Below are 57,671 nucleotides of genomic sequence, written 5' to 3'. Positions count from 1 at the left end.
TTGACAGGTAAATAGTTCAAAAAGTATATGGTGAATTTGAAATGCTTTCGTATGTTTACATAAAGAACTTAGGCTATGCATGCAATTTACTTTATTGTTAAAAACAGTCAAAAACAAGGACCATATACCAAAGAGGAATTAGTCGAAATTGGGATTAATGCTCAAACGTTAATCTGGTATGAAGGATTAGAAAATTGGACAGAAGCAAGGTATATTGAAGATTTACAAGATATCTTCCAATATAACCCCCTACATGTAACAGGAGAAGTGTACAATCAAACCTATGAAGAGCGCATTGGAAATGTTGTCTATCACGCAGATAAAAATCGCGTTACTTTATTTACGCCGCAAGGAGAAGTGTATTTTGAGTATGCTGGTTTTGGTGAACGACTCGTCAGCTTGCTATTGGACCGTTTGATTTGTTTGTTTGCTAGTATTATACCAGTTGTTGGACCTTGGCTGTATTATGCTCTTTTGCATTCTAGTGAGGCACAAGCAACTTTAGGACAGCGGACTATGAATATCCGGTGTTTGAGCGTAGAAGGAAATGCAATTGATTTCGGACAGGCAACCGGTCGATTTTTTATGTCGATTATTTCGAGCTTCTTGTTTTGTTTCGGTTATTTCTTTTATTTCGGGAACAATAAAAAACAAACGTTACACGATAGTGTGGCAAAAACCATTGTTGTAAAGGAAGTGGGAAGAAAAAGATACAATTTCTAGAAAATAATTAAAAAGAGCTGGCAAACTTCGCTGGCTTTTTTTAGTCTTTGTGTACCCAGCTAAATAGAGTCAAGATACAGTAGTACATTTGTACGATTCAAGGTATAATTATTCCTGTTGGGTCATTAATCTTAACGATTCAGTGAATAGTTACTTACTTTTGACAAGAAATATGGAGCGAAGTATAGAAAAAGATAAGGTAGAGCACTCAATGTTTACCAAACATTATCGGCTAGTGGTAATTCCAGCCGTTTTTGTTCTATATCTATTTTCTCATTTCTTATTAAATCCTTATGATCCAGAGTGGTATACCACCACAGATATGGATAGCCTATGGCAATCGGGAATTCTGATTTTAGTTTATTGTACGCTGATTAGTGAAATTAGTTTGCGATTAAGCCATGCCTTGAATAAAGTATTGCCTTGGACTAATTATGCCACGTGGCGAGTAATTGTACAGCTGTTGTTGTTGATTCTCTTTATCTTTTTGGTGTACTGTATTCTCCATATCGCTTATTTGGTTTGGATTCCTTTTGAACCTGGAGAAATCTTGGATTTAGAGGCTAAAATAGATATCTGGCAGTCCTTGTTGATTAGTATTAATACTGGAATTTTTATTAGCGTAATCCACACTGGGTATTTTTTAATAAAGAACTGGAAAAATTCAATGATGGATGCGGCAGAATTAAAACTAAAAGCGGAACAATTAGAACGCATTGCCAGTCAGGCAGAATTAGAAACATTGAAGATGCAGTTGGATCCGCATTTTCTGTTTAATAATTTTAGTACGCTATCGGAGTTGGTGCTAGAAAATCAGCAAGTAGCGGTTAAGTTTATTGATCATTTGGCCTTAGTTTATCGCTATATGTTGTCAAATGTGCGAAAAAATACCATTAGCCTGAAAGAGGAAATCAGCTTTGTAGAATCGTATTTTTACTTGATTAGAGAGCGAATGGGACGCAAGGTAGAATTAATTATTGCCATCCCTGAACAGGTTCAACGTACACAGGCTGTGGCGCCAATTGCCTTACAACTTTTGGTAGAGAACGCTGTAAAACACAATACGGCCTCTAAAGAACATCCTTTGATTATTCAAATTGAAGTAATCAATCAATATGTAGTCGTACGCAATAATTTACAGAAATTGGTTGTTGAATTGCCCTCGTCTAAAGTCGGATTAGCTAATATTATTGACCGGTATCGTTTGTTGAGCCAGTTGGATGTAGAAATTAACAATACGGCAGATGAGTTCTTGGTCAAATTACCCTTGTTAACCAACAGGGATAGAAATTATACGAATTAAAATTTGGGATATGAAGGTACTAATAGTGGAAGATGAAGAAAGAAATGCAAATAAACTCATGCGTCTCTTACATCAAATTGACCCCACCTTAGAGGTGTTAGCTGTCGTAGAAGGGGTACAGTCTGCTGTCCGTTGGTTGCAATCGCAAGTCAATCCAGATCTTATTTTTATGGATATTCGATTAGAAGATGGACTCTGTTTTGAGATTTTTGAACAAATCCAAATCACTATTCCCGTTATTTTTACAACTTCTTATGATGAATATGCCTTAAAAGCTTTTAAGGTGAATAGTATTGATTACTTAATGAAACCTGTACAAGAAGAAGACTTAAGTCAAGCTTTAGCAAAATATAAAAATTTAAACCCCGCAGGACTGAATGACTCCATTCAACATATTTTAGGAAGTTTAAATAAAAAGGAAAAAGTGTATCGGTCTCGGTTTTTAATTCCTTACAAAGACGGATTTAAAACAGTTAAAGTAGAAGAGATTAGCTATTTTTATTCTGAATTGAAAATCACCCATTTAGTCTTGAAAGACAGGAGTGAAATTATCATTGGTCAAACTATGGAAGAGGTAGAGGAGGAGTTAGATCCGCTTGTTTTCTTTCGAGCGAATCGACAACATATTTTGCATATTGATAGTATTCACAATATTCAAAATTACTACAATGGCAAGCTAAAAGTTACCTTGATTCACGATCCTCAACGTGAAATCGTAATCAGCAGAGAAAAGGCTCCCTTATTAAAAAACTGGTTAAACTCATAAAGCTACTTTGGTAGCTTTTTTTGTTTTATCTCACAGATTAGGGGGATTTTTTTACGCTTCAGCCCGTATTTTTTACGCTTCAAAATGAAAAAAAAGTGTTGAATTTTTATTTTTTTCATTTTTGTTGTGTAATATGAAATTTTATGAATAGAATGTTTAGAAACCTAAGCGTTGTGGCTTATGTAGGATTAACGACCTTGCTGTTACTTACCGCAATGGGGTGTAAGCAAACTTCTGGTGAAGCGACAACAGAAGCTAGTGGAATAGAGGTTAAAACAGAAATTGTAGAACGCGGAGATGCGGAAGTAGTACATCAGTATACGGCTTCATTACAAGGAAAGGTCAATGTTGAAGTACGTGCTCAAGCGTCTGGATATATCGATAAAATACTAGTGAAAGAAGGGAGCTATGTCAAAAAAGGACAAGCGTTGTTTTTGATTGACGCCCAACCGTATCAAATTAAATTGCAAAATGCTGAAGCTACATTAAAAGCAGCTACTGCAGCGTTAGTCAATGCCCAGTTGGAGCAAGAAAAAGTGAAAGCCTTAGTAGAAGATAAGTTTGTTTCTCCCATTCAATTGCAAACGGCAAATGCAGCTTTAGATAGTGCAAAAGCAATTGTAGCCCAAGCGAAATCAGCTGTAGCAGAGGCTAAATTAAATTTGAGCTACTGTACGGTTGTTGCGCCAGTGGATGGGTTTTTAGGAAGAATTCCAAAATTAGTTGGAAACTTAGTTACTGCTGGAGAAGCAGAACCCTTGACAACGATGTCCGACATTTCTCAGATTTATGCTTATTTCTCCGTAACGGAATCAGATTACTTTGATTTAATAAAAGAAAGTCAAGGAAATACGGCTGTATTACCCATGGATATTGAGTTGGAATTAAGTAATGGCGATACCTATCCTCTTAAGGGAAAGGTAGATATGATGAACGGTGAATTTGATAAGGCAACTAATGCTTTAAGCATCCGTGCTGTATTTGATAACCCAGAACAACTGTTGCGAAATGGAGGAACGGGAATTGTGCATCTTGCGAGTAAGAAAAGTGACGTTTTACAAATTCCAATCGAGGCGACGATGGATTTACAAAATAAGGTATTTGCTTACGTAGTTGGAAAAGACAATCAGGTAGAACAAAGACAGCTGAATATTGTAGGGAAAAATCTCCACACTTATTTTGTTCAAGGAGGAGTGGAAAGTGGCGAGGTAATCGTGACCACAGGATTGGATAAAATTGCTGATGGTGATATTGTGAAACCGTTTACTGCTGCAGTAAATGAGCAAATTAGTGCAGTGAAAAACGAGGAACAAAAAACTCGAGATGCTTCAGTTTTATAAGAAGCACCACACATCAAAAAACAAACAAACAACAATATTCAATTTAACAATGTAATTTCATGCTAAAAAAAATAATTCACAGGCCTGTATTGGCTACCGTGATATCTGTTATATTGGTCATTTTAGGTCTAGTCGGATTAAAGGAGTTACCCGTACAGCAGTTCCCAGATATAGCACCGCCAAGTGTAGCTGTGCATGCTTCCTATCCAGGAGGAAATGCTGAAACAGTACTAAAATCTGTGGTTACCCCACTAGAGGAAGTAATCAACGGAGTAGAACGCATGACTCATATCGAATCTACTGCGAGTAATGATGGTACGGCCACTATTACCATCTTTTTTGAATTGGGAACAGATCCCGATCAGGCAGCAGTAAACGTACAAAATAGAGTGGCCCAAGTACAGGGAATCTTACCCGAAGAGGTGATTCGTGCGGGAATTACCACTCAAAAAGAACAACGGGGAATGATTATGGTTATTGATTTAATCAGTGATGATGCGCAACTTTATGATGAAACCTTTGTTCAAAATTATGCGAGAATTAATGTCGTACGTGCATTAAAGCGAATTAAAGGGGTTGGAAACGTACAGCTCTTTGGAGAGAAAGACTATGCGATGCGCGTATGGTTGGATCCGCATAAATTAGCAAATCGCGGGTTAACCCCTTCGGATGTAGAACGCGTCATTCAAAGTCAAAGTTTGGAGGTCGCTGCAGGTAACTTAGGGCAAAATGCGGGAGGAGCGGTGCAATATACCTTAACCTATCCTGGAAAATACAATACCCCTGAACAGTTTGAACAAATTGTCGTTCAGGCAGATAATAACGGAAATGTACTCTATTTAAAAGATATTGCTCGCATTGAGTTTGGCGCAGTCGCTTACGATGAGGAGAACAAAGTAAACGGTAAAGAAGCGGTGTCTATGGCAGTTTTCCAAACCAATGGATCCAATGCCAATGAAATACAAACGCAAATTTATGGTGTATTGGAGGAATTGAAGCCGCAATTGCCAAAAGGGTTGAACTACAACGTAACTTTTGCGAGTAAAACCCAACTAGATGAATCGATTAATCAGGTAAAAACCACTTTAATTGAAGCTTTTTTATTGGTGTTTTTAATTGTGTATCTATTCTTACAAGATTTTAGATCAACCTTGATTCCAGCTATTGCAGTACCTGTTTCCTTAATTGGAACCTTCTTCTTCCTCAATATGTTGGGATTCTCGATTAATATGTTGACGCTCTTTGCCTTGGTGCTTGCCATTGGAATTGTGGTGGATGATGCTATTGTCGTCGTAGAGGCCGTTCATGCCACCATGATGATTGATGGATTAAATGCCAAAGAAGCGACCTCAAAAGCAATGAGTGAAATTACAGGAGCTATTATCTCTATTACGCTAGTGATGTCTGCGGTATTCTTACCTGTTGGTTTCATGACAGGACCCGTCGGCGTATTCTATCAACAGTTTGCCTTTACGCTCGCTATTGCCATTCTTATCTCGGCGGTAAATGCCTTGACCTTGAGTCCTGCTTTATGTGCTTTACTCTTGAAAAATCACTATACCGATGATCAAGGGGAAACCAGTAAAAAAGGATTTTTGGCTCGCTTCTTCTCGGGCTTTAATAGTGGGTTTACGGCGTTGACCAATCGCTATGTTGGGGGAATTCGCTTCTTGTTGAAACGCAAAGTTTTAGGGGCTTCTTTGATTTTAGGCTCCATTGTGGGGATGGTGTTGTTGATGAATGCAACGCCGAAGGGATTTATTCCGAATGAAGATCAAGGGTTCGCCATGTTTGCCTTGTCTTTACCTCCTGGTTCTTCGATTGATCGTACCACTAAAGTACTCAAAGAAGGAGATGAGATTATGCGCAAGCATCCAGCAATTAAATCCGCAACGACAATTTCTGGATTTAATATCTTGGGAAATGCGGCTAGTCCGGCATACGGAATGGGATTCATCGCCTTTAAAGATAGAGATGAACGCGGGGAAGTAACGGATATCAATGCTATTTTAGCCGATATCAACGGACAATTATCGACAATAAAAGAAGGGGATTTCTTCGTATTTGCCAATCCAACTGTACCCGGTTTTGGGGATTTTGATGGATTGGAACTAGTTGTGCAAGACCGAAAAGGAGGAACCATTAACGAATTTGCAGATGTGGTCAATCAATTCAATGCGGATTTAAGTGCTTCAGCGGAGGTGGTACAAGCCTTTACGATGTTTAAAGCAGATTTCCCGATGTATAAAATTGTGGTGGATCCTGTAAAAGCTAAAATGCATGGGGTTGAGGTAAGCGACATGATGGCTGCTGTACAATTGTTCTACGGAAGTGCACAAGTCAATGATTTCAACCGCTTTGGAAAACAATTTAAGGTTTTTGTGCAAGGTGATGCACCCTTTAGAGCGAATGAAGAGTCATTTAAAACGCTGTATGTACATACGCAAAATGGAGAGATGATTCCGATTAGTTCCTTAGCGAAATTGGAAAAAGTATATGGTCCACAGGCGATTAGCCGCCATAATCTGTTCAATGCTATTACCGTAAATGGAATTATTAGCCCAGGGGTTAGTACGGGAGATGCTATGGCAAGAGTGGAACAACTTGCAGCTGAAAAATTACCTACAGGGTATGGCATTGAGTGGTTGGGATTGAGTAAAGAAGAAAAACAGTCGGGAAATCAAATGATTTTCATCTTTGGTTTATCCATTTTGTTTGTTTATTTCATCTTAGCGGCTCAATACGAGTGTTATATTTTGCCTTTGGTGGTCTTGTTTTCGTTGCCTGTTGGAGTTATTGGTGTATTTGTCGCCATTGGAGCAGTGGGAATTGCCAACAATATTTACGTCCAAGTGGGACTCATTATGCTCGTCGGTCTGTTAGCAAAGAATGCTATTTTAATTGTCGAATTTGCTGTACAACGAAGAAATGCAGGCTTGTCCATCGTAGAAGCGGCACTAGAAGCTTCGCGTTTGCGTTTGCGCCCAATCTTGATGACTTCTTTTGCTTTCGTAGCGGGATTAATACCCTTGATGTTCGTTCAAGGATCTTCGGCTCAAGGTAACCATTCGATAAGTATTGGTACGGCAGGGGGAATGTTCTTTGGTGTCGTTTTAGGTGTCTTTGTGATTCCCATTTTGTACGTATTCTTTCAATATCTGCAAGAGAAAATCTCGGGTGCACCTGCAACAATGGAACAACCAACAGACGTTTAAAAAGAAAATTAAAATGAAGAAATTATATATTATACCAATTGCTTTAGCTTTTACGGCTTGTAAAGTAGGAAAAGATTACGAGCGTCCTACGTTGGACAATCCCAGCCAGTTTTATGTCAATGCACAGGTGGATAGTACAGCTAATACATTGGCTGAATTATCGTGGCAAGAATTTTTCGGACAGGAAGAGTTGGCGCATTATGTACAATTGGCATTGGATCAAAATACCGATTTGCAATTGGCAATTAAGAATATGGACCAAGTTAATTTGTTGTATAAACAGTCTAAAATGGCGTTGTTGCCTAGTCTGGTATTGAAAGCGACTGGTTCACATAGTGAATTGTCAAAAAATAGTGAGGTTGTTCTTAGTGGTGCGTCTCGTACCACTAAAGAGTATACCGCTAGTTTAGATTTGTCGTGGGAGTTAGATGTTTGGGGAAAAATTAGACGTGAGAAAGAAGCAACTTTAGCTTCCTATTTGCAAACACAGGAGGTGAAAAGAGCCGTACAAAATAGATTGGTGGCGGAAGTAGCCACAGCCTATATCAATTTGTTGATGTTAGATGAACAGTTGCGTATCGCAGCGGAAGGGTTGGTGCTGCGCGAACGTACGTATGCGCTGACGCAAAAGATGTATGACATCGGAAATGAAACAAGCATTGCAGTGCAACAAGCAGAAGCGCAATGGTTAGAAGCGCAAGAGTTAGTACCGCAAATTGAACAAGAAATCGCCCTGCAAGAAAGTGCATTAGGAGTTTTACTCAACCACTTCCCACAGCGAATTGAACGTACTCTTTCAATTCATGCACTTCAATTTATAACTGACTTAAATACAGGGGTACCAGCTACATTTTTAAGCCAACGCCCAGATATTCAAATGGCAGAATTGGAATTGAAAAAAGCAAATGCCAAGGCAGGAGCAGCTCAAGGAGAGCTGTATCCTAGTCTAACCATCTCCGCTCAGGGTGGATTAAATGCTATTGAAACTTCTCAGTGGTTTAATACACCTGCGTCTTTGTTTGGGACTGTTGTGGGAGGATTGGTGCAGCCTATCTTTCAACAGAAAAAATTGAGAACAGCTTATGAAATAGCAGTCATTGAACGGGAAAAAGCGGCTATTAGCTTTAAGAATGCTGTTGTGGTAGGCTATGCAGATGTACACGATGCTTTGGTGAAAATTAGCAAAATAAGTGAACGGGAGAAAGTGGTACAACAACGGATGCAAATCCTCAATACATCTTTGGACCAAATTCAAGTGATGTTTGGTTTGGATAAGGCCTCTTATTTGGAGGTAGTGAATGCTCAAGCTTTGGCCTTACAGAGTAATCTAAATTACGCTGAGCTAAAACGCGATTATTTAGCTTCTAAAATTGATTTATACCGCGCTTTAGGCGGACATTAATCCCTTGTGTTGTAATAGGGAATAGCACTGGCTTCTTCTTTATTGAGGAAGCCAGTTTTTGTTTGTAGGTTCTTTTTATATCCTAGGGAATAAAAAGAAAAACCAAAGAGAAAAACCAAAGAGAAAGCACTGAAAGTCGGTGTATTGTTCGTTATATTTGTATTTCTTATAGAAGTACGTTATGAAGAATACTAAAGTTAGAGTGCAGCAAGTGATGATGACGGTTGGTTGTCTTATCTTTTTGGTTTGGGTAGGTATTCGCGGGATGAAGGAACGCGTAGACGAGACAAAAGATACCCCAGTAGAAGAAAAAACACAGTTGGCTGTTATTTCAAAGAATGTACACGTACAATCTGTTACAGACGAAGTTATTGTGGTTAATCAAAGTTATGCCACACAAATAGTCGCAGCACCTGCTATTGTTATCCGTGCGGATAAAGCAGGTGAGTTGGTGCAAGTAAAAGTAGATGTTCATAGCAGAATTGAGGTGGGACAGGAAATTGCCGTGTTGCATGTAGCGCAAAAAGATACGGTTGGGTTGGGTCAAGCAATGCGCAAAGCAAAAGAAGCCAAGCAACAGGTGAAAGAACAACTTGATCAATTGTTAGCTATTGATCGAGGGGAGGATGCCACAGAAGCAAAAGAAAAATACGAAAAACAGTATGCGGCTTATACTGCGGCTAAAAAAGAAGCAGCAATGTATGAAGAACAGGTAAATAACTTTACTTCGTCCACACAAGTAGCTTATCAAGAAAAAGCAATTAAAGCCAATACTGCAGGAGTTGTTACTCAGGTTTTAGTAGGAGCTGGTCGAACAATTGAAGTCAATCAAGCCTTGCTTACGCTGCAACAAGAGCAAGGAAAGTCGGTTCAAATTGCTGTGACGAGTGAAAATTATTTGCTGGTACGCAATCATTTACAACAAATTAGAGCTAAGGTTGTTTTTCAAGATCAATCTTCCTTGCAGCTACCTGCCTCTGTTGTAGCATCGTTAACTCAACAATCAATTAACGAAGAAGGAAAAATTGTGATGAGCTTGAATGTAGCTTCTATTCCCAATATTCAAGATATACAAAAACTGGACTTGAGTATTTTTAATATTCCCACGAAGGTAGTGGACGAAAAATCACTATTTACTAGAGAAGATACGTCGTATATCTGGGCTGTGAATGCAGAAAATAAAGCCGTAGCGACTCCCGTAGTTGTCGTGAAGAAAGAAGCTGGAAAAGTTTATGTACAAAAGGGTAATACAGATTGGAATCGCGTATTGGTAGGAGATTTAAAAGAGGTAAAAGAAGGAGATACTTTTGATAAGTAGCATAAATACCTCTTAGTTTATAAGCGAAATTATACAATATATTTCAAAAATTATATAAGACTCTTTGAGGGAGGAGTTATTATCTTCGCCCTATATATGAAGAGACTAGTTGTTATACTATTGGGTATTATGTACTTCTTCTTAGCCTCTGGCTTTAGTACATATCAGCACATCTGTAAAGGATTGGTGCAGCAAACTAGTATGACATGGGTTCAAAACGCAGAAGAAAGCTGTGCGTTCTGTAGTAAAGAAGGAAAAACGGTCAAAGAACCCCAGAAGAATTGTTGTAAAGATAAAGTTGAAGTTGTAAAAGTAAAGGCTGAAGTACAGCATTCCTCTTTTAAAGTTCTAAAAGTCTCGTTTTTTGTCGATGCTATTTTACATCGTTATTTTGGTGCAGTTTATGAATTTATCACGGCACCAAAAGAAGTAATCACTTCTTATTTATATTACCTATATAAAACAAAGGAAATCCCTTTGTATATCAAGCATTGCGTTTATCGAATTTGATTGTTACAAAACCCGTTGATGGTATTTTCCGATAGGAGCGATACCACGGAGTTATTGTATAATTAAATGTGCGATTGGATATGAAATTCAATACAATAGTGTGTCTTGTTTTATGGAGTGCAGCCAATGCTGTATCGGCCCAAACCTTGACTTTGGAGCAGACTTTAAACCAAGTCGCCCAACGCTATCCTCTAATAAAGAGTAAAGAAGCAAAACTACAAGCTTCGGTTTACTACACTCAAAATCAAAAGGGAAATTACTTTCCTGATTTAACGTTCGGTGCTCAGCAGAGCTATGGAACAATTAATGCACAAAACGGACCTCTATACGCCTATGGCGGGTTGGGCTCTGCAGCTACTTCTATGCCATTAGCGGAGCAAAATTGGAATGCCGCTTTTGGTTCCTTGTATTTTGCCAATGTCAATTGGAATTTGTTTTCCTTTGGCAAGACGCGTCAAGGGGTGGCAATGGCCAAAGCACAACAAGCTGTGGCTCAACAAGATCTTGCTCAAGAAATTTTTAAGCAACAAATTAAGACCAGTGCAACTTACTTGAATTTAGTAGCGGCTCAACGTATTGTTGAGGTGCAAAAACAAAATGTAGAACGAGTAAAGGTTTTTCATACCGTTACACAAGCAAAAGTAAAGAGCGGATTAATCGCACAAGTTGATGAGCGCTTAGCACAAGCAGAAGTGGCTTTTGCAGAAACCACCTATAGTAAAGCTTACGATAAAGAACTCGAATGGGAGAATCAATTGTCTGATTTACTCAATATAGAGCACCAATCGTATGTCTTGGATTCGCTATTTTATACCCAAAGACCAGTGGTGTTAGAAGAAGCTTATACGATGGAAGACCATCCTGTTTTACAATGGCACGAACAGCGTATTAGAGAAAGCCAAGCCAAGGAAAAACTCGTGCATCGCAGTGGTTTACCTCAATTGAATGTCTTTGCTATTTTGCAAGGACGCGGTTCTGGGTTCGAGTGGAACTACGTACAAGATAATACCGCTTTTACCAGAAACTACAGCCAAGGCGTAGGTATTAATCGCAGCAATTATTTAGTTGGCTTACAATTGACGTGGAATATCTCTCATTTTTTTCGCACAACTACTCATGTAAAACAACAAGAAAAAATGTCTCAAAGTTTGCAAGAGGACCATGCAAAAATGGATCGAGAGTTGCGTAACCACATGTTGTTAGCGAAAAAGCAGTACCAAAATGCCGTTGCTATTTTGAACCATAGTACGATAGAGGTAGAAGCCGCTGTGCTTGCTTTTAATCAGCAGCAAGCCCTCTATGAAAATGGGCTGAGTGATTTAGTAGCTTTTACGCAAGCGTTGTATACGTTACAGCGCGCTGAAATCAGCTTTGAAGTTGCTCAAAATAATATTTGGCAGGCGCTTTTACTACAGGCTTCTGCTCAAGGTGATATTCAACTTTTAGTTAACGCTATTCCAAAAAAATAATAGAATATGAATTTAATTCGATTTGCCTTGCGCAAACCGATATCTATTATGGTATTGGTTATAGGCTTGTTGTTCTTTGGATTCAAATCATCCAAGGAGATTCAGGTGGATATTTTACCTGAAATGAATTTACCTGTGGTGTATATTGCCCATTCATTTAATGGGTATACTCCTCAACAAATGGAAGGATATTTTACCAAGATGTATGTGAACATGATGCTTTTTTCCAATGGGATAAAAAGTATTGACACCAAAAATACCCAGGGGTTAACCCTAATGAAAATAGAGTTTTATGAAGGGACGGATATGGGAGAAGCGATTGCTTCCATTTCAGCCTTGTCGAATCGTTCGGTTATTTTCTTGCCTCCTGGAGCACCGCCTCCGTTTATTATTCGTTTTGATGCTTCTTCTCAACCTGTGGGACAGTTGGTATTTCGATCAGAGACCAAAACGAATAACGAGTTGCAAGATATTGCCAACTTCGTCGCTCGTCCTTTCCTAATTAAAATTCCAGGGATGACAACGGCTCCTCCTTTTGGTGGTTCTCCGCGTACGATTGAGATTAACATTGATCCCAATAAGCTGCGTACCCATCACATGAGTCCAGAGCAAATTGTAGAGGCAATTAGTAGACAAAACGTAACCATGCCTTCAGGTAACGTATACGTAGGAGATAAAAACTATTTGACACCAACGAATAACACCCTGAAGACAGTAGAAGAGTTTGGCGATATTCCGTTATTTAAAGGACAGGTGGACAACGTCTATCTACGCGATGTCGCTACAGTAAAAGATGGAGCGGATATTACCACGGGGTACGCTTTAGTTGATGGAAAACGGTCAGTGTATATCAATATTGCCAAATCAGGAAAAGCATCGACCTATGATGTGGTGCAACAATTGAAAAAATCCATTCCTCATATTCAAAACAATTTGCCAGAAGATGTGAAAATCTCCTATGAATTTGATCAATCCGTCCATGTGATTAATGCTGTAAAAAGTTTACTTGTTGAAGGTGTTTTAGGAGCTTTATTAACGGGATTGATGGTGTTGCTCTTCCTTCGTGATCCCAGAGGGGCTTTGATTGTTATCCTGACTATTCCGATTGCCATTATTTCCTCGGTTTTATTTTTGAAATTGTTTGGACAGACCATTAATATCATGACTTTGTCTGGATTGGCGTTGGCCATTGGTATTTTGGTGGATGAGAGTACGGTGACCATTGAAAATATTCACCAACATTTTGCCCTCGGGAAAGGCAAGGTGCAAGCCATTTGGGATGCGTGTAAAGAGATTGCTTTTCCGAAACTTCTCATTCTATTCAGCATCTTGGCGGTATTTGCACCGGCCTTTATGATGACGGGAATTCCAGGAGCGCTCTTTATGCCTTTAGCAATGGCTATTGGATTTGCTATGACGGTGTCCTTCTTGCTCTCTCAAACGTTTGTGCCGATTATGGCGAATTGGATTATGAAGTACAATCCAGAGAAACACGTGCTACCTGAGGAAGCAAAAGGTTTTGATACGTTTAAGAATCGCGTGGTAGCGTGGATGGAGAAAATCATGCCCTTGAAAAAGCTTATCGCGACTGGATCGATTGTTTTTGCCTTATTAGCGGTGGCTTTCATGTATCAAAATATCGGAAAAGACGTATTGCCAACGGTGAATTCGAGTCAGGTACAAATGCGTATTACGGCACCAGAAGGCACGCGTATTGAACATACAGAGATGAAAGTGAAGAAACTATTGGCCGAGTTGGAGGATTTATTTGGTCAAGACAAGATTGCAATATCTTCCGCTTTTGTAGGGCAGCACCCTTCTTCCTTTGCGGTGAGCCCCATCTACTTGTACAATGCAGGTCCTCATGAAGCTTCTATGCAAATTGCCTTTGCTGATTTTAGTGGCAATACAGACGAGCTTAAAGATCAAATCCGCCAACGCATAAAGGAAAAGTTACCAGAGTTAACTTTGACGTTTGAACCGATTGATTTAACGGAAAAAATCTTAAGTCAAGGAACCAATACGCCGATTGAAATTCGAATTTCAGGGATGATGCGTAAGATGAATAGGATGACAGCGAATAAATTGCTAGCGAAGTTGAAGGAAATCGACTATATGCGCGATCAAAAGATGCCGATTTCCATGAATTATCCGGCCTATGAAATCAATATTGATCGGGTGCGTGCGGCTCAATTGGGATTAGATGCGATGGATATAGCAAAATCTTTAGTGGCTACAACGGCTTCTTCTCGCTATACCAACCGCAACATGTGGGTAGGCGGTATGATGGGAATCGCTTATGATGTTCAGGTTCAAATGCCCCAAAATCAGTTGACGAGTAAAGAAGAATTGGAAAATATTCCGTTGGGTAAAAACGCCAATCGTCCGGTATTGAGTGATGTAGCTACTATCACAGAATCCAAAGCTTTAGCGGAGAGTTACAATGAAGGAACGATGGGGTATGTCACGGTAGTAGCGAATGTACATCAAACCGATTTGAATCGCGCCAAGGAAGACGTAGAGCGAGCAATTGCGGAATTGAGTGAATTGCCGAAGGGAGTCAATGTAGAATTGATGGGTATGGCGCCTGTATTAGACGATACGATGCAGAGTTTAGCCGGAGGTTTACTTGTGGCAATTGTGGTGATTTTCTTAATGCTAACGGCTAATTTCCAATCGTTTAAAATCTCGTTTGTGATTTTAACAACGGTGCCTTTTGTCATGTTAGGATCCTTGCTCTTGTTAAAAGCAACAGGATCGACGGTGAATTTGCAATCCTATATGGGAATCATCATGTCCGTTGGGGTATCGATTGCCAATGCTGTACTCTTGATTAACAATGCCGAAACCTTACGCAAAGCAGGATGGACGGCAACGGCTGCGGCTATTGAAGCAACGAAGTTGCGTATTCGTCCAATTGCTATGACAACTTTAGCAATGATTGCGGGTATGTTACCTATGGCGATTGGACATGGAGAAGGAAGTGAGCAAGTAGCTCCTTTAGGAAGAGCAGTAATTGGTGGGTTGTTAGCCTCAACGGTTTCTGTACTGGTGATTTTACCGATGGTATTTGCTTGGGTGATGAATAAAGTCAACAGACAATCTCCCTCTTTAGATCCAGAAGATACCGAAAGCATACACTATATACCGACTGAAAATAAATAAGAATCATGAAAAGACTATATATAATCCTATTGAGTGTAGGAATAGTAACGGCTTGTACGGATAAAAAAGCGCCAGAAATGCCAGAGAAAAAAGGAGAATCAGGGATGATAATGCCTGGAATGAACAACAGTGAAACGGTGGTTATGGAGAAGAGTAATCCCGTTGTTTCCTTGCAACTACCCGGTGAATTAAGAGCGAATCAACGCACCGAATTAGTCGCTAAAGTGAACAGTTATGTTACTGATTTACGCGTGGATATCGGAGACCTAGTTAAAAAGGGACAAGTGTTGATGGTATTAGAAGCGCCTGAAATACAAGCACAAGTAGCCCATGCGCAAGCGAAGTGGAAAGCCCAAGAAGCTTTGTATATTTCGACGAAATCAACTTATGATCGCACGCTAAAGGCCAACGAAACAGTAGGGGCTATTGCGCCTGACTATTTAGAGCAGGTTACAGCCAAAATGTTGGTCGATAAGGCTCAACTAGCCGCCACGCGATCAGCTTATGAAGAGATGCAAAATATCGATGAATACTTGGTGATTCGAGCGCCCTTTGATGGCGTTATTACAGATAGACAGGTAGATAAAGGAGCTTACGTAGGACCGATGACGAAACTGCCGTTGCTGATTGTGGAAGATGTACATAGGTTGCGTTTAAATCTGTCTATTGCAGAGGCGAATACACCCTATATTAAAGAAGGAGATACCGTAAAATTCAAAGTGAGAACCCTTCCACAAAAAGAATTTACAGGAGTAATTACGCGTAAAGCGGGAAGTTTAGACTTGAAATTACGCGCTGAGCAGATTCAAGCTGATATCAACAACAACGAACAGCTGTTAAAATCCAATATGATTGCGGATGTTACTCTGCAATTGAAGCGAGATGAACCTAGTTTCTTTGTGCCAAAATCTGCCGTAGTGGACAGTAATTTAGGGATTTATGTAATCGAAGTTAGAGCAGGAGTTGCCTATCATATCAAAGTAGTCAAAGGCAGAGTAATGCCAATGATGGTAGAGGTTTTTGGCGATTTAACCCCAGGGATGCACCTCTTGAAAAGGGGAACAGAAGAAATTATGCATGAACAAAAAATGAAATAAGAAAATGAAAGTAAACAGAACAAAAGTGAGTAGAATGAAACAAGTAGGCCTATTGGCTGTAAGTCTATTCGCAATCGCTTGCGGAGAAAAGAAAAACGACAACAATCAACAAGCAGAGGTTGCTTTAGAACAGGTGAAAGAAGAAATGAATCACCAGATGGGAGCTGCTGTTGCAACATTAGAAAAGTACAAAAAAGGCGATGTCGTTCCCAAAGAATTGGTGTGTATGGTTAATGATGCTTATATGGGAAAAGAACAGTTAAAGGTAGAGTATGAGGGCAAAGTGTATTACGGTTGTTGCGCGATGTGTCAATCTCGAATTCCAGAAGATGAAACGGTACGTCAAGCCAAAGACCCTTTTACCTTAGAAATAGTAGATAAAGCAGATGCTTACCTTGTCTTGATAGGAGACAATGGGGAAGTTGCTTATTTTAAAAACGAAGCAAATTACCAACAATTTGTAGCAGAGGCACAGGTTAATTAATTGGTTCATTAGGGGAGTAGTTCCTGCTTCCCTATATTTTTATAGGATGGATACGGATTTGATTATATATGTAAAAAATATGGTGTGTCCCAGGTGTATTGCTTTGGTACAACATGAATTGTTGAAAGTAGAGGCAGTTGTAAAGAACGTGCGTTTGGGTGAAATTGAATTGGTTCTTCCCTTAGCATCGATACACAAAGAACAGGTCAAAGAGCGGCTGTTTCACGCGGGATTTGAGGTGTTGGATGACCCCAAACAAATTGTTGTGGAACAAGTGAAAACCAAAATCATTGACTATGTACAAAATAGACAAGTCTCTCGTTATAATTTGTCTGATTATTTGGCTTCTTCTTTTTCGTTCAGTTATGCGCGAATTGCGCGATTGTTTGTTGCGCATACCGCCTTGACGATTGAAAAATTTTATATTCTACAGCGTATTGAAAAGGTAAAAGAACTCCTATCCTATGGTGAATTATCCTTGGAAGAAATCGCTATGCAATTGCAATACAAAGACGTAAGTCACTTAAGCAAGCAATTTAAAAAAACAGTAGGAATCACTCCTTCTTATTACCGAAAGCATCAGCGGTTTGACCGTAAGTTCTTAGATCATATTAGCACTTAATTACGGAAGGTTATGCAAATACGTTGTATAGTTAATTTACTAGTTTGTTGACGAAAAGAGGATCTTGGACCGTCCTCTTTTTTTATGCTAGCTGTTGTCTTGTTTTTGACGATTAAGGGTATGAGGTTGAAAGGTATAGCGCAAGTTAAAAGTATTCTTTTTTTTGCGTTAAGTATGGATACTAAGCAGTGGATTTCTATAGGTTTTATTATCTTTTAATTTAAATCAATATAAAATTTGGTTAATATATTCTTAATAGTATTTTTGCATCAAATTTTAACACCCATGAAAAACACATTTTATATTGTATTGTTTGTTGTTCTAGGAACAGCCCAATCATTTGCGCAAACTATTAAGGATTTTAAGCTCTTAAAAGGGGAAAAAGAAGTAGAGGTTGTTTTTACGTATGACAATCTTCGTATCCAAAAAGATAACTTTACAGAAGAAGAGTATAAAAGTAAGCATAAGGCGAACTTAAATAAAAAGACAGAAGGATCGGGAGAAATTTGGGTTAAAAGTTGGGAACGTGCGAAAGAAGATATTTGGAATCCTAAATTTATAGTACTAACAAACAAATATATAGGGAATAAAGTTAAGTTTAAGCAAGAAGCACCAGCTTCTAAATATATTTTAATTGTTGATGTTACTTGGATTTATCCAGGATGGGATGCAGGTATTATGAAACAATCTGCAAAAGTGACGTCTACTGTGAAATTAGTAAGCAGAGAAAATCCAACGGTTGTTTTAGCGCAATATTTATTTAATGAAATGCCAGGGGATCAGTTTGGCTCTAACTTCACGAACGAAACTAGAATTGGAGAAGGATTTGCGAAAACAGGAAAAGTATTTGCAAAAAAAATAGGAAAGAGTTTGTAAAAATAAAAAAAGCGGGGGAATCACGATTGCATGATTCCCCCGTTTTTTTACGGTTAACGGTTTACGGTTGACCTTTACGGTTTAACGGTTAACAGTTTACCTTTACGGTTTAACGGTTAACAGTTTACCTTTCGATCACTTTATTATTTGCCATAAACCCTCACCAAACCCTCACCAACCCTCACCAACCCTCACCAAATCTCCCCAACCCTCCCCAAACCCTCACCAAATCTCCCCAACCCTCCCCAATTCTCATCAAACCTCACCAACCCTCATCAAACCCTCCCCCACTTCAAACTCTTTTAATTCTTCAATTTTTTGAATTCCTTTTTTAGTACAGGTTATGCGAAAGCGTTTGTAATCGGATTCGTCATGGTACTTAATTTGCATGATAAAATTGAGGTAATATACTTTTGTGGTAAAGATTTGAGCTGTCAGTTGTTCGTTATCCTCTGTGTTAACTAGGGTATATAAGGGTGTTTTAGGATTGACCATGCGTTGAATAAAACGAGTAAAGTTGAGCTGTATAATGTCGTTAATCCCTTTAAAATTATAAGCTGTATTGGCATCCAATTGATTTCGGTTGATGGTGACGCGTTTGCGATACAGAAGAATTTTTTCATCGTGTATTCTATTTTCAAGTTCAACCAAGGAGGTTCGATTTCGGATTCTCATAATAGCCTGAGGGACTTTTTGTTCTGTTATAAAATCCATACTCTCTTTGATGTTTCCTATTTTTTCCTCTTTGAGGCTAATTTGCGTATTGTGATCAAAGTGTTTATTGCCCAATTTTCCAGCAAAGTAAAAGCGCATCAGTTCTTTGATTCGGTCTTTCAGCATATAACTAATGACCAAGGCAACAAAGAGTGGCATGGTAAAATTGCCATATTTTTGTTGAAAAGAAAAGGCAATTCCCGTAGCGAATATCATCGAAACTCCAGCCGCAATGCTGTAATAAATCTGCTCCGTCCAAACTCCATCTTTTTTGGTGTTGGCATTAATTGATAATACATTTTCCACGTATTTATCCAAGATACTTTGCTTAAACGCATAGCGTTGGTTATTGGTTTGATCTGATTTTGATACAATTAAATATCCTTTCTGTTCTTTGTGTTTCCATTCCTTTTTGATGAGTTTTATATTAGCTGCCAGTAGAGCCTCTCTTTTTTTACTCTTGATTTGTTCCAAAAAGTTGTTGAGGATAAAGGTGTTTTGGATGATACAATTGCTGAGAAATTCATCTGCAAAAAGATAAAGTTGAAAGGCCTGGGCGTCAATAACTGGTGCATTAATTAGCTGTTGTAATAATCGAAATCGGTTGCGAATAACCCGAATATTCTGCAGGTAACTTTGGCATAAAAACTCTGTGTCTTCCTCCATGGTGTTAGCTGTCAGGTGAGCAATAGTATCTCGAGTAGCACTCTTAAAGATGGCGAGAAACATTTGCAATTCATATTCGTAATTTTTAAACGACGTACGCGTTGGATTCTCGAGCATCGCTTCGATACTTGCTGCAAGGTTATTTAAAGGAGATTGCTGCTCTCCAGCAATATCCTGAAGGAGATAAATAGGTGTAATTAATCGTATAGTGGATTGCATATCACTATAGAATTGATCTTTGGAATAAGTATTCCTATTGATATCAATGCTGTTGGGAATAAAAATCCAGGTATTGACTTCAAAGTCATTTTGCTTTATTTTTTTTCGTGTTAAGAATTGAATCTTAAACTCAACAGCATTGCGATCGTATAGGTTTGAGATAACTTGAATCATAGTATGTTAAAAAAACAACCCTTCGGTATAACCGAGCCATTTTAGTACGGTTTCTCCCCAAATAATAATCATGAACCACGAAATACACATCATGGTAAATCCAAATTTAAAGGTATCACTCCAGCTGTATTGATTGGTGGTATAAAGTAAGGCTGCGGGTTTACTGTTAAAGGGTAAAACGTATACATGTTCAATGAGTAAAGCGACAGGAAAGGATAAACTGAGTACAGAATAACCAAATTTCTGTGCTACCCCAATGGCGATTGGAATAAAAATTAGCGCACGCATAGTTTTGGATTGGAAGAGAATTGCACTAAACAACATTAAGGCCGTGAGGATAAAGTAAAGCACCCAGAACGGGGTCTCTTGATCGATGGCCATAGCGTCAAAAACCACTTCAACAAGGGTATTAGGCAATCCTGTAGCGTCTAATCCTGCACCTAAGGTATAAGCACCAGCAGAGAATAACATCAAATGCCACGGTATATCTACGTCATTCCATTTTACCACACCAATTCCAGGAAATAGCGCGATGACAGCCCCCATAAAGGCAACTGCAGTTTGGTTGATTCCGTGCTGTTTATCTGTGGCCCAAAGTAGTAAAACCCCAACAAAAATAGCAATAGCCTTGTATTCTGCTAGTGTCATTTTTCCCATAGCATCATATTCTACTTTCAACTTTGCAATTCCTCCTTCAATTTGTGGTTTATCTTCACCTTTTTGTAAGGGGAAAATGATTTTAGATCCCACAAACCAAGCTAATAAAATAAGGATAATTGCCAAGGGAAAAGCGGCGATAAACCAATCTTGGTAGCTAAATAGATCCCATCCCATGGCACCTGCAATTAAAGAAGCCGCTAATAGGTTCGCTCCTGACCCAGTTAGGAATCCCGAGGCTCCAATATTGATTTGAAATAAATTCTGTAAGACTAAGTTTCGCCCAAAATTGTTGCGATTATCTCCTCCAGTAGCTCCATAAATGGCGGCAATAACCATAAAAATAGGCAGTAAAATAGTTGCTTTAGCTGTTGTTGCAGAGATAAAAGCGGAAAGCACGACGTTGATGATGATAAAACTCAAAATTACCCAGAAGGCATTTTTTCCAAATCGGATGACGAACCAGAGGGCGAATCGCTTAGCTGCTCTTGTTTTTACAAGCATACTGGCCAGAACAAACGATAGGATATTCAACCACATCACGGGGTGCCCCAATTGTGCATAGGCAACCTTATCTGTAGTCACCTGGGTGAGTACTATTCCAAGAATTAAGAGGAGGGAGGTGAGGTAGTTGGGAATAGCCTCCGTAATCCAAAGGATAATGGCCGCAATAAAAATAGCCAACATGGCATAGTTAATACGGATAAATTGCTCCGGTCCAATTACGTTGAATCGCTTTAAAGCTCCGTCTGCTAGGGTAGAGGGATCCAAGGTATCCAAAAAGGAAATGTTAGCGAAACAGTAGATGAATACAAAGGCTAATAAGGCCAATGGAATTCCAATTTTAGCCATTAATTTCTCCACTTTACTCTTCTCCATTTTTGGCAATTTCTCAATGGAGTAGTTGTTCATGTCTAAGAGATCTTTTGTATGGGGCTCTGTCATGTCAATCTTGTTTTTTCAGTTTTACTTGATGTAGGAGGCCCGTATAATCACAGCCAATCCACATCACTTTATTTTTTCGATCTACTACTAATGCTTCTGCTTTTTGCACAAAAGGAATAGACTGTTGATAGAGGAGTGTACCATGAAGGTCATATTGGTAAATTACCTTTCCTTTGGAATTGGCAATCCACAACGTTTGATCCGTATCATCATAAAATAAATCCGATAAATATCCTCCGTATTCTAAATCGAAATAAGTAAGCGTTTGCGTTTTTAAGGCATATTTAAAAAGTCGTTTGGGCGTAAATTGATTGCCGATATACAGCGTATCTCGTCCATATGCTATTGCTTCTAACCCTTTATTTCGCTTGAGGTTGGGGATCTTTATTTTTAGTACAGATTCCAACTTTTTTTCCGCTCTATTGAGTCGGAGAACCCTCATTTTTTTTTCGTCTACAACATAGAGTGTCGAAGATTGTGGATCAAGGGTAATACCTTCTAAATCTCCCCCTTTTTTATACAGGTTTTCAATTGTTTTACCTTGAAAATCAATTCGGACTATTCGTCCATAATCACTTACTGCATAAAATCCTTCACCTGTTTCATCGAATATTAATCCACTAAACCCATTAATTTTGGTTTGATAGCGATTAATTTCATCTTGAGTAGAGACAAAAGAATCTTCAAGAGCCACTTGGGCTCTTGAAGATTGAAAGAATAAAAGAAGCAATACAAGATAAAAAGGATTGCTCATTCGTTTTGTTACCAATTTTTAAATGGATTTTTCATTAACATGGAGTTGTAATATTTCGCTTGACCCGTTACCTCTTCTCCTAACCAATCGGGTTTTGAAAAAGTAGTGTTCACTTCTTCTACTTCCAATTCAGCAACCGTTAATCCTTCATTATCCCCGTGAAATTCATCAACCTCATAGATAAAACCATCAATATTTGCCAAGTGACGCACTTTGTCAATCACTCCTGGTTCACAGATTTTCAACAGGGCTTTAGCTTCCTCTAAAGGAATTTCCTTTTCCCATTCATAACGACTCAAACCATTGTCAGTACCTAGTCCCTTAATGGTAATAAACCCTTGGGTATCTTTGATGCGAATGCGTACAGTTCGTTCTGGAACGGAGCTTAAATATCCTTGTATAATGTGTGTACTTTTGAAAATATCTTTTTTAAAATCTCCCTTTACCAGGAATTTGTGTTCAATTTCTTGTGCCATAACTAATTTGCTAAAGGTTTATGTATCATACCGATTACGCGTTTAATCGCTTGAAGGTAGTTGATATTTTCAACTCCCGTTAACCCGGTGTCTTCTAATGTTTTTTTAATATCGTCTATTTCAGTAGATTCGCTGTTGATAGTCACGACTTTAGCCCCGTTAATTAAAACATTGGCTACTTCACATAGGGTGTCATTCACCATATAACCAAAGCGTTGTTTGTGTACGCGTACCGCTGCTAAATCGGGATGTTTTTCAATCAAGCTCATGAATTCTTCATACGTATAAGTGTCTTTCGTCAAAGGAGGGAAATCCACCATAAATGCAGGGATAACCTCTTGTTCTAAAACAGTTTTACTGATGGGAAATTCGCCCTTCATGAGCGGATTCCATTGTTCTAATCCATCTACGGTTTGAACGAACGTTTTGATATCCATTTTACCATCTCTAATTTTGGTATTATTGATGTCGTTTTTACGGGATAAAATGTAGATTTCATCACTGTGACGTTCCCAAACTTTTTCAGGAACTGGTACTGAAAATCGAGCCATTCGAGCATGAGCCTGTTCAAAGTTTTGCCCAAAGGATCTAAATTCAAATCGAGGTTTTGAAATTGCACCAATTTCAATTTGTTCTTTCTTTTCCATCTTATTTATTTGTTTGGTATTTCTTCTCCCGTTGTTGCATTTGCTTGACCAATGGTTGGTGGAGCGAGTTTCCATTTACCTGTGGCATTGGGAATGATTTGGTACGAATTTGGAGCCGTATCACTGATTGATTTCCCTAGTTCGTCTTCAGAACCTCGTAAGAAAAGACCAATAGATTTACCTGAAGGAGCGAATAGCTCAAATTTTAATGCCTGTTTAGCCGAAATACCACTACTTCCTGAAAGTTCTGGATTGTCTGGGTTTTTCTGTATAATCACTACGTATTCTCCAGGAGCAATAGTTCCACTTGCAGCCGAACCTACCCACCAGTCGCCGTCATTATTTTTGACTAGTTTAAAACCTTCTAATGAAAAAGGTTCAGTCCCCGCATTAAACAGCTCGATTGATTTAGAATTGGCATCAATTTCGTTCAGTCTAATGATGCTGTAATCAACGATGACATCACTAACTTTATACGATTGCTTTTTAGCGGTCGTTGTTAGGTTAAATTGATTGATTGCAGTTACGCTCAATTCTACCTTTGTTTTATTTGGCTGAGCGGGAATTATACCTGTAAATGTATTGTTTTCTCCAGCTTTCATGGCAACCTCAACGTTTTTGTTTTCGATGCTATACGTTAATGTTGCTGATTGAATTCCCTTGAGATCTACAATCTTAGCCGTTACAGTTACCTCATCTGTCGAGGTAACTTCTTGTGGGGCGTACGTCACCGATTCAATAACAGCAGGACCTTCAAATACTTCGTCTTTAACACAAGAAGTGATACCTAGAAGAACGAAGAATAAAATATATAATTTTTTCATGTGATTTTTAAATATTAGAATACAATTTCAACTCTAAAGGCTAGCATACTATAGTCAACGCCTCCTTTTCTTTTGGATTCGGTTACTTTTGTTGGATCTTTTGTTGGCTCACCATGAACATCATGTCCAACAAAAAGTTTTCCTTTTCCGTTGGCATAGCGGTCGTTGTTGTTGTATTGGTAGTCCAAAACTAGTTTTACATTGTTGTTCACATAGTAGTTTACTCCCACGGTATAAGCTTCTGAAGCACCCCCATAAATATCTTTACTGTTGAGATTAAGGTGATCATAACGCAAAGCTAGTTCCACATCTCCCCATGCTTTTCCACGTTGCACCTGAGAGAATTTACCTCCCCAATAGTCATAGTGTTGCGTACCACCAAAGAGCAAGTAACTGGCTTGTACATAATGCCCTTTAAAGCTTTTAGTTCTTTTGTCAATGGTTTCTGGAGCAGTAGATTTAATATGGGTGTCATTTTGAATAAAAGCTGTTTCAAAACGCAAACCTTTGTAGGCTCCTGCAAGCTCAAATGTATAGATTAAATCATAATCAACTTCTGGAATCACCCCCGTATCCAAGTATTTTTTTCGGTTGATGGAAGTACTATTACGCGTACTGAATCGAGATCCCCCGAATTTTGCTGGATCCACATCTGTTTTAGGTGTGCGGTATGAAATACCCGTACCAATATGGAGCGCCATATCTTTATAGTTGTACAAGGGTTGAAAGATAAGTTTTCCAGTATAGGACATCCCTTGGTTTCGACCATAGTCTTTGTTGTTGTCATCCACGTAGTCTGCCGTTTCCCCTTCATCTACTTGTTGGAAGAAGATTCCTCCCGAAGCATACAACCAATTTTTTTGATATTTGGCATTAATCCCCAGAGATCTCGAGGGGGCCAAGGCCTGTGCAGCCATGGGTCTTTCCATAAACTGTTGGTAACGCGAAGAAGTATTACGCGCTAAAGAGAAGTTCTCTTTGAAGTTACCCACCTGAAGTTCCGTATTGGTAAATCCTTCATAGCGAATGATGGCGTCTTTTAACTCTACCTTCCCATCCGCAAAGTTTAAATCAAGTTCCCCATACCAATCTTTGGTTACATAGGTTTTGATTGCTGCTCGCCCACGTCGAATGCGTGCGCCGTTTCCAATGGGATCATAATCGCGATGTTCACCCCAAAAAGCTGCCCCATCCACATTGACACGGAAATCTAACCATAGTTTGTAATCCTCATTTACCGATTCAAAAACTAAAATTCCGTTTCTTGCTTCGGCTTGTAAAGGAATTCGTTCAACCTCGATACCGTACTGGTTGTAACGGATGGAGTCATTGTCTACTTGTGCATATCCACTCATACTTAAAGATACGAGCGATAGCGAAATTATGAACCTATTCATAGCATAAAAATGTTAATACTTTCTTCAATTGCATTAATCGCACAACGTTTACTAGGTTGGCGTTAATTAACATAAAGTTAGTGCTATATATTGAATAGTTTTTTTTAGTTTTAATAGATAGTAAGTATTTTATTTTTGTGTATAATTTACTTAATTAACTATAATTGGTGTTAGAATGTTTTTAATATATAAAGTTAATTAATTTTTATTATTTAATTTATGTAAATTGTGATTTGGATATTTTTTGCGTATTTCTCATTTTTAGAAGTTTTTTTTTCTGCCTGATTGATAGGGAGTTAAGCCCCTTTTTTTTCGTTAGAATTAAAGTTTTGTCTCTTTTTGATTTGTTTTTTGCGCTATAGCAGGAAAAAAATCGCGAGGTGAGGGTGATTTAAGGTGGTTCGTTTATTGTATTTGAAAATAATAATATAAAATATAGAAGAAGGGAAATTTTGTCATTTTGTATAAAAGAGAAAACAATACAAAGGAGAAAACTAAACAAGAAGGAGGAGGTACTTATCCCTCTCGTTTAGCGTATGGTTAAACTAGACCGTAATCAGCCCAGGTATCTGTTAATAATTAATAGCATAATAACCCATAAAATCGGGAATAACCCCTCGTTCTAAGGCTTGATTATAAACCGCTGGCTTGGCAAAAACAAGAGATGAACATTGATCAGCAGGAGGCAGTTCATAAAAGAAATAGGCTGATTTTTCTTGTTCTAATAGTGGATTGATTGCTAGTTCAAAAAAGTTAGTAGGACTTTCGCCAAGTTCAAATGACGCGATATCCAGAGGAATAGAATAGGTGGTGTCACTGAATGAAACTAAAATTTTATCCGTTTGTATTTCAAATTGAAAGGTTGGAATCACCTGTTGAATATAGTTCAAGACATCTTCTAAGAGATCTAATCCATCGTATTCTGAATCAAAGGCATATTGCGCTAAATAAGTACCGTAATAAGGAGGAAATGTACAATTTTCAATTGTTGTTAGGAGTTCTTCTTTATTTACATACGGGCTAGAAAACCAATTAATTTCTTCTAACAATTGAATGTAGTGCTGGGGACCTTTTTCAAAATTTTCTTTGTATTTGTCCATGATAGGTTTGTATAGGTTAATAAGTTTAGTTTGACATCCTGTAGGGAAGGAGGTTTTCGTCCTTCTTTCATGGGATTTGTGCTTCATCTGCAATAAAATAAAGATATAAAAAATTGAACAGTAAATTGGTTATTTTAGTAATTTAGACTCCATTATTAGAGCCAAAGTAGAGATGAAAAAGTACATTATAGGGTTGATTGTAGTGCTGAGCAACGCAGGCTATGCACAAAAGGGCTATACGCAGTTGTACTACAATAAAAAAGTAGGATATGATACTGCCTTTATGTTGCGCAATTTTGAACAAAGTCACGATCGAAACGGAGTGTGGATCAATACTATTGAACTAGAAGTGACACAATAAGAGTTATAGTGAATCAACGAAAAGAAAGGGAAAGGCTTGGTGTTTATTAGCTAAACACCAAGCCTTTTTTGTTTTATTCTATCGCGATGGGCTATAAGGGAACATTGTTTACCCAAACACTCCATTGATGTAGTTCTTTGTCATTTCATGTTTTGGATTTTCGAAAATATCCTGTGTTAATCCACTTTCTTTCACCTCGCCCAAATACATAAAGTAAGTATGGTCCGCTATACGTTGCGCTTGTTGCATGTTGTGGGTCACAATGGCTATGGTGTATTTTTCTTTTAAGTGAAGAATGAGCTCTTCAATTTTGATGGTACTCACAGGGTCTAAGGCTGAACAAGGTTCATCCATTAAGATTACTTCTGGACGTAAAGCTACTGCTCTGGCAATACAAAGGCGTTGTTGTTGTCCTCCCGACAAGCGATGTGCAGGCATTTTTAAATCATCTTTGACTTCATCCCACAAAAAAGCTTCGGTGAGTGCTTTTTCAATGACACTTTTGTCGTGTGGTAAGTTGTTTATTTTTAAACCATAAGCGATGTTGTCATAAATGCTTTTTGGAAAAGGGTTTGCTTTTTGAAACACCATGCCAATGCGTTTACGAATTTCGGTTACCGGTATATTTTTAGCATAGATGTCTTGCTCTTCAAGGGTAATAGAACCTTGAATCTTAGCATAAGGTACTAAGTCGTGCATGCGGTTAAAGCTTCTTAATAGGGTACTTTTTCCACAACCTGACGGTCCAATTAAAGCCGTAATCTTATTTTCTTCAAATTCGACACTTACATTTTTTAACACGTGTTTGCTTCCAAAACTTATGTTTAAGTGATTCGCTGCTAATTTAGTTTTCATTTTTTCTGAATTTATAACGGATATAAAAGGCGCTTAAGTTTAATAAAAACACCACGATAATCAAGACTAAGGCAGTCCCATAAGCAATAGGTCGTACTTCGTCTATGGATTGGTGTTGGGTAGATAACATATAGAGGTGATAGGGCAAGGCCATAAACTCTTGGTTGAGGTATCCATTGGTGTCACTGATGTAAAAGGCTGCTCCAGTAAATAAGATGGGAGCCGTTTCTCCAGCCGCTCTGGACAAGGTTAAGACAACCCCTGTTAAAATTCCAGGTACCGCTGAAGGAATAACCACATCTTTGATGGTTTCAAATTTAGTTGCTCCAACGGCTAAAGCGGCCTCTCGTGTGCTATTGGGAATTTGCATCAAGGCTTCTTCCGTTGTTGTAATGATATAAGGCAAAGAAAGTAAGCCTAAGGTTAACCCTGCTGCTAATAAAGAAGTTCCCAATTGTAAGGTTTGAACAAATAAAGCCAAGCCAAATAGTCCATAGATAATAGAGGGAACCCCTGATAAATTTCGTATGGCTGCACGAATAATACGAGTCAACCCATTGTTTTCTGCGTATTCGTTTAAATAGATAGCACAACATACACCAAAAGGAATACTAAAAAGAGCGGTAATCAACGTAATCAGGACGGTTCCAATAATAGGAGTAAGAATTCCCCCTTTGGTCATACCTTCTTTAGGAACGCTTGAAATGAACTCCCAAGAGAGACTTCCCACGCCTTTGGTAACAATTTCTAAAATGATGACAACCAAAAAGAAGCAAACAATAAGCGTTGTTCCTACTAAAGTTCCCCATTCTAGGATAGAAGATAGTTTAAATTTATTAAGCTGCATGGTATTTTCTTAAACGGTTGATAAAATATTCACCTACGAGATTGGCAATTAAAGTCATAAAGAATAAGACAGTGGCTAGTGCATATAATCCGTAGTAATGCGTAGTCTGGTAGGGAACTTCTCCCATTTCAATGGCAATGGTAGCCGTCATGGTTTTGACGGAATCGAAGAATCCTTTGGGAATCAAGGCTGCATTACCTGTAGCCATGAGTACCGTCATGGTTTCTCCAATGGCACGTCCAACGCCCAACATAATGGCAGAGATAATTCCAGGAGCTGCAGCGGGGATAATTACTTTGCGCAAGGTTTGCCATTTGGTTGCACCAACTCCATAACTAGCTTCTTTATAGGTCTTTGGTACTGCATGAATGGCGTCTTCTGCAATGGTTATAATCGTGGGTAAGGCCATTACGGCTAATAGAATAGCCCCATTTAAGGCATTCAATCCATTAGGTAGCCCTGCCATATCTGCTAAACCAGGACTCACCACAACAATACCTAAAAATCCAATGACAACTGAAGGAACAGCGGCAAGCATTTCAATAGCAGGCTTGAGTATGTTCTTTAGTCGGGATCCCGCATATTCCGAAATGAAGGCAGCTGTGCCTATCCCTAAAGGAATGGCAATTATCATAGCTCCAAATGTAACTAAGGTTGTACTCAAAATTAGAGGCAGCATCCCATATACGGGGTTCTTAGCTGTTGGATTCCATTCCATACCCGTGATGAAATCAAGGGGTTTGACATCCATAAAAAAGGAAATCGAATTGTAAATCAAGAGAGCCAAAATTCCACCTAGTAAACATAGGACTAATAGGCCAGTTGCTTTGAAGATATACTTAAAAGCAATATCTAAACTTATTCTAACTTTATATTTCATTTTCTGATCGTTCTATGATGTAGTACCCGTGTTCTTTAATCAGTTGTTTTCCTTTCTCGCTGCGTTCAAAATCGATAAAGGGTTGTACCTTTTCCCAAGAATCTTCTAAGATGAACTGATAGAGTGGCCGCTGGAAAAAGTATAAGCTGTTGTTGATGGCATGGGCATCAACGGGCGAATAAGCAGGTGAAGTAGCGTTTTCCTGAATGTTGAGAACTTTAACTGTTGGACTGGTTGCGGATTCATGAGAAATATACCCTGCACCAACGTAGCCAATGCCCGATTTGTCCGTTTTTATCCCCTCCAAGATCTGAGCATTACCCGTCATCTCTTTCGCTGTATTAGAAAACTCTATTTTGAGCTTCTTTTTAATGAAGGAATGCGTTCCTGAGCTACTCTGACGTCCGTAAATATTGATTGGTAAATCGACTGTAGTAATTTGCTTCCAATTGGTTATTTCTCCTTTCATGATTTTGGCGAGCGTTTCTAGGTCAATGGATTCAATCGGTAAATCTTTATGAACCACAAAAGCAGTCGCATCTTCTGCAAAAATAACCGTGCGAACTTTGATGTTTTTAGTTTCAAATTGTTCGATTTCTTTGTCCGATAAAGGACGAGAGGAATTGGCAATATCAGCCTGACCATTTAATAAGGAGGTGATGCCTATTCCAGAGCCACCACCCGATATCGCAATGCTGAAGTTCGCATCCGCTGTGGTGTACTGCTCTGCTAAATTTACGGCAAGGTTTACTTCCGTATCCGATCCTTTCATCTTAATGGAATGGTTCTGATCTCCACAAGAAAAAAAGAATACAGTGGAGAGAATCAGCAGGCTTTGTTGAGTAAGAATGTATAGCTTTTTCATTACCACAAATGACATTGTTTCTTTTAATGTAAAGGTTACTTCAATATTATCAATATGTTAAGTATAGAGGAAAAGAGAATGGATTTAATACCGTGGTTGCTTAGTGGTTAAATAGGTAGGTTTTGTGTGATCATAGCAGACCGAAAATGAACATGAACGTGAAGATTGTAGCTCAACTTGGAATGTGAGTCGCTTCCATGAAATGCTAGGTTGTGGAAAAACGAATGGGAATTGCTTTTTTGTTCTACTAAAACCATTTAGCTTTACCAGAAGTAACGTTTTCCTTTTACTTATCCATGTTAACAATGAAAGACCTAACACTTAAAATACGCTTAGTTTTCCTTCCTTTACTGGGAATAACCTTGGGATTTCTGTTTTTGTATTCGCTTGTGCATAGTATGTTTTTCCTTTCGTTAAAGTTTAGAGAAGATGTGCTGGGATGTTATGTTCCTTTCTTACTCGCTATTGTATTGGTTTTTTTCCTACTAAGACCTACTGTAAAACGGTTGTATGGTAAGCAGAAGAAATGGAGAGAAGCTTATTATGTTGTTTTTACCTTGACTATTGCTATTCCTACTATAATTGCACAGAGTTATTTGAGCAAGGCTACAGGGCAATTGACTGCGTTAGAGGATATTAATCAACTTACCCAGCAAAAAGAATCCAAGTACTACACATTAAATCGCTATCATATTGATACTACACAGTTAGCCAGGTATGAAGAGCAACAGGTCTATGGAAAAACGAGTAATGAATTATCTCTGAAAGTATATATTTTGTTTCCCATTACAAAGCGCTATGGCGACGCAGGAACCATAGATCACCTATATTGGATGGGTAGGGTGTATAAAAAAAGCTATAATGGTCCCACAAACGCCAAGGAGCGGCATTTTTTCTTTAATCAAATGCGAAAAGAAATCCAAGCAGAAGTGAATTGGACTGATTTTCGACAATTCACTTTTTTAGAACGCATGGACACCTCAAAAGATAGAGAAGGATTCGCCCAAGCACTACGTAGTATAGGACAAGATGATTCCTTGCAAACAGTAGTTTTTAAGGCGCATACTGAACCATTCAACAGGCGAATGGGAAGTGAGTTTCTTTGGGTTTTCGGCTCTATGGGAATTGGTTTAGCTGTTAGTTTTGTGCTGATGTCGTATCCTAAAATAGAACCTTAGTTTTTTATTCCTACCAAGTTACTGTGCATGAGCAACCAAAATCACAGGTTGATGTAGCACGGGAAAATTGACAGAATTGGCAATGAAACAGTACGCCTGGGCTTTTTGGTGTAAGACTAAGGCTGTAGCAACCATTTCTTGGCATTGAACCGGAACAATAGGGTGGAGGGTAACTTCTGTGAAATAACCTTTGCCGTCCTTTTCTTCCACCATAACTCCCGTTGCAGTATCGACATAGGTTTCTACGATGATGTTATTTACTGCACAAAAATGCAAATACCAAAGCATATGACAAGAAGCAAGCGAAGATACGAATAAATCCTCCGGGTTGTGCTTGGTAGCATCTCCTCGAAATGCAGAATCAGCAGAGCCTTCAATCAATGCCTTAGCCTCAATTTGGATGTGATGACTGCGTTCATATTGGGTGTAGTGATTGGTTCCAGCACCGGTATTTCCTGTCCATTCTACAGTGGCTTGGTAGTGGTGTTCTTTCATGGGATAGTCGAGTTAAGTGAAAAGTAAATTACTAAATCTATTCTTTTTTAGCGTCAACTTGCTGTTTGATTTCTTTTAAAAGGGCCTTGCGTTTGGCTACTGCCGCTTGCTCTTTTTGCTTCTTTTTTGCTAGTTTATCTTTGACGACTTTGCGATTTGCTGGGGTATTTCTACTCATAAATGAATCCTGTATTGAAGGGATAAAAGTAGGAATAAATGGGTATTCCCTCCTAGTCCAGTATGAAAAAATAGAGGGACCATGAAGTACACAATACATGAAAAGTATATCAATATACAACGTTTGATCCACAATGGACTATATATTGAGATAAATGGTTATTCCTCCATGGAAATAGACAAGCTAAGGAGAATTTTAATTTTGAATTAGAAGCTTACCATTCAACGAGGAATAACCAAAAACAATACTTTTATACGCTTTAGGGAGCGATTGTTGATAAAATTAGCGCATCACTTCCACCCATCCACTGTGATGTTCTTTTAGTGGAGTGATAAATTGGTAAAAATAAGTGCCAGAAGGTAAGGGAGTCCCATTGTTCGATTGTCCTTCCCATTGATTCGTATAGTTCGTTTGCTCATATACTTTCATTCCATAACGATTGAAAATTTGTAGGGATACACCCCCAAAAGTGTGTAGATCAAAAAAATCATTTTTGCCATCTCCATTGGGAGAGATTCCCTTAGGAATAAAACAATACTGTCGAATATCATCTAGTGCAAGACTAACTAGGGAAGTACAACCATTTTCATTGACAAGGGTAGCTTTGACAGTTGTTGTTCCTGTAGGTAAAATAGCAGTATAGTCAGCGAGTTTTATTACCGTTGAGGTATCTTCGATAAGATGGTCGTTAATATGCCACGACAGAATCGTGCTTTTGTCTTCGAGAGGGAGTATGGCTTGGATTAGTAACTCTTCGTCTTTACAATAGTATTCCAAGGAGGAATTTGGTAAGGGAAGAATTTTTATTTTTACAGTAAAAGGTCGGTAACAGGGATTTTCTTCTGTAGGATAAAACGTATAAGTTGTTGTCTTTTGTGTAGTAATAGCAGGAGTCCAAGTACCCTTAATTCCTTCTTTAGAAATAAGAGGTAAAGAAAATTCCGTTCCTTTACAAAACGTAGTTTCAAGGTCAAAGTGGAGATCTTCAGTAGGAGGAATAATTTCAACTGTTAGTGTCGTTTGCGTTGACTTTGGGTGATCCGGTATAAAGGTGTATGTGGTCGTTTCTTGATTGTTTATTTGCGGAGTCCAAGTGCCCGTATATCCTTCTTTGGACGTTACGGGTAGTGTAAAAACGGTATTGCTACAATAGGGCCCTATTGGATCAAAAGAGGGAGCGTAACTGATAACAGCAACATCGTCGATGACGTAGTAAGCCGAAGTATCCCGAGAATAAACATCGCGATGTTGAATAGTGTTTTCATGCGCATTAAAAAAGTTACCAATGATAAAATATTGTAGGCCAGACGTCGGAGCTGTATACTCAAATTCAATAAGCGTCCATTTCTCATTGAGATCGATGACAGCTGGATAATTGAAATCTGGAGTTAGTTGGATAGTACTTTGATTATTTTGAAAATAAGGTTCTTCCAAAAACTTAAACCCGATGTTGTTTATTGAATATACACTTCTTTTTCCCATCATAGTATAAAACTGAACCAAGTAAGTTACCCCTTCAATTAAAGGTTCTCTTAGTTGACCTTGTACATATTCTTTATATTCGAGGGGTTCTATCGTATCTGGCAATTCTTCCGTATATAGAACCAGTCCCACCATGGCATCTCCAGTTCTTGGTTGAACAGCGGCTGGATTGAGAACGTCAAAAGGATACATGGTACAGATATCGTCTAAACTCATATGATAAAGGTCTGTGGTTGCTGTTGTTGGATTGGTCCAATGTGCTATAGCTGAATTAAAACGAGTATTTGATTGATAATAAGTGCAGGATAAGCTATCGAGATGTACCCCTTCAAAACTAGGGTTGAGTACTAAGTTTTCTTGGCCATAGCTAAGCGGACTGTAAACGAAAAAAGAAAGAAATCCCCATAAGAGGATGGCGGTTAATTGAATATTGTTTTTCATGTGAATGTATTTTTAAATTTAGATTGGGAGACTAAAAAAAAAGATACAATGCACCAATACTTTATCTTACTAGCCATTACAAAGTCCCACTGGTACCAGTAGGGAATCAGAAATAGAAAGCGATAAAGGTGCAGGGGTATTTCTTACACTAATTCTAGTAGGAGAAGATTCCATTACAACGGCTTCTAAAGCCAATGGAGTTCGTTTCTCTTGAGTAGAAAAGTGCGAAAGGGAGACGGTCATAATCGCGTATTGGGAGTTGTTTTAGCGTCAATAGCGTTGGTTTTGTGTTTTGTATCTAAACAAAAACACAACGTTTGTTGCTGAAATATAGGATTATGTAATGAAAATCGGTAATAAGGTATGATTTCCTTATTACTGATTAGTCAAATATAAATAAAAAGGAATAAAATAGAGTATTTATTCTTGAAATATAAAAAATAATTCTGTTTTTCTGACTGATGTCCACGTTGCTAGTGGATTATTTAGGACTCTAGCTCAAGTAGGATAAAAAACGAATGGGGGTAAAAAACGAACCCCCAATATCGGGCAGTTACGCTCACAAACTGTGACCGAAACTACGCCTGCTTTTGAGGTGAAATCCCCCATTGATTCATATTGGCGTGATTAAAATCTTGTTTGTATCTGTCGGGAATTTTCCCTAAAAGTAAAGCCCCCACTTCTACAGAAGGAAAAATTTCTTCATAGGTCAACATATCGTTTAAGGCAACTCGTCTATAAATATGGCTGCGGGTAATGTTTTTCATATCATCTAGCCCGGAAGCACCTAATAATTCTACAAAACTCTCAATCGTTCCTTTGTGATAGTTAGCCATTCGTACTTTTTTGTCTGCCACATCCAAGCCTATAGTCAGCTTAGGATCTTGCGTAGCAATTCCAGTAGGGCATCGGTTGGTATTACACAAGAGAGCTTGAATACAGCCGACTGCAATCATCATTGCGCGAGCTGCATTACAGGTATCTGCACCTAAAGCCATGGCTCGGGCGATATGAAACGAAGAGGTTACTTTTCCAGAAGCGATGATCTTAATGTGTTGGCGGATTCCCATGCCTGTTAAAATATTGTGTACAAACGCCAATCCGTCTAGCATCGGGGCACCCATATAGTTAGAGAACTCTTGAGGAGCCGCTCCTGTTCCGCCCTCTCCACCATCTACCGTAATAAAATCAGGATACGTATCTAAATGAACCATTGCCTTACAAATCGATATAAACTCTGCCTTATGGCCAATACACAGTTTAAAACCAATAGGCTTACCTTCCGATAAATCCCTTAATTTTTTGATAAATTCAACTAATTCCAAGGGCGAATTAAACGCAGAGTGATAAGGAGGAGAAGCGACAATCGTATGCGGTTTCACGTGTCTAATTTGCGCAATTTCGACCGTGTTTTTTGAGGCAGGAAGTATTCCACCATGCCCTGGTTTAGCCCCTTGCGAAATTTTCAACTCGATCATTTTAATGTTAGGTAATTTCGCTTTTTCAGCAAATAATTGAGCGTCAAAGGCGCCATGTTCGTCTCTACATCCAAAGTATCCCGTACCAATTTGCCAAATTAAGTCGCCTCCGCATTTCAAATGATATGGGCTGATTCCTCCTTCTCCTGTATTATGGGCAAAATTACCTAACTTTGCACCACCATTCATGGCTTCCACAGCCTGAGCACTTAAAGAACCAAAGCTCATGGCTGAAATATTGAGGATACTAGCAGAATACGGTTGCTTACAATCTTTGTTGCCAAACAGTACGCGAGGATTGTGATTTAAGGTATCAAATGCTTTTGGAGCAATAGAATGACACATCCATTCGTACCCTTCCGCATATACGTCTAATTGGGTTCCAAAAGGAATCGTTTCCAATTCTTTTTTAGCTCGTTGATAAATCGTTGCGCGGTCAATACGACTGATTGGCTTACCATCCGTATCCGATTCAATAAAATACTGATACATTTTCGGACGAAGTTCTTCCATCACATAGCGAAGTCGACCAAAAATAGGGTAAATCCGTCTCAGTGTATGCTTCTTCTGATACATGTCTTGATACCCCATAAGGACAAAGAATAATGTAATGGCGAAAAAAATACTCCAGTTTTTATTTAAAAATACAGAGAGTAGAAGCAGTACAATCAAAAGTAAAGTTGAGAAAATAACGAATTGTTTACGCATAGTTTACCTGGTTTTAAGGATCATTTCGACTATAAAAATAGAAGATATGGATTCGTATTGAAACGAATTCAAACTAATATAAGAAGCAATGATTTAACCCTAAATTTACAGATTAAAAATTAATAATAAAATATTATTTATTTTTTGTAGGGGGGGGAGGAAGGGTAATGTAGGGCTTATCTTCGGATCATACCCAGCAGAAAAAGGGATTTTGTATTTTAAATAGGGGAGATAGGGATAAAAAAACCGATAACGAGTGTTATCGGTTTTAAGGGGAAAGATATGTTCTTTTGTGTTTTTCGACTTGTGCGAATTGCAAATATGCAAGATTTTTAGTATTGATTTTCAGTTTGTTTATATTTTTTCTTATAATAACTCAATTCCTTATAAATTCCCTCATCTAAAATTCGCCAATATTTCCATCCATTTATACTGGTTTTCGTTATTGCTCTTCCAGCTCCACTAGGAAAAGCAAAAGTTTTCATTTCGTTATTGAGATTGAGTGTTATCGCTCCTTCTTTATCTATAGTCCCAATTATTTCATTATTCGGCGATGAATACACCTTAGTTCCGATTTTAATAATTCCAGCGTTAATAATCATTTTTAATGTTATGTCTGGTTTTTCGTCGTATGTCATATTCTAATCTTTTACTGCAAAACGAATTCGATACAATTGCTTTAAAGAAGTTTTAATAGGTTCATAATATTCTAAAATACCATATATTTCCATTAAAGCGTGTTCAAAGGTAATTCTGTCTGCTGATTCTAATTCCTGTTCTAGTGGTAATCTATTTCGTCGCATAATTGGACTAAACAATTCGATAATCTGTATTTTTTGGTCATTTGTCAAGATGTTAGGATTCAAAATCTTAAAGTCTTTTTCAAATTTAGTTGCTCTTAAATCTAATGCTCCTAAACCACGACCAAAACCAAAACTCTCAATCAAAAATAGACTTGCAGTACTATTAAGAAGTGCTAAGTATAATGTCTTGTTTTCTTGTTGAAATTTATCTCGTAATGAAAAGCCTATCATTCTTTGGTCTATAAATGAACTATTCTCAAATTTTGCAATAAATAGACTTTTATCATAATTTACATTAGCCACAAAGTCAGCCATATTTTCAGTTGACATTTCATACCAATGCATATTAGGTTTTGCTAAAACTTCAGGTAAAGGTCTATTAGTTCCATTTCTTTGGTTTTCAAATGATCTAATCCACGCCAAAGCCCCATTATGACCTAAATTTTCTAGTTCTTCGATACTTTTAGAACAGCAAAATGCTTCTGCATTAGAAACACATTCTAAATTTGTCGTATTTCTCAAGTGTTTAAGAACAGGTTCGAGATATTCTTGTTCAATATTATGTCCTTGCGCAGGATAAAACATAGGATTCCAACCTCGTCTTTCTCCTCTAGTAAAATGGAAAATATCACTTGTGTTAATAAACTTATCTTTAATATTATTTACCCAATTTAGATTGGAAAAATAACCAGACCAAGGAATCCCAAATTCTTTAAATGTGTTTATTTGTGCTAGAGAATATTTATTTATCATTAAGTCTTCTGATTCCACACCAACAATTATATTATCACTCAAAATTTTTATATTATCAATTAACTCCAATTCTTTTGTTAAGGTGCAAAATGAGATTTGATAATTATTTTGTGAAGGTGTTTTAGGATCTTTTTTAGATGCTACCAACATCGTTGTTACGACTTTGGCATTATCAAACCATTTTCCTTTTCCAGAAATTACTACGAATTCTATTTTGAAAAATTTCAGGAAAAATTTCAGAAATTTTTCACCATAATCAGTACCTAACCAAGCATTTGAAAGTATGAGTCCGATTTTTCCATTCTCGGATAAAAATTGATGAAGATAAAAAGGAATGTATGCAAAAATATCACTTTTGCCACTTAGTGTTTCTGTTGTACCTGTTTTTTCTTGAATCCAATCGTTAATGTCTACTATATGTGAATTCAAAACTTTCATTTCTTTGCTCTCAATGAATGGTAAATTAGAAACAACATAATCGACTGTTGGGAATTCCTTTTCAACTATTTCTCCATTATTTGGATCTTGAAATTTTATTACTTCTCCTATTTTTAATTCGATTACATCAGAACTAAAAACGTTTATTATTTTACCTATATTTGAAGGCTTAGCCAACGACAATGTGGAAAGTTGAATTGGAAACGAATGTTTGTCGGATGCCCATATGCTATTAAGAATGTCTTCTGGTCCTATTTCATATTCTTCTTTTAATTCATAGGCTTGTTTTATAATTGTACCTGTTCCACAACAAGGGTCAATTACTATTTTAGTTTTGTCGTCAATGGTTAAGCGGGTTAACAAATCTGCCAATTTTTTGGGTGTAGAAAATTGACCTGCAACTTTTCGTTTAGCTGTAGTGATTGTGCTTTGAAGTAATTGATGAAGAATTTCAATTTCAACAGCTTCGATATTTATCGTACAAAGAAACTGATTTAATTCCGTTAATTCACTCCAAGCTGTTTCTGAAATAAATGGCTGACCAAGATTGGGACTGAAAATATTCCAGAAATCACATTTTTGAGAAATAGATTTTAGAATTTCTATAGCATCAACTATAGAAGTTGACCTTTCAATATTCTCGATTTCTTTTGCTTCGTTAAAATGCTTTTTTAAGATATGAGCAAAAACTATTTTAAAAATCCAATCCGTTAAAATTACCATTGACAAAGTAGGTAGTTTGTGTTCAATTTTATTTGAAGCAAAACCATATTCATTTGAAGATGAATTCCACCAAAGATTGATTTCAGCATCTAATCGACGATTAGATCTCGCTCTAATTCTTAATGTCTCAGCTGTATTATGAGTGTTTTCTAAAACAACATCAATTACTTCATCAATTGATAAAATTTCTTTTGAAGTTACTTCGTCAATTGCTCCTGATTCAAAAAAATTGTTTAAATCAGTAAGAATTTCAAATAATAATTTTTTCCAAACTTGTTCGTTAGGTTTTACTTCAATGCGTGAATTAATATTGATATCACTCCAACTTTTTAGAATTTTAAATGTATTCCCATTTCTGGTATACAAAACAGCACTTTTAACGTTCCATAACAGGAAGCTATCTCTTTTTAAAATAAGTGCCTTTTTTATTGCATTGCTTATAAATTCCGCATCATTTATTTGTGTGTCAGGCATTTTTAATTCCCAACCTTGTACGATTATATTTTTAGTGAGGTCTTTAAAGAGCAAAACATCAGGAAAAAGACTTTTATTATTAGTGCTTATAGTATTTTCTCCACCAGCTCCCTTAAAATGCCAACTTTTATTTGCTAAAAAAACTTCGATTGCACTAATGACATCAATTGCCCAGCTTCTCTCGTTATACGTAACTTTTGCCATGGAGCACTTAGATTTTATAGTTTAACGTATGGTATTTTGCTATAGGTTCATTAAATAGACGCAAAGTAGATTTCTCTACTTCCTTGCTCTTTAATATTTCTTGTATTCTATCGGTGCAAATTTTAATATAGTCCACCTCTTTAACTTTATGTAAATGTACATCTTCATTTTTTTCAATTCCAATGAAGTTTCTGTTTTCAAGAATTGCTGAAAGTAAGAAACTGCCGCTACCACAAGCATTATCAAGTACTACATCTCCCGGTTTCGTAAAAGTTTTAATTAAGTACCTACCTAGTTCGATTGGCTTTTGTGTTGGATGATATACGGTGCCTTCAGATTCTGCTGTTTTTATATAGACAAAGTCTTCAATAAACTGTTCCTCATAAGCAATAACATCTGTTGGATATCTATTCCCATTACTTTTGACGTGATTTGATTTAAAGTCCCCGTAACTTCCCGTGAGTTGGTCTTTTCTGAATCCCTTGTCATAAGCTTCCCCTTTCGTCATTTGAGGATTATAGACTGGTTGTTTTTTATAAAAAACGCAAATATCCTCGTGCTTTCTCAACGGCTGTTTTTTGGCATTAAGGAAATTTGTTGCTTTTGATTTTATCCAAACGATTTTATACTTAAAATGTTTCTCATTACTCAATATTAGTTTTGCAGTAAAAACTCCCTGAGAGGTAAGTACAATAGCTCCATTATCTTTGATTATCCTGTAATATTCAGTCCAAAGTTTATCTAGGTCGATGACAGAATCCCACTTGTTTTGGGTCGTTCCGTAAGGTAAATCACATAAAATCATATCTATGCTTTTACTAGGAATTCCCTTCATTTCTTCAAGACAATCGCCTTGAATTACTTTATTTAGATATTTATTTAAATTATTTGACATATTTTAGAGCTTGATACTTTCTTGTTTAGCATTAATCTGATGTAAGTATTTAACCTTTTTCCCCGCAATAATAAGTGCGTTTGTTGAGCAACTACTGTTGTAAAGCTTTTGTGCAGATAAACCATTGAAAAACTCTGTTTTTTAGTTCTTCTACATCTATGTCGAACATATCTGCTAGTTTATTTAAACGATTTTCGTCAAAATCCCGTTTTTCATTTTCGATTTTACTCAGATTAACAGAGTCCAAATTTAATTTAGCACCGCGATGAGTTAATAAAGCTATGTTTTGTTCGTAATTGTCTGATATATTCTCCGAAAGATTGTTTCATTTGACTTGTTTTTTAGACTTGTCAATCTACGACAAAAATAGTAAACATTTCGTGATTCCCAATTCTAGCGGTGGAAGAAGTAAAGTCCTTTTTATTTTGTGAGGGATGAGTAAAATGAGTTTGGTTGCCTATTCGCAAGTTTTTTCACGCTAACGTAAAACGCTAGCCTTCTAAATAGTGTCGTTATTTCTTGTATTAATAATCAAGCTAAGTATTTAACTAGAAATTATCGGGATTTAATAACTTCAATACTGTAATGAATACTATAGAAAATATCTGTATACCTCGATGGCGCGGATTTGCAATCCGTGCCTTTATTTATACACACAGGCTACAAGTCCACACAATCAGGTTTAACTTCGTTCAATTTAGCTAAAGCTATGAGTGCAATCCGTATCTATATCTATCCTTTAAATACAGTCTCAAGATTATTATTTAAATCTGAATAATTACATACCAAACTGAAATAGTAATTAGGTATTTACAACAACCTTTTCTTTTACAATTTAGCGCACGGATTACAAATCCGCGCGATGGGGCAAGCCGATGTTAACTGCTGTTGTTATTTTTATCTTCCTATTATATTTAATAAATCGTAAGAAAACTCATTGTCATTTTCTAAGAGTAGTTTTTTAGCATGATCTATTTCGTTATTTGCAATATAAAATAATGCTAACTGATAATTAGCTTGTTCAACTTCGTAATCTGAATAACTTTTCTTGTTATTCGTAACATTTAAAAATAGCTCTTTAGCTTTTGACTTATTGACCAATGTCCCGATACCATACAAATAATGAAAAGCAAGTTCAATAGGATATACGTTATCTATTTCAAAGACTTTGTAAAGTAATTTATAAGTTTCATCGTAATTACCTAAATCACGATAAACTGTTGACAAATTAAAAGCTGCTATACTCATGTTTTTAGAGATTAATTCGGTATAAAGTTCTATTGATTTTTGTATATTTTTTTCACAACCTAATCCTTCTGATAATAAATCTGCAACTCTAATTTTGCAATAATTATTCTCTGAACCTTTTAAATACCATTCAAAAGCTTTTTCTAAGTTTGTTTTAATCTCAAAGTTATTCTTACAAATTATCCCATATTCATATGCTTGACCTATTTGTAAAAAATCATCTTCAGATTTATCAGCTTTATTTAATAAATTATTCCAATCTTCAATGCTTTTAATTTGTTTCATTTATGATGGGTTTGGTTTTACAATTGCAGTTAACATTGTTTTTTTATGAAATACAATAGAGCATAGTTTCGTAAAACCACATCTATATCCGTATTTCGGATAACACGCTGTTAATATATCTAGTTTTGCTGTAAGTTAAATACTTAACAAGCTGAATTATTATGTTTAGCGAAACTATCCAAATAAAAATATCTTTTTAAAATAGGGATAGCGAGAGAGTTAATATCAAGTCAAACATATTAAAACTTTCTCTAATATTATTACGGAAATCCGTAAACCACTCAATATTTTTAGTCTATCTACTATTTCTACAAAAAACTAACGACTTCGGAGTAGTTTTCCAGCCCTCTGCAAGAGCAAGTAGTTTTGATAGTACGAACGTAGTTTCGAGTGCCTCAAAACATAACTTAGGATGCTGTGATCTTTCGATTACTAAATCCTCCAATTTTACAAAGTAAAATCTATAGTGATTTCATAGTAGTAAATTACTCACTATTTGACACTAAAGTGCCAAGTATAGCCTTAAAATTCCATTTAAATTTTTCAAAGCATACATATACTTTCTTTGTTGTAAGATAGTAAAGTAAGTTTTGCAATTGTCTTTGAAACAATACCTTAAATCTGTTTTAAAATGATCTTGGTGTAAAAACGTATAAGTACAAAGTTTTCGACAAGCTAAACCTTAATGTAAAATATAAACCTTTAAAAAAGTACAATATGGAAACAGCAAAACAACCATCAATAATAGACACTCAAAAACAGCGTAGCAAAGGTATGGCGTATCAAATGAAAGGTTAAGCAAGATGTTAGGACATAAGAATATTGCCACTACGCAGATTTGCACCAAGATACGCAACGTGAAAGTAGGTGAGGATAGGCAAAAGGGATCGCATAAATTTAAGGGAATGGAACAGTCATTTGTCTCGCAACTCTGAAACCGATAGCGTGATTAAAGAAAGTCAATGCAGTTTTGGTATTGGCTTTTTTTGTAATTTAGCGGTTGATATAATAACAGGTGGGCATAATGAAAAAAATCTTTGTGATAAATGGAAGTGCAAGTGATAATTCTTCAAATCAAAAACTCATTGACAACTTTGCTTATTTGACAAAAGAATTTTTTAATTTAACTGTTTTTAATGACTTAAAAACACTACCGCATTTTAATCCCGAACTTTCCGTTGCCAATACACCAAAAATAATATCAGATTTTAGGTACAATATTGAAATGGCAGACGGCGTTTTGATTTGTACACCTGAATATATTTTCAGTATTCCAAGCGGACTTAAAAATGCTATTGAATGGTGCGTTTCAACAACTTTATTTGCCGATAAGCCGACAGGAATTATCACAGCTTCTGCAAATGGCGAAAAGGGACATGAAGAACTACAACTCCTAGCAAATACCATTATGGCAAAATTTACACCTGAAACGACTTTATTAATTAAAGGTATCAAAGGAAAAATAAACGAAAGTGGCAATATAATTGATGATAAAACGAAAGACGACTTAAAAAAATTTATTGACGCATTTAAGAAACTTTTATAGAACTCCACCGCCCACCGCTTAAAGCAATGGACCGTTTCCTTGATTGACCGATACGGTTACAGTTTTATACAATCGGCTAACGCTGATAGTTATCTTCCAATACCTTGCGAATATCGCTGTTACAGAAAAGAATTTTCCGTTCGAGTTTGATAAACGGTATCAGTCCGTTATCTCTGTACTGTTGCAATGTCCATTTGCTGATATGCAACATAATTTCTATTCACTAAAAACGTTCTAAAATGACAGTGTAAAATTCTTTGGTTCCTTTTGGCGTCTGGGTTTGCCAAGTTGAAAGGTACACATCGCTTGGATTTTTTTGTGCACCGAATCTATAACCTTTTTAGGTGCACTTTTGAATAAAATGCGATACCCCTAAAAAAGAAAAAATCTATAACTCATTGTGACATAGGTTTTGTGCTTTTTTATTAAGATAATTTTCCCCATTTATCTCACTGATTTTATATTTTGTTTTGGTGTTTGATGAATTTATACTGCGTTCCGATTTCCCTTTTCCCATCTCCCTTTTCCAATAAAGGGATTAGAGATCCCAAACAAGGGTAAATAAACACAAAGAAAAACCAATCCCTCATTGCATTCGGTCTTGTGCTTTTTTTATTTCCAAAAAGTACCCACAAAGCGAGCTTTGGGTACTTTTTGGAAATAAAAAAACCGATAACGAGTGTTATCGGTTTTCTTCGCGGAGAAAGAGGGTTAGCCTCTTTTACTTCGTATGCTTTATAAATAGGGAGGTTCACTTTTTTGAATTGGAGTGAGCACCTTATTCGGAAAGTTTTATGCTATGATTGGTATTGTTTGATTCAAAACCAAATATACTATTTAATAATTGATTTTGAGGTAAAAGAGATTTTAAAAATTTAACACTGTCCCAAAGACGTGTTTTTGGATGAGTTTTTTCAAAAATAATTCTTTCTATTCTTAAAAATGTCAAACTTAATAGATTTATCGAAGAATCACATAAATCGAGTCTTTTATTTCTTTTATATATAGCGTATTTACTTATTTTTCTAGAATCTATACTTACAATTGAACTTGATATTCCGGTGCTAATAATCAAGTGCTTTTTATATTTTTAGTTTGATGTAATTTACCCAAACTTGTTCTCGATCGTTACTTTTCTTAAAATTTTCCAGCATAAACTCTCGATTGTATTTTACTTTTTCGTTGAAATGCAATTTTCCATTTACGTAAACTTTTATTTTCTTTTTCAAGTTGACCATTTCAGGCGAAATGTTTATGACAAATGATTGGATACTTGATGTTTTAATTCGGAAAATATTATTACCATATTCGGCTTTTATTTTCCCTGATTTTCTTGGAAATTTAAAAGCATCGATGTTCACTTCTTTTTCGATTAAATTATCATTATTGTCATCTTCTAGGTCTTCAAATTCTAACCATTTGGAAATTTTAAAGTTCAATTCTTTATGCCAGGGTGTTTTTAAATTTAAAGTATCTAATTTTATGTCTGAAACCCAATCAATATTGCCATATTTTTCATCGTCTAGTTCCCAATAAATTTCTTTCGGAAACGGATCTCGTCTCCTTTGAATTAAATCCTCAAAAAGAATTTGATATGCAGGTTCAGACTCATCAAATTGTGGAAACCAATGTGGAAACCCATTATAGCGGTATTCTTTGTAATCTGCGTTGATTTCGTTCATCAGCTTAGTGAAATCATCGTTGGCATTAGGTGGATAGTAATAGTCTTCATCAGTTGAAAAGTTGATAAACGAACGGTTTTTACCGTTTTCGACAAAAGTTCCTCCTGTAAAAACCATAGGATAAGTGTTGAATCCATAGAAACCAGCAAATTGTGTTGGCTGTTTCATCCAATACGAAAAAGAACCTGTGGCTCCGTTTGAATGTCCTGAAATAAAAACTTTGTTATCATCTATGCTGACCCCTTTTTTGATCAGTCTCAACATTTCAGGTATCATATAAAATCCATCATCAGGTGTCATCCAATTGTATTGCTTATTTCCTTTGGGAAAAATCAAAATGACTTCATTTTGCTCTGCATATTTCGTATAATAACGATTCCAACCTCCTAACCAATCAGCAAGTTGATAATCAGTTAAAACATTTTGCCTAACTGCACCGTGGAGGAAAAAGAGTACTGCATATTTCTTTTGAGGATTATAATTTTTGGGCAAGTGAATGAAAAACGAAGTTCTTGTTGAATCATTGATTGGAAAAGAAAGAGAATAATCTTGATTCTTCTTTAGCAAGTAGGGATGGTACTTTTTAATTGCTACATACAAATTTTCAGCACTTTCAATTTCTATCAAATTGTTATTAGAAACATCATAAAACTCCTTTTCTTTTTGCTTTAATTCATCATAAAAAAGCACTTTATCTTCTAATGCTTTTTGTTTTAGAATATTCCACCTTAGATCAGAAAGTAAGTTTTTGTACTCACTTTCGGAGTAACTTCCTAAAATATAACTCCAGCCAGGATAACCATCTTCATCAGTTTTCATCGCCGCAAGTGGTGTGAGATATTTGAATGCTTTATCGTAATCTTTTAATTCAGAAGCAAGAACGGAAGATTTATATAATCCAGTTCCATCAATGCTATCAGGATAAGTTTCAAAAGCGCTTTCATACATTTCCAATGCTTTTTTGTAACCTGATTCATCTTTTGCTTTCCACATAGTTTCCAATGCTTGTTGGGACAATTTGGAGTAATTTTCCTGCGCCTTGACGTTTAAGGCAAAAAAAAACAATACTAATGCAATATAATACCTCATTTTATTAAATTTTAATACAGCAAAACTAAAAACAAGTATTTACAAAAAATTGTACAATTGGAACATCAGCAATTAAGATTGCAAATGCCAAAAGGTATCTTCATCACCTAAGATTTTACCTTTGTCAAAAAAGACCTTTGGAGATTGCTCGGTGAGATGTTTATAAGTTTTAATTAAATGAGACTGATCATTAAAATTAAATTTGTGAGCCAATTCTGTAAAATTATTTTCAGGATTTTCAAAAAGCTTTTCATTGATTGTTTTTCTAAAAATAACAATATTTTGAAATTTTTTGATAGAAACGCCTAAGTGTAGCTGAAAAATCCGATTTAGATGTTGGCGGCTAATTCCGATTTTATTGGAAATTTCAGTAATCGATAAAGTTCCATTATGCTCAAAAATATAGGAAATAGCATCTTCAAGAGTTTGATTATTAAATGGCTGTATTTTTTTTTCAAAAAAATCATCCAATAAATCAACAAGAATTTCGGTTTTTGTTGTAGAGAAAATTTTTTTCAATTCTTTCTCGTTAAGGAAGTTAAAATCAGTGATATAATTAGTAAAGTTTAGATTACGATAAAACTGTTGAATGCCCAAAGGATTAAAAACAACAACAATGCGATGCACTCTTCCGATTTGTGTTACATCAAGCACCTTCTCGCGAATTGGTGTAAAAATCTGAAAAGGTTTTGTAGTTTCATCAAAAACCATAGTTCCATTTTCTAATCGATTGTGCGATTTATAAATTGAGATCGTATTGTTGAAATGTGGGAAACATTGAAATTCATTGATTATATTATTGGGTTTAATGTCCAAGTAATAATAATCAACATACTTTTGGATAATAGTGCTTTTTGGCTTGAACGTTTGAAATATTTCTTTCATTTCCTGATAATAACTTTTTTTAAAATAACGTCTAATGGTTTTCTATTTTGCGAAAATGACGATTCTCACCGCTAAACTGCAGACAAGGCAAGAATTTCAAACTTACAAAAAGTTTTAGACAAAGTATGAAACTGCCTCTTTTCCAAACGCTAGTTTGATACTAGCTTATTTATTAAAAAAAAGTAATTCGTTTCTTTCAAACAAATCTTCGATTTCCTCCTCTATATTTTGAGTCTATCTACTATCTCAACAAAAAAAACAACGACTTCGGAGTAGTTTTCCAGCCCTCTGCAAGAGCAAGTAGTTTTGATGGCACGAACTGTATTTCGAGTGCCTCAAAACATAACTTGCTGTGATCTTTCGATTACTAAATCCACCAATTTTACAAAGTAAAATCTATAGTGATTTCATATTAAGAAATCACTTACTATTTGACACTAAAGAGCCAAGTGTAACCTTAAAAATCCATTTAAGGTTTTCAAACTGGATATATATTTCCTTTGCTCTAAGATAGTAAAGTAAGTTTTGCAATTATCTTTCAATTAGCGCTTTAAAGCTGTTTTAAAATAATCTTAGTGTAAATACTTACAAGAGTAAAGTTTTCGACAAGCTAAAGCTTACAACTATCCATAATGTAAAATGTAAACCTTTAAAAATGTACAATATGGGAACAGTAAACCAACCATCAAAAAAAGACACTCAAAATGAGTTACTTGATGAAGATTATTTAATGAATATCATGAGCGGTGATATAGAAGTTAAGTCTGTAGAACAAAAACCTATCGTAGAAGAAAAAGAAGAATCTCTAATCCAAGAAAAAACAACAAAGGTCAAAGAGAACAAAATAAAGAAAGAATTAGCAACTACTACATACCAAGAGCTTTTTTTAATTAATGAATTTCCTTCATCAAGAGCTGGAAAGGTCGTTTATATCCGACCTGAGTATCACGAAGTATTAATTCGTATAGCCCAATTGGCTAAAGAAGAAAAAACTACGCTTTACTCTTACTTAGACAATATCTTAAAGCAACATCTACAGCAGTATAACTCTGAGATTACCCAATATTTTAATGACAAATTTAAACCTATTTTATAATGGAAAAAATAATCACTTAGGAGAATCAACTCTAGTACAGATTACTAAGAGTATAGAGAATTATATAGATACTTTTTTAAAAGAAGTATCTACTAAAGCAAAAGATGGCAAAACGATTTATATTCGTCCAGAGTTCCATAAGAAGTTAACACGTATAGTTCAAGTAATAGGAGAAAATAAGATATCTGTATATGCTTATTTATATAATCTATCAAACACTTTAAAGGTATTGTAACGGCTTAAACAACAAAGGCATTTATAAGATGCCTTTGTTAATGAAGAATTAATAATTTGATTTGCCATGATTTAAAAGCTTAAAATAATAATAAACCTACTTGATTTTTTTGTATTTATACTTCTATTATTAATTTCTATTATAGTCGTTTTTTATAAAGATATTAGGGTTGCCATATAAATGCATTGCGAGCCTACCTTCAGGAACAAAAAAATTATTGGAGATTTTTTCTTGATAATCAGCTAATGAATTATTTGCAATACAAACTGCTTCACTAATTGAATATCCTTCTATAAAACTTTCTAGAAAGTAGTTTAGCCAAAAAGATGGAATTGTAGCATCAAGCGCCCAAAACGGAGCTATTACAGCTTTATAACCACTATTAATTAAATCATGTACCAAAGATTGAACTTGATTAGAAAACAAATCCATATTAATTGATCCTGAATGACAAATAAATAATATTGCTATATCTCCCTGTAGGCTTCCCCATTTTATTGAATTTAAAATTTCAATTACTGAAGTATCATTTTTTTATTTAGGAAATCGTTAATAGTTTCTTTTATAAGAGACTGTTTCGATTTAAAATTTAATAAGTGATTTGAAATTAATAAAGATAAAAATATTCTTTAACTTACTGAATATTTACCTTATCTAAATTTTGAACTTTGTTTAGTATTGTAATTTCTGAAAAAGAATTTTTTTTATCCATTTGAATAAGTGTTCCCTCTAAAATAGCTGTTTTGTTAGTTAATTGATCTTTGTAAGAAATTGTAATATCATTACCTAATTGAATGTTATAACCACTATTCACAATCATATAGCAAGTAGTTTTTACTGAGCTATCACAAGATATTTTGGTGGTTCCTCCGTAGATCACAATATTTGCAGCGCCATGTACCTCAAGGGTATATTGTGCTTGCGCTTTTATAGATACTGTTACAATGAACAGTAGAATTAAATAAGTTACTGTTTTCATAATATATAAATTTATTTTTCTATTAATTCTAATTTTCCAAAATTTATTGTTTCATCAATCCATTTTTTCTGTAAAGTATATTTCTTACTATTTAAAAAAATTTCTGTATTAAAATATTCTCCCTTTGTAACATTTGTTGCTAAATCAACCATTTTTACTTTTTGATTTAGTGGATCTAATTTCAATGTAGCTAAACCTCCAAATTCATTTTTATTTTCTGAATTTAGCACATCAATATTTGTAATAATTGTATTTTCATCAAGTATGTTTAAAGAAGAATATACCCAATTGGATAGTAAGAATTCATTATCATTAAAAAAGAAGGAATTTGTTAAATAATATGTATCGTATTGATCAATATCTAATAGTGTTGAAATGTTTTTTTTATCTTTTATTTTTTTTACGGCTATAAAATCATCGGAAATCATATGAATATTATCTAGAGATTCACCTATCTGATACATTCTTTTTATTCTAAATCTACAAAACACCATATTTTCCTTGCTACTGAAGGACTGAATCTTGAGCATATCCATATTAAAATTTTTATAAATTGGTTTCGCATCTTTGAAATTAATTAAGGTAAAATCTTTTAGCTCTTTCTTATCTCTTAATGGTAAATTATATAGTTTTAAACTATCCACTATATGACTGTTTAAAAAAATAGGAGTATAGGTTGAATCTTTTTTTAGGAGGAGTAAAGCAATATCCATATTATTGTCAAGCGCAATAATATTTTCTTCTAAAATTGAAGCTATAATAGGTGAAGTATCAGAAAAAATAGAATCTTTTATAGAAAAAACAACCTTTTTATCGATTTTTATTTTACTTAAGTGAAGGTTGATTTTTGTTGGGTCAGTTATCAATTCAGCATTATCTCTTAAGTAGAGTATTGTCCTTGATGCTACACCAAAATTATGAAATATATCTTTATCAAAAATAAAGTTATATTGTAGTTTATAATTATTAAGATATTTTTTGGCATAGGCAATGTTATCTGTGATTACATTAATTTTAATATTTTCTGCAAGAACTACTTTTTTTTCTATTAAATCTAATGTACTATGTAGGTATAAGATACAATTTTCACAATCATTTTTTGAAAATAAAATATAAATCGTAGTTTCTTCACTATTTAAATGATGAATCTCATCTATATATTCATCTATTTGTTTGAAATCTTGTGAATATATAGAATTTCCTCCCAATGAAGTAATGAAAAAAAGTAATACTAAATAACAATATTTCTTTATCATAATTTTATTTTATTTAATTAGGCATAGTAGTACTATGCCTAATGGTATAATTTTATTTTTCTGTTTTGAATATTAAAATATTATCAGAATACTCTATTAATTTACCTGTAAATTTTACTGGTAATTTTTCTTTAATGGGATATACTTCAACATCGACCTTTGCGTAAGACGTAACAGGTCCTGATATAGTCATTGTATAACAATCAGTATCAATTTTAGAATTACAATTAATTCTTGTATCCCCATTACTTCTTATTGTAATACTAGCCTCACCATGTGCTATTATAGTTTGAGTTTGCGCATGCATTTGAAAACATCCAAAACCAATGAATGTACTTAGAATAATTAATTTTTTCATAATATATTTCTTTTAGTATGTATAAGTTAATTTTTTAGTAGTATAGTTACCGTATCCCAATTACATTTTTCGCTTTCTTTGGTATTTATCAATTTACCAGTATATTTTAGTTCTTTTATATTGGAATCATTTATGTGGATAGTAACATCACTATTTTCAGATAAAAATGGTTCTTGAGAAATTGGCTCAATGATTAATCTGTAACATTCTGTTTGTACTTGTGTATCGCATACAAGTTTAACCTCTGATCCTTTTTTTATAAAGATACTTGATTCACCTCTTACTGTCATTGATTGAGCAGATGCATTAATAGCAATTAGCCCCATAATAAGTAAATATGTTTTTTTCATATTCTTTCATTTTTAATTACTATTTAGTTTAAAAATTAACGTTAATTATAGTTAAATTTAAGTATTTTTTTTGCACAAAAAAAATATACTTGTTTTTTTTTTAAAATATTTTATCCTAATAATGTTTTTTCGGTTCGTTTTTTAATATAAAAATATATTTTTTAAATGTGAATACTGTTTATATACTCTATTCGTTTTTAAATAATAAACGCGAATTTACAATCTGCTTGTAGTACAGTTGAATTTTTAAGGATTATGATCTATTAGTCCACTTTCTGTTGGATGATTTTCTTCGTGTCAAAAAAACTGTAACGCCTGCATTTTTTGCACCAATGTTTCCATTCCCTGGTCATTGATGGTGTATAAAATAATAATGGGTCTATTCAAGCCATCGTAAAAACTTAGAAGGGTATGATTGGACTTGCTAACTTAGTCTGGACAAAGAGTTAAGCTTAAAAACTTATCTTTGACTTATGAAAAGAATTAGAAAGACTTACGATGCAGCTTTTAAGAAGCAAGCCGTTGAACTGGCTAAGGAAAGAACAAACAAATCAGAATTAGCTCGTGAACTTGGAATTCGAGCCACCTTGTTATATAAATGGTGTAAAGAGGCTCAAGAGTTTGGAGATGCTAGTTTTCCAGGTAATGGCAAACAAAAGCTTACACCAGAACAAGAAAGAATAAAAGAGTTAGAAAAGAAGTTAGCAGCTGTTGAATTAGAACATGAAATATTAAAAAAAGCAATCGGCATTTTCTCAAAGACCGGCAAATGATTTACCTGTTCATATTTAATCATGAACATGAATTTCCGATTGGGATTATGTGTAAGGTTTTAGAGGTAAGTAGAAGTGGTTATTATCATTGGAAACGGTCTCCTGTTAATAAAAGTAAACAAGCCAAAGCAGATCTAAAACGAGTTATTACAGAAGTTTACTTCGAGTTTAAACAGCGTTATGGTAGTCCTCGCCTTACAATAGAACTGAATGCACGAGGTTATAAAGTGTCTAAGCCAACAGTAGCTAAGTATATGAGAGAGTTAGGATTACGTAGTAAAGCAGCTCGACAATATAGAATTACCACAGATTCTGAACACAATTATTTAGTAGTTGACAATATTTTAGATAGAGAATTTACACAAACCGAACCAGGGAAAGCTTGGGTATTCGATATTAATTATATCGCTGTAAAAGAAGGGTTTATTTATTTATCTAACTACAATAATAGATCTATTCGATAGAAAGGTGATTGGATGGAGTCTGAGTAAAGATATGTCAACGGAAAACACCACTTTAGCAGCCTTTAAAATGGCTAAAAAGAACAGATCTTTTGAAGACAGATTAATTTTCCATTCTGACCAAGGAGTACAATATGCAAACTACAAATTTGCAAATTTTTTAGAGTCCTTTAATGTTGTTAGAAGCATGAGTAGGACTTTTTCTTTTACAATTTAGCGCACGGATTACAAATCCGCGCGATCGGTGTTATTTTTTTTCAATTTCTTTTAACATTAGTTCAAGTAGTTCTATTCTATCTTGCAAATCAATTTCATTACTATTTTGTGGTACTACGTAATGTCCCTCGTTGTTAATTATTCCTTTTTCTTCCAACTCATCTAATAATGTATTTGCCCTTCTATCCGTCATACCATTTTCAATTAAAAAACCGTTTGGTAATGATGAAATCAATATCTTTTTACGGTTATGTGAGAAAACAAGTTTTGCTCCATAATTTTCAAGATTGATATTTTTAATTCTTTTTGAGTTTTTAATTTCGTTAAAAAATGGGTTCCAATGCTGACCATTAAATTGTTTTTCTTTCATTTTCCAAATACAATAATCATTATCCTTCCAAAAAAAGTAATATCCTTGATTGCAGCTTTCTCTGAATAATGAATATTTCATAAAGTAATATTTCCAATCTTTTGGGTTGTTAGAATAATTTGAAAGAGTTTCTTGAATTTTATGCTGAATTGAAATCGATTGATTGGCTATAAAGAAGTCTAAACATTGTAAAATAACCATTCTTGTTTTTTCATAAAAATGTATTTTATTATAACCTGGTGTTGTTAGGAAATTTCTAATGACACGGCTTTTATTAGACATTAAGTTTTTCAATGTACCATCGTCTTGTGAATAGTCTCCAAAGCTCAATAAAAGATTGCTCTTAGTGTTAAAATCTGAAATAATTTCATCTTCGTCAAATAGTTCTAAAAATTTATCAGCTCTATTTTTAAAGTTACTTTCCAAAGGGAACAAAGAAATACTACCTCTCAATATTTCACTATCTTCAAGTTTTTGAAGTGTTTCTCTACTTGTTGGTGATTGACTTAAATATTCATTTTTGGACTTTTCTTCTTCAATTTGGTCAGTTTTAAATGTTTTGAAGATCTCCAAATCTCCATTTACTATAAAATGTTCAGCTTCTTCAAAAACATTTCCTAAAACAGATTCACGAAGTTCATTTTCAGAGTTTACAGCTAAGTTTCTTAAGGTTCTGATTTGTTCATTAAAACTGCTATTTGGTGTTTTAAGTTGTGTAAAACAACCTAATAACAAAATTTGTTCAGGCAAAGATAAACCTCTGTAATCTGAATAGTGAAATAAGCAACGTCTTAAAAGATTTGTGTCTTTGTGTTGAAAAAATAACCTTGTCTTATGAATATCAAAGTTTTCTTTTTCAATATAGAACAAATTATTCCAAAATGTAGGCTCTTGTTGTTCTTGATTGCATATAGCGTCTAAGGTGTCAAATAAAAAATTTTGGTTTTCAATATTACTGTAGATAATTTTGAGCAAATCAGCAGATTCAACTGTATTTGTATATCGTTTATCATTTGAGTCCTTCAAATCTTTTTTGAAAGAAATAATTGAAGTAATAAAGTTGAAAAGATTAAGAAATGAATTATCAACTGTTAAAGCAATATCCTCATTCTGGGATAATGCCCCAAATTCAAAAATAATATGCCAAACTGTATCAATCCATACTCCATCAATTGATTCTTCAAAACGTTTTTTTTGTTTTGGTTCAGATATTATTTCAGCAAATCCTGCTTTAAAATATTCAAACTCCGTTAAAGGTTTTCCACGAGAATTCATTTTTATGTACAGATCGTCTGTTAAACCGACTTTCTCCATATCTAACTTGTAGAAATAAAATGGTGAGTTTTCGATTATATTCCATACAGAATTTATATCCAAATTTCTATATCTTACCTCAATATCTTTTAATACAACAAGCATTGCCTGAATACTTGGGTCAAAATCCCAAGTTTCAAAATACCAAGGCTGATTTGTAATTTCCTCATTGATATGTTTATGTGTAAATTCAGGTTTAAAATGAATCAAATTTCTATAAAACTCTGTAGTACTGTGTCTTGTTTCATATAGAAAGTAAGAAAGAAAAGTTACTTCTTCATCTGAGATATTTTCTTTTACTGAAACAAACCAATACAACAACCAAAGTGTAGTTAATCTTTGTTGCCCATCAATAGGTATGAAAGTTGTTTGATTATTAGTATCTTTTTCATTGAATCCATAAATAAAATCTAATTCAATCTCCATATCTGAATTTAACTGTTTTTTAGAAATAAAGTCAAATAAAATATCTAAAAAATCTTTTCTGATTCTATTAGTTTTTTTATCTGTTCGGCCTTGTGCATAATCTCGTTGAATAATTGGTATTTCAACCTTATTATGCAGTATTTCAATATAATTAGTTCTCATTTTCTTCAACGATTTCAGGTTTGTATAGTTTTACGCATTTACATATTTCCTTTAAGTAAGCATCTCGTTCGTCTTTAGTCCAAACAGAATAATGTTGGCCATTTTCAGATGCGTAATACTTCAGAAAAATTCTTTTGGTGGCCAATGGAATAAAAGCCCCAATTCTGTCCAATTCAATAAGTTTTCTGCGTTTTACTTCAAAAACAGAATTGCTCAACGAAATGTTTTCAGTAAGTCCGAGCAATGCCATATTTTGAATTTTATGTAAATATTCATTTTCATTACTTTCATCAGAAGGAATTAGTTTTAAAATCCTTTCACTTAAAAGTTTAAAGCTTTCATATCTGTATGTTTTCTCGTCAATTGAATCGACCTCTGCAATAATTTTTTTTGCCTTTTCTTTATCAATTGCTACATTTAATAATATGTTAGTATGTGAACGAAGCCAATTGAACCATTCTTCTCTTTTATTTTCGTTTATCCCCTCAATATTTTGAGCGTGAATATGCTCTAAGCTTTTTGTAATGCTTTTATATATTTCAAAGGGGAAAAACTCATTACTATTTTTATTGGCTCTCGTCAGTTCAATATTGGTTAAAAGTAAAACTTTAATAATTTTATCATGATCGCTTCTTTTGTCGTAACTCAAATCTTCCCAATTATCATCAATTCCATTTGAAATTAGTTGATCTATTTCTTCTTCAAAATTTAGTTTCGTGTTGTTTTTTTTGATTTGTATTAAATTGCCAATCGGTGTTCCTGTAGAAATGAGATATCCAATTTTATGATAAAAATTTTTGTTAGAATACCAATAAGCTAAAGAACGGTAGATTTCTTCTACCTCAATCCATTTTCTCCAAAGTGAATCAGCAGTTTCATTTTCTTCAAAAAAGTGAATAAAGCTGAATAAAGGGTCTCTTTCATTTGGTTTTTTATTAGCAATAATGTCAAACAAATATTCAATTTTATTGCTATATTTATCTAGTTTTTCATTTGAAACAAAAGCCCAAAACTTTGGGTTGTTAAGTTGGTTTTCAATTTCATCCCAAATTTGTATTAATTGTGTTCTACGTTTAATTTTATCATCATTTGACATTTCATTAAAACTGTCAGAATTAACAAATTTTGCTTTAATCAATTCAGCACTTGTAAGAGGTATTTTTCCACGGTTTAAACGAGTAAATAATTCTTCACTTTTTTGTTCTGTATCTTTTATTTCATACCAAATTACTTGCACACTCCATTCAGGAAGCTGATTTCCCCCTTTATCATTTGTCAAGATACTTGGCAAAATGATTTTCAACATTTCATCTTTAACTTGCCTTGGTATTCCCTTATTTCCATCTTCAAACCATTCTTTAATACATTTATAAGCCTCGCTCATATAATATAAATCTGGTTTAGTATTATTAACTTGGTTTGATTCCAAAAATGTTTTGGATTCGAGTCTTGTTTTGTAATAAATAGAATATAAGTTATCAGGATATCCTTCGGATTTTAGATTATTTTGAAGATATTCCAATGTTAAATAAGTAACAATTCGATGAAGAGTTGTTAAGCGTTGTTGTCCGTCAATCAGTTCAAAACCATGTATGTTATTTCCTTGTATGTCATGCCAATCTGCTTTTCTTACGACTACTGGCTGTAAGCAATAGAATGTGTTTCTATTATTAGGCTCTTGTCTATATTCCCAAATGTCATTTAGTAACTGCAATACGTTTATTTTTGTCCATCTGTAACCTCTCTGGTACTCTGGAATGTAAAAGTTATTCCCTAAAAGTTCAGCAATACTTAATGTTTTAATTTGATTTTCCTTCATAATTATCAAATTTTATATTTTTATTAACATAAGTAAAAATATGTCATTTTTTTTGACTTTTTCGGATCAAGCACAAAAGTTGGGGAGGAAGTTGTAAAATAATATCTTTGCATGATGATGGATAGCAAAGAAATACTAAAACTAATCCTACCAGCGTATTTGGTAGAGCATTTCAATATTACAAAAGTTGAAGAATTAAA

General features: G+C 35.3%; 52 protein-coding genes and 1 pseudogene (1 of these 53 running past the window's edge). 23 read left to right on the top strand and 30 right to left on the bottom strand.

Going from position 1 to position 57,671, the window contains the following annotated elements:
* The 15 genes from ACLJX0_RS08975 to ACLJX0_RS08905 form a co-directional block, all read left to right on the top strand.
* Positions 1–11: the 3' end of a hypothetical protein gene (locus ACLJX0_RS08975; RefSeq protein WP_410879863.1), read on the top strand. 436 nt of this gene lie to the left of the window's left edge; 11 of the gene's 447 nt are visible here — the last part of the coding sequence; its start codon lies beyond the left edge, outside the window; the stop codon is at positions 9–11.
* A 64-nt stretch (positions 12–75) separates the two neighbouring features.
* On the top strand, positions 76–723 hold the full coding sequence (locus tag ACLJX0_RS08970; RefSeq protein WP_410879862.1) for an RDD family protein: 648 nt from the start codon (positions 76–78) through the stop codon (positions 721–723).
* 172 nt (positions 724–895) lie between these two features.
* On the top strand, positions 896–2,026 hold the full coding sequence (locus ACLJX0_RS08965) for a sensor histidine kinase (protein WP_410879861.1): 1,131 nt from the start codon (positions 896–898) through the stop codon (positions 2,024–2,026).
* A gap of 10 nt (positions 2,027–2,036) precedes the next feature.
* Positions 2,037–2,792: a LytR/AlgR family response regulator transcription factor gene (locus ACLJX0_RS08960; RefSeq protein ID WP_410879860.1), complete on the top strand. Its 756-nt coding sequence runs from the start codon at positions 2,037–2,039 to the stop codon at positions 2,790–2,792.
* 143 nt (positions 2,793–2,935) lie between these two features.
* On the top strand, positions 2,936–4,132 hold the full coding sequence (locus ACLJX0_RS08955) for an efflux RND transporter periplasmic adaptor subunit (protein WP_410879859.1): 1,197 nt from the start codon (positions 2,936–2,938) through the stop codon (positions 4,130–4,132).
* Between the two features lie 59 nt (positions 4,133–4,191).
* Positions 4,192–7,347 carry an efflux RND transporter permease subunit gene (locus ACLJX0_RS08950; RefSeq protein ID WP_410879858.1) on the top strand — a complete coding sequence of 1,052 codons (3,156 nt, stop codon included), beginning with the start codon at positions 4,192–4,194 and terminating at the stop codon, positions 7,345–7,347.
* A gap of 13 nt (positions 7,348–7,360) precedes the next feature.
* Positions 7,361–8,749 carry an efflux transporter outer membrane subunit gene (locus ACLJX0_RS08945; protein WP_410879857.1) on the top strand — a complete coding sequence of 463 codons (1,389 nt, stop codon included), beginning with the start codon at positions 7,361–7,363 and terminating at the stop codon, positions 8,747–8,749.
* Between the two features lie 181 nt (positions 8,750–8,930).
* Positions 8,931–10,067: a biotin attachment protein gene (locus ACLJX0_RS08940; RefSeq protein WP_410879856.1), complete on the top strand. Its 1,137-nt coding sequence runs from the start codon at positions 8,931–8,933 to the stop codon at positions 10,065–10,067.
* Between the two features lie 96 nt (positions 10,068–10,163).
* Positions 10,164–10,577, top strand: a complete 414-nt coding sequence (locus ACLJX0_RS08935) for an HYC_CC_PP family protein (RefSeq protein ID WP_410879855.1) — start codon at positions 10,164–10,166, stop codon at positions 10,575–10,577.
* Positions 10,578–10,657: 80 nt separating this feature from the next.
* Positions 10,658–12,046: a TolC family protein gene (locus ACLJX0_RS08930; protein WP_410879854.1), complete on the top strand. Its 1,389-nt coding sequence runs from the start codon at positions 10,658–10,660 to the stop codon at positions 12,044–12,046.
* Between the two features lie 6 nt (positions 12,047–12,052).
* A complete protein-coding gene (locus ACLJX0_RS08925) occupies positions 12,053–15,211 on the top strand; it encodes an efflux RND transporter permease subunit (RefSeq protein WP_410879853.1) in 3,159 nt (1,052 codons plus the stop codon).
* Positions 15,212–15,216: 5 nt separating this feature from the next.
* Positions 15,217–16,308 carry an efflux RND transporter periplasmic adaptor subunit gene (locus ACLJX0_RS08920; protein ID WP_410879852.1) on the top strand — a complete coding sequence of 364 codons (1,092 nt, stop codon included), beginning with the start codon at positions 15,217–15,219 and terminating at the stop codon, positions 16,306–16,308.
* Between the two features lie 4 nt (positions 16,309–16,312).
* Positions 16,313–16,792, top strand: coding sequence for a hypothetical protein (locus ACLJX0_RS08915; protein WP_410879851.1), 480 nt, complete (start codon positions 16,313–16,315; stop codon positions 16,790–16,792).
* A 79-nt stretch (positions 16,793–16,871) separates the two neighbouring features.
* On the top strand, positions 16,872–17,414 hold the full coding sequence (locus ACLJX0_RS08910) for a helix-turn-helix domain-containing protein (RefSeq protein WP_410879850.1): 543 nt from the start codon (positions 16,872–16,874) through the stop codon (positions 17,412–17,414).
* Between the two features lie 285 nt (positions 17,415–17,699).
* Complete coding sequence (locus ACLJX0_RS08905; RefSeq protein WP_410879849.1) at positions 17,700–18,290, top strand: hypothetical protein; 591 nt, start codon at positions 17,700–17,702, stop codon at positions 18,288–18,290.
* A gap of 255 nt (positions 18,291–18,545) precedes the next feature.
* Here ACLJX0_RS08905 and ACLJX0_RS08900 read toward each other — a convergent pair whose 3' ends face one another.
* The 8 genes from ACLJX0_RS08900 to ACLJX0_RS08865 all read right to left on the bottom strand — a co-directional run bounded on the left by ACLJX0_RS08900 (position 18,546) and on the right by ACLJX0_RS08865 (position 26,863).
* Positions 18,546–20,063 (bottom strand): hypothetical protein, encoded by a 1,518-nt coding sequence (locus ACLJX0_RS08900; protein ID WP_410879848.1) that lies wholly within the window; start codon positions 20,061–20,063, stop codon positions 18,546–18,548.
* A 6-nt stretch (positions 20,064–20,069) separates the two neighbouring features.
* Positions 20,070–21,665 (bottom strand): SLC13 family permease, encoded by a 1,596-nt coding sequence (locus tag ACLJX0_RS08895; protein WP_410879847.1) that lies wholly within the window; start codon positions 21,663–21,665, stop codon positions 20,070–20,072.
* Position 21,666: 1 nt separating this feature from the next.
* Positions 21,667–22,419: an esterase-like activity of phytase family protein gene (locus ACLJX0_RS08890; RefSeq protein ID WP_410879846.1), complete on the bottom strand. Its 753-nt coding sequence runs from the start codon at positions 22,417–22,419 to the stop codon at positions 21,667–21,669.
* A gap of 8 nt (positions 22,420–22,427) precedes the next feature.
* Positions 22,428–22,895: a CYTH domain-containing protein gene (locus tag ACLJX0_RS08885; RefSeq protein ID WP_410879845.1), complete on the bottom strand. Its 468-nt coding sequence runs from the start codon at positions 22,893–22,895 to the stop codon at positions 22,428–22,430.
* A gap of 2 nt (positions 22,896–22,897) precedes the next feature.
* Positions 22,898–23,542, bottom strand: coding sequence for a hypothetical protein (locus ACLJX0_RS08880; RefSeq protein WP_410879844.1), 645 nt, complete (start codon positions 23,540–23,542; stop codon positions 22,898–22,900).
* A 5-nt stretch (positions 23,543–23,547) separates the two neighbouring features.
* Positions 23,548–24,366 (bottom strand): lamin tail domain-containing protein, encoded by an 819-nt coding sequence (locus tag ACLJX0_RS08875; protein ID WP_410879843.1) that lies wholly within the window; start codon positions 24,364–24,366, stop codon positions 23,548–23,550.
* Between the two features lie 14 nt (positions 24,367–24,380).
* Positions 24,381–25,763 carry an OprO/OprP family phosphate-selective porin gene (locus ACLJX0_RS08870; protein WP_410879842.1) on the bottom strand — a complete coding sequence of 461 codons (1,383 nt, stop codon included), beginning with the start codon at positions 25,761–25,763 and terminating at the stop codon, positions 24,381–24,383.
* 572 nt (positions 25,764–26,335) lie between these two features.
* Positions 26,336–26,863 (bottom strand): hypothetical protein, encoded by a 528-nt coding sequence (locus tag ACLJX0_RS08865; protein WP_410879841.1) that lies wholly within the window; start codon positions 26,861–26,863, stop codon positions 26,336–26,338.
* 172 nt (positions 26,864–27,035) lie between these two features.
* On the opposite strand from ACLJX0_RS08865, the gene ACLJX0_RS08860 reads away from it, so the two are divergent.
* On the top strand, positions 27,036–27,224 hold the full coding sequence (locus tag ACLJX0_RS08860; protein ID WP_410879840.1) for a hypothetical protein: 189 nt from the start codon (positions 27,036–27,038) through the stop codon (positions 27,222–27,224).
* Between the two features lie 108 nt (positions 27,225–27,332).
* Here the strand turns inward: ACLJX0_RS08860 and pstB are convergent, their stop codons facing one another.
* From pstB to ACLJX0_RS08840, 4 genes are read right to left on the bottom strand one after another with little or no spacing between them, the layout of a single operon-like run.
* The gene (pstB, locus tag ACLJX0_RS08855) at positions 27,333–28,079 is read right to left on the bottom strand and encodes a phosphate ABC transporter ATP-binding protein PstB (protein ID WP_410879839.1); all 747 of its coding nucleotides are present in this window, start codon (positions 28,077–28,079) and stop codon (positions 27,333–27,335) included.
* Positions 28,069–28,926: a phosphate ABC transporter permease PstA gene (gene pstA, locus ACLJX0_RS08850; protein WP_410879838.1), complete on the bottom strand. Its 858-nt coding sequence runs from the start codon at positions 28,924–28,926 to the stop codon at positions 28,069–28,071. Before pstA ends, pstB begins: the two co-directional genes overlap by 11 nt.
* Entirely contained in the window at positions 28,916–29,806 is an 891-nt protein-coding gene (pstC, locus tag ACLJX0_RS08845) for a phosphate ABC transporter permease subunit PstC (protein ID WP_410879837.1), read from the bottom strand. Before pstC ends, pstA begins: the two co-directional genes overlap by 11 nt.
* Positions 29,796–30,671, bottom strand: a complete 876-nt coding sequence (locus tag ACLJX0_RS08840) for a substrate-binding domain-containing protein (RefSeq protein WP_410879836.1) — start codon at positions 30,669–30,671, stop codon at positions 29,796–29,798. Before ACLJX0_RS08840 ends, pstC begins: the two co-directional genes overlap by 11 nt.
* Before the next feature lie 305 nt (positions 30,672–30,976).
* On the opposite strand from ACLJX0_RS08840, the gene ACLJX0_RS08835 reads away from it, so the two are divergent.
* Positions 30,977–31,849 (top strand): hypothetical protein, encoded by an 873-nt coding sequence (locus tag ACLJX0_RS08835; RefSeq protein WP_410879835.1) that lies wholly within the window; start codon positions 30,977–30,979, stop codon positions 31,847–31,849.
* Positions 31,850–31,867: 18 nt separating this feature from the next.
* On the opposite strand, the gene ACLJX0_RS08830 is transcribed toward ACLJX0_RS08835, so the two are convergent.
* The 8 genes from ACLJX0_RS08830 to ACLJX0_RS08795 form a co-directional block, all read right to left on the bottom strand.
* Positions 31,868–32,344, bottom strand: coding sequence for an OsmC family protein (locus tag ACLJX0_RS08830; protein WP_410879834.1), 477 nt, complete (start codon positions 32,342–32,344; stop codon positions 31,868–31,870).
* A gap of 37 nt (positions 32,345–32,381) precedes the next feature.
* Entirely contained in the window at positions 32,382–32,522 is a 141-nt protein-coding gene (locus tag ACLJX0_RS08825; protein ID WP_410879833.1) for a hypothetical protein, read from the bottom strand.
* Positions 32,523–32,804: 282 nt separating this feature from the next.
* Positions 32,805–34,445, bottom strand: coding sequence for a gliding motility-associated C-terminal domain-containing protein (locus ACLJX0_RS08820; protein ID WP_410879832.1), 1,641 nt, complete (start codon positions 34,443–34,445; stop codon positions 32,805–32,807).
* 578 nt (positions 34,446–35,023) lie between these two features.
* The gene (locus ACLJX0_RS08815; RefSeq protein WP_410879831.1) at positions 35,024–36,631 is read right to left on the bottom strand and encodes an FMN-binding glutamate synthase family protein; all 1,608 of its coding nucleotides are present in this window, start codon (positions 36,629–36,631) and stop codon (positions 35,024–35,026) included.
* Positions 36,632–36,963: 332 nt separating this feature from the next.
* Complete coding sequence (locus ACLJX0_RS08810; RefSeq protein WP_410879830.1) at positions 36,964–37,269, bottom strand: hypothetical protein; 306 nt, start codon at positions 37,267–37,269, stop codon at positions 36,964–36,966.
* A 3-nt stretch (positions 37,270–37,272) separates the two neighbouring features.
* Positions 37,273–40,026, bottom strand: a complete 2,754-nt coding sequence (locus ACLJX0_RS08805) for an N-6 DNA methylase (RefSeq protein ID WP_410879829.1) — start codon at positions 40,024–40,026, stop codon at positions 37,273–37,275.
* A gap of 7 nt (positions 40,027–40,033) precedes the next feature.
* Positions 40,034–40,921: a DNA-methyltransferase gene (locus ACLJX0_RS08800; protein ID WP_410879828.1), complete on the bottom strand. Its 888-nt coding sequence runs from the start codon at positions 40,919–40,921 to the stop codon at positions 40,034–40,036.
* Between the two features lie 897 nt (positions 40,922–41,818).
* On the bottom strand, positions 41,819–42,454 hold the full coding sequence (locus ACLJX0_RS08795; protein ID WP_410879827.1) for a tetratricopeptide repeat protein: 636 nt from the start codon (positions 42,452–42,454) through the stop codon (positions 41,819–41,821).
* A 1,024-nt stretch (positions 42,455–43,478) separates the two neighbouring features.
* On the opposite strand from ACLJX0_RS08795, the gene ACLJX0_RS08790 reads away from it, so the two are divergent.
* A complete protein-coding gene (locus ACLJX0_RS08790) occupies positions 43,479–44,000 on the top strand; it encodes an NADPH-dependent FMN reductase (protein ID WP_410879826.1) in 522 nt (173 codons plus the stop codon).
* Positions 44,001–44,076: 76 nt separating this feature from the next.
* Here the strand turns inward: ACLJX0_RS08790 and ACLJX0_RS08785 are convergent.
* From ACLJX0_RS08785 to ACLJX0_RS08775, 3 genes and pseudogenes are all read right to left on the bottom strand, one after another.
* A pseudogene (locus ACLJX0_RS08785) lies at positions 44,077–44,211 on the bottom strand (helix-turn-helix domain-containing protein); the annotation flags it as partial.
* An 871-nt stretch (positions 44,212–45,082) separates the two neighbouring features.
* Entirely contained in the window at positions 45,083–46,675 is a 1,593-nt protein-coding gene (locus tag ACLJX0_RS08780; protein WP_410879825.1) for an alpha/beta hydrolase-fold protein, read from the bottom strand.
* A gap of 168 nt (positions 46,676–46,843) precedes the next feature.
* Positions 46,844–47,656, bottom strand: coding sequence for a helix-turn-helix domain-containing protein (locus ACLJX0_RS08775; RefSeq protein WP_410879824.1), 813 nt, complete (start codon positions 47,654–47,656; stop codon positions 46,844–46,846).
* Between the two features lie 664 nt (positions 47,657–48,320).
* On the opposite strand from ACLJX0_RS08775, the gene ACLJX0_RS08770 reads away from it, so the two are divergent.
* The gene (locus ACLJX0_RS08770) at positions 48,321–48,752 is read left to right on the top strand and encodes a DUF3408 domain-containing protein (RefSeq protein WP_410879823.1); all 432 of its coding nucleotides are present in this window, start codon (positions 48,321–48,323) and stop codon (positions 48,750–48,752) included.
* Complete coding sequence (locus ACLJX0_RS08765; RefSeq protein ID WP_410879822.1) at positions 48,727–48,987, top strand: DUF3408 domain-containing protein; 261 nt, start codon at positions 48,727–48,729, stop codon at positions 48,985–48,987. Before ACLJX0_RS08770 ends, ACLJX0_RS08765 begins: the two co-directional genes overlap by 26 nt.
* A 129-nt stretch (positions 48,988–49,116) precedes the next feature.
* On the opposite strand, the gene ACLJX0_RS08760 is transcribed toward ACLJX0_RS08765, so the two are convergent.
* The 5 genes from ACLJX0_RS08760 to ACLJX0_RS08740 all read right to left on the bottom strand — a co-directional run bounded on the left by ACLJX0_RS08760 (position 49,117) and on the right by ACLJX0_RS08740 (position 51,930).
* The gene (locus ACLJX0_RS08760) at positions 49,117–49,419 is read right to left on the bottom strand and encodes a hypothetical protein (RefSeq protein WP_410879821.1); all 303 of its coding nucleotides are present in this window, start codon (positions 49,417–49,419) and stop codon (positions 49,117–49,119) included.
* A gap of 202 nt (positions 49,420–49,621) precedes the next feature.
* Complete coding sequence (locus ACLJX0_RS08755; RefSeq protein WP_410879820.1) at positions 49,622–49,966, bottom strand: hypothetical protein; 345 nt, start codon at positions 49,964–49,966, stop codon at positions 49,622–49,624.
* An 11-nt stretch (positions 49,967–49,977) separates the two neighbouring features.
* Positions 49,978–51,222 carry a hypothetical protein gene (locus ACLJX0_RS08750; RefSeq protein WP_410879819.1) on the bottom strand — a complete coding sequence of 415 codons (1,245 nt, stop codon included), beginning with the start codon at positions 51,220–51,222 and terminating at the stop codon, positions 49,978–49,980.
* 52 nt (positions 51,223–51,274) lie between these two features.
* Positions 51,275–51,580: a hypothetical protein gene (locus tag ACLJX0_RS08745; protein ID WP_410879818.1), complete on the bottom strand. Its 306-nt coding sequence runs from the start codon at positions 51,578–51,580 to the stop codon at positions 51,275–51,277.
* Positions 51,581–51,606: 26 nt separating this feature from the next.
* A complete protein-coding gene (locus ACLJX0_RS08740) occupies positions 51,607–51,930 on the bottom strand; it encodes a hypothetical protein (protein WP_410879817.1) in 324 nt (107 codons plus the stop codon).
* Between the two features lie 473 nt (positions 51,931–52,403).
* Here ACLJX0_RS08740 and ACLJX0_RS08735 point away from each other — a divergent pair, with 473 nt between their 5' ends.
* Genes ACLJX0_RS08735 through ACLJX0_RS08725 form a run of 3 tightly spaced genes read left to right on the top strand, consistent with a single transcriptional unit; the run spans position 52,404 to position 53,381 of the window.
* Positions 52,404–52,703, top strand: a complete 300-nt coding sequence (locus ACLJX0_RS08735) for a transposase (protein WP_410879816.1) — start codon at positions 52,404–52,406, stop codon at positions 52,701–52,703.
* Between the two features lie 47 nt (positions 52,704–52,750).
* Entirely contained in the window at positions 52,751–53,167 is a 417-nt protein-coding gene (locus tag ACLJX0_RS08730; protein ID WP_410879815.1) for an IS3 family transposase, read from the top strand.
* A 4-nt stretch (positions 53,168–53,171) separates the two neighbouring features.
* The gene (locus tag ACLJX0_RS08725; RefSeq protein ID WP_410879814.1) at positions 53,172–53,381 is read left to right on the top strand and encodes a DDE-type integrase/transposase/recombinase; all 210 of its coding nucleotides are present in this window, start codon (positions 53,172–53,174) and stop codon (positions 53,379–53,381) included.
* A gap of 30 nt (positions 53,382–53,411) precedes the next feature.
* Here ACLJX0_RS08725 and ACLJX0_RS08720 read toward each other — a convergent pair whose 3' ends face one another.
* On the bottom strand, positions 53,412–55,652 hold the full coding sequence (locus ACLJX0_RS08720; RefSeq protein ID WP_410879813.1) for a DUF262 domain-containing protein: 2,241 nt from the start codon (positions 55,650–55,652) through the stop codon (positions 53,412–53,414).
* Positions 55,642–57,471: a DUF262 domain-containing protein gene (locus tag ACLJX0_RS08715; RefSeq protein ID WP_410879812.1), complete on the bottom strand. Its 1,830-nt coding sequence runs from the start codon at positions 57,469–57,471 to the stop codon at positions 55,642–55,644. The genes ACLJX0_RS08720 and ACLJX0_RS08715 overlap by 11 nt, the downstream gene beginning before the upstream one ends.
* Between the last annotated feature and the right edge of the window lie 200 nt (positions 57,472–57,671).

This window comes from Myroides sp. DW712 (assembly GCF_046557355.1).
In the GTDB taxonomy this organism is placed as follows: domain Bacteria; phylum Bacteroidota; class Bacteroidia; order Flavobacteriales; family Flavobacteriaceae; genus Flavobacterium.
This window is presented reverse-complemented; position numbering and strand designations above follow the sequence as displayed.

Bases quoted from the DNA above. Each gene is read 5' to 3' on its own strand.
- pstC (WP_410879837.1), bottom strand. From the start codon at position 29,806: ATGAAATATAAAGTTAGAATAAGTTTAGATATTGCTTTTAAGTATATC.
- ACLJX0_RS08945 (WP_410879857.1), top strand. From the start codon at position 7,361: ATGAAGAAATTATATATTATACCAATTGCTTTAGCTTTTACGGCTTGT.
- ACLJX0_RS08865 (WP_410879841.1), bottom strand. From the start codon at position 26,863: ATGGACAAATACAAAGAAAATTTTGAAAAAGGTCCCCAGCACTACATT.
- ACLJX0_RS08930 (WP_410879854.1), top strand. From the start codon at position 10,658: ATGAAATTCAATACAATAGTGTGTCTTGTTTTATGGAGTGCAGCCAAT.
- ACLJX0_RS08820 (WP_410879832.1), bottom strand. From the start codon at position 34,445: ATGAAAAACAATATTCAATTAACCGCCATCCTCTTATGGGGATTTCTT.
- ACLJX0_RS08720 (WP_410879813.1), bottom strand. From the start codon at position 55,652: ATGAGAACTAATTATATTGAAATACTGCATAATAAGGTTGAAATACCA.
- ACLJX0_RS08760 (WP_410879821.1), bottom strand. From the start codon at position 49,419: ATGGATTTGTTTTCTAATCAAGTTCAATCTTTGGTACATGATTTAATT.
- ACLJX0_RS08770 (WP_410879823.1), top strand. From the start codon at position 48,321: ATGGGAACAGTAAACCAACCATCAAAAAAAGACACTCAAAATGAGTTA.
- ACLJX0_RS08960 (WP_410879860.1), top strand. From the start codon at position 2,037: ATGAAGGTACTAATAGTGGAAGATGAAGAAAGAAATGCAAATAAACTC.
- ACLJX0_RS08825 (WP_410879833.1), bottom strand. From the start codon at position 32,522: ATGAGTAGAAATACCCCAGCAAATCGCAAAGTCGTCAAAGATAAACTA.
- ACLJX0_RS08795 (WP_410879827.1), bottom strand. From the start codon at position 42,454: ATGAAACAAATTAAAAGCATTGAAGATTGGAATAATTTATTAAATAAA.
- ACLJX0_RS08745 (WP_410879818.1), bottom strand. From the start codon at position 51,580: ATGAAAAAATTAATTATTCTAAGTACATTCATTGGTTTTGGATGTTTT.
- ACLJX0_RS08885 (WP_410879845.1), bottom strand. From the start codon at position 22,895: ATGGCACAAGAAATTGAACACAAATTCCTGGTAAAGGGAGATTTTAAA.
- ACLJX0_RS08965 (WP_410879861.1), top strand. From the start codon at position 896: ATGGAGCGAAGTATAGAAAAAGATAAGGTAGAGCACTCAATGTTTACC.
- ACLJX0_RS08840 (WP_410879836.1), bottom strand. From the start codon at position 30,671: ATGAAAAAGCTATACATTCTTACTCAACAAAGCCTGCTGATTCTCTCC.
- pstA (WP_410879838.1), bottom strand. From the start codon at position 28,926: ATGCAGCTTAATAAATTTAAACTATCTTCTATCCTAGAATGGGGAACT.
- ACLJX0_RS08805 (WP_410879829.1), bottom strand. From the start codon at position 40,026: ATGGCAAAAGTTACGTATAACGAGAGAAGCTGGGCAATTGATGTCATT.
- ACLJX0_RS08970 (WP_410879862.1), top strand. From the start codon at position 76: ATGCATGCAATTTACTTTATTGTTAAAAACAGTCAAAAACAAGGACCA.
- ACLJX0_RS08870 (WP_410879842.1), bottom strand. From the start codon at position 25,763: ATGAATAGGTTCATAATTTCGCTATCGCTCGTATCTTTAAGTATGAGT.
- ACLJX0_RS08755 (WP_410879820.1), bottom strand. From the start codon at position 49,966: ATGAAAACAGTAACTTATTTAATTCTACTGTTCATTGTAACAGTATCT.
- ACLJX0_RS08950 (WP_410879858.1), top strand. From the start codon at position 4,192: ATGCTAAAAAAAATAATTCACAGGCCTGTATTGGCTACCGTGATATCT.
- ACLJX0_RS08800 (WP_410879828.1), bottom strand. From the start codon at position 40,921: ATGTCAAATAATTTAAATAAATATCTAAATAAAGTAATTCAAGGCGAT.
- ACLJX0_RS08715 (WP_410879812.1), bottom strand. From the start codon at position 57,471: ATGAAGGAAAATCAAATTAAAACATTAAGTATTGCTGAACTTTTAGGG.
- ACLJX0_RS08830 (WP_410879834.1), bottom strand. From the start codon at position 32,344: ATGAAAGAACACCACTACCAAGCCACTGTAGAATGGACAGGAAATACC.
- ACLJX0_RS08905 (WP_410879849.1), top strand. From the start codon at position 17,700: ATGAAAAACACATTTTATATTGTATTGTTTGTTGTTCTAGGAACAGCC.
- ACLJX0_RS08815 (WP_410879831.1), bottom strand. From the start codon at position 36,631: ATGCGTAAACAATTCGTTATTTTCTCAACTTTACTTTTGATTGTACTG.
- ACLJX0_RS08735 (WP_410879816.1), top strand. From the start codon at position 52,404: ATGAAAAGAATTAGAAAGACTTACGATGCAGCTTTTAAGAAGCAAGCC.
- ACLJX0_RS08895 (WP_410879847.1), bottom strand. From the start codon at position 21,665: ATGACAGAGCCCCATACAAAAGATCTCTTAGACATGAACAACTACTCC.
- ACLJX0_RS08775 (WP_410879824.1), bottom strand. From the start codon at position 47,656: ATGAAAGAAATATTTCAAACGTTCAAGCCAAAAAGCACTATTATCCAA.
- ACLJX0_RS08780 (WP_410879825.1), bottom strand. From the start codon at position 46,675: ATGTGGAAAGCAAAAGATGAATCAGGTTACAAAAAAGCATTGGAAATG.
- ACLJX0_RS08955 (WP_410879859.1), top strand. From the start codon at position 2,936: ATGAATAGAATGTTTAGAAACCTAAGCGTTGTGGCTTATGTAGGATTA.
- ACLJX0_RS08880 (WP_410879844.1), bottom strand. From the start codon at position 23,542: ATGGAAAAGAAAGAACAAATTGAAATTGGTGCAATTTCAAAACCTCGA.
- ACLJX0_RS08790 (WP_410879826.1), top strand. From the start codon at position 43,479: ATGAAAAAAATCTTTGTGATAAATGGAAGTGCAAGTGATAATTCTTCA.
- ACLJX0_RS08920 (WP_410879852.1), top strand. From the start codon at position 15,217: ATGAAAAGACTATATATAATCCTATTGAGTGTAGGAATAGTAACGGCT.
- ACLJX0_RS08875 (WP_410879843.1), bottom strand. From the start codon at position 24,366: ATGAAAAAATTATATATTTTATTCTTCGTTCTTCTAGGTATCACTTCT.
- ACLJX0_RS08925 (WP_410879853.1), top strand. From the start codon at position 12,053: ATGAATTTAATTCGATTTGCCTTGCGCAAACCGATATCTATTATGGTA.
- pstB (WP_410879839.1), bottom strand. From the start codon at position 28,079: ATGAAAACTAAATTAGCAGCGAATCACTTAAACATAAGTTTTGGAAGC.
- ACLJX0_RS08810 (WP_410879830.1), bottom strand. From the start codon at position 37,269: ATGACATACGACGAAAAACCAGACATAACATTAAAAATGATTATTAAC.
- ACLJX0_RS08900 (WP_410879848.1), bottom strand. From the start codon at position 20,063: ATGATTCAAGTTATCTCAAACCTATACGATCGCAATGCTGTTGAGTTT.
- ACLJX0_RS08940 (WP_410879856.1), top strand. From the start codon at position 8,931: ATGAAGAATACTAAAGTTAGAGTGCAGCAAGTGATGATGACGGTTGGT.
- ACLJX0_RS08915 (WP_410879851.1), top strand. From the start codon at position 16,313: ATGAAAGTAAACAGAACAAAAGTGAGTAGAATGAAACAAGTAGGCCTA.
- ACLJX0_RS08730 (WP_410879815.1), top strand. From the start codon at position 52,751: ATGTGTAAGGTTTTAGAGGTAAGTAGAAGTGGTTATTATCATTGGAAA.
- ACLJX0_RS08750 (WP_410879819.1), bottom strand. From the start codon at position 51,222: ATGATAAAGAAATATTGTTATTTAGTATTACTTTTTTTCATTACTTCA.
- ACLJX0_RS08740 (WP_410879817.1), bottom strand. From the start codon at position 51,930: ATGAAAAAAACATATTTACTTATTATGGGGCTAATTGCTATTAATGCA.
- ACLJX0_RS08890 (WP_410879846.1), bottom strand. From the start codon at position 22,419: ATGAGCAATCCTTTTTATCTTGTATTGCTTCTTTTATTCTTTCAATCT.
- ACLJX0_RS08910 (WP_410879850.1), top strand. From the start codon at position 16,872: ATGGTGTGTCCCAGGTGTATTGCTTTGGTACAACATGAATTGTTGAAA.
- ACLJX0_RS08835 (WP_410879835.1), top strand. From the start codon at position 30,977: ATGAAAGACCTAACACTTAAAATACGCTTAGTTTTCCTTCCTTTACTG.
- ACLJX0_RS08765 (WP_410879822.1), top strand. From the start codon at position 48,727: ATGACAAATTTAAACCTATTTTATAATGGAAAAAATAATCACTTAGGA.
- ACLJX0_RS08860 (WP_410879840.1), top strand. From the start codon at position 27,036: ATGAAAAAGTACATTATAGGGTTGATTGTAGTGCTGAGCAACGCAGGC.
- ACLJX0_RS08935 (WP_410879855.1), top strand. From the start codon at position 10,164: ATGAAGAGACTAGTTGTTATACTATTGGGTATTATGTACTTCTTCTTA.